Genomic DNA, 47,427 nt, shown 5'->3' on the forward strand with positions numbered 1-47,427 from the left:
CCCCGCGCCGCCCGCCGGCCACCGGAGCACCGACCGGACGGGCGCTCCCGCGCGGCCCGGCCTCGGCCGGCTCGGTCCGAACTGGTACGCGGCGGTGATGGGCACCGCGATCGTCGCCACCGGCGCGACCGCCGTCCCGGTGGGCCTGCCCGGGCGGACGGGCTTCGCGGCGGCCGTCTGGCTGGTGGCGGTGGCCGCGCTGGCGGCCGTGGCGGCGGCCCGGGCGGTGCAGCTGGTCCGGCACCCCGGCGCCGTCCGCGCGCAGCTGCTGGACGAGCCGGCCACCGCCGTCTTCCAGGGCTGCCCGCCGATGGCGCTGCTCGCCGTGGGGCACGCCACCCTGGTGGCGGGCGCCCCCGTCCTCGGCACCCGCGCCGCGGTCACCGCCGACCTGGTGCTCTGGTGCGCCGGCGCCCTGTACGCGGTCGCCGTCGCCGCGGGCGTCCCGTACCTGATGATCACCCGGCACCGGATCCCGGCCCGCGAGGCCAACCCGACCTGGCTGCTGCCCGCGGTCGCCCCGCTGGTCGCCGCCTCCGCGGGCTCGGCGCTCGTCCCGCACCTGCCGGAGCCCTGGCGGCCGGTACTGCTGTACGCCGGCTGCGGCCTGTTCGGCGCCGGCCTGTTCGGTGTGGCGCTGGTGCTGCCGGTGGTCTTCGCCGGCCTGGTGCACGGGCGGCTCGCCCCGGTGCTCACCCCGTCGCTCTTCCTGGTGCTCGGCCCGCTCGGCCAGTCGACCACCGCGGCGGGCGGGCTGGCCGACGCCGCGCGCACGGCGGCCCCGGCGCTCGCCGGGCCGGGCCGGGCCCTGTCGGTGCTGTACGGGGTGGCGGTGCTCGGCTTCGCCCTGCTGTGGCTCGTCCCGGCGGTGGCCGCGAACGTGCGGGCCCTGCGGTCCAAGATGCCCTTCGCGATGACCTGGTGGGCCTTCACCTTCCCGGTGGGCACCCTGGTGACCGGGGCGGCGGCACTGGCCCGGCACACCGGTTTCGGCGGCTTCGCCGGGCTGTCCGCGGCCCTGTACGCCCTGCTGCTCGCCGCCTGGGCGGTGGCGGCGGTGCGCACGGCGGCCGCGCTCCCGGCGACCCTCCGGGCGGGTGCGGCGCCCCGTCCGGAGGCGGCCGACGCCCCGGAGCCGGTGCGGAATCCCTGAACGCCGGACCGGTGCGGCCGGCCGCGGCGCACTTCGGCGGCGTGGCGCAGAACACACCGGGCCGCGAATTGCGGTTATCCCGCGGCGGCGTTCCGGGGCGGCCGGAGCGGACGGCGGTAATCCGCCCGGAGATGCTCGGTGCACGAATCCCGCGGCGGCCTTTCCCGGGCATTCGGACAGGCGTCCGGAAGCCGGTGGCACGCGGTGCCAGCCGGCGGCTGCCGCCCAGGTCGGAGCCGCTCCGGCAGCGCCGCGGGCCCGTTCGCGGGTACGATCCGGCGCCCGGCGGCGTGCTGCCGCACGAATTCCCCCGCAGGGGGGGATCGGCCGTGTGGAGGGCTCAGGGACGCCGAATGGACGTTTGGTGGGCACCGCACCCCGGGTGGACACCCGGATGTCGACCGGACCGGAGATTTCCGTTCCGCCGCGCGGGCCGGAGACTGCAAGTTCATGCACTTGCGGAAACCTGCAGGCGGTGGCCACTTGTGACTCGGCCGTCACGCTGTGAGGGTGGAACCACGCCAGCCGTCCGGGCAACCGCAGCCCGAGGGACGGTGACTTGCTCTTCAGTGTGGGTGGTGGTGCGTCCGCGCCGCTGCCGCGGGGGGAAGAGCGCCGGCCGGGACGCCATGTGTGGTGATGGCCCCCGGAACCGGACTCGGCGAGGCGTTGCTGCTCCGCCTCGCCGGAAGCGCCTTCGGCAACGGCGTGACATGACGGGTCCCCCGGCCCGCGCGCTCCGTGCGCGCCGGCCGGGGGACGCGTCGAAAAGGGGTACCGAATCCCTCCCGATCCGAACTTGTTGAGATCATGATCCGACACTGAGGGGAAAGTTCGGCAGGGAGACTTCCAGGTGGCTGCGGAACCGACGGACCGGGGCTCCGGACTGCCCGACGAGGCGGGACGCGGGCTCTACCTCGCCGTGCTCGCCCGTGGCGGGCGGATTCCGCTGTCCACCGTCCCCGAGCAGGACCGGGCCGTGGTCGACCAGCTCGTCCGGGTCGGCCTGCTGGTGCCCAATCCGATCGACGGCGCCTACGTGGCGGTCAGCCCGCGCGCCGTGGGCGAGCGGATCGGCTCGGAGATGCGCTCCGCCGCCGCGGACCTGCTCTGGCGGGCCGAACGCCTCCCCGCCGACCTCGACCCGCTCACCCGGGCGTACGACTCGCTCCCCCGGCAGGCGGACGACCCGCAGCGCGCCACCTACGTCCACGGCCGCGAGCGGATCCGCCACCGGATCGCCGAACTCGTCTCCGAGTGCAAGCAGGAGATGCTCACCGCCCAGCCCGGCCCCCGGCAGCCGGCCACCATCACCCTCGCCCGGCCCCAGGACCTCGCCCTGGTGCAGCGCGGCGCCCGGATGCGCACCCTCTACCAGCCGCAGGTCCTCGCCGAGCCGTGGACGCTCGGCTACGCCGCCGAACTCACCGAACAGGGCGCCGGACTGCGCGTCCTCGACGAGTCCTTCGAGCGGATGCTGATCATCGACCGCGCGGTCGCCGTCGTCCCCGCCGCCGACGACTACAGCCGCGCCGCCTTCATCTCCGACCCGGCGGCCGTCGCCTTCCTGGTCAAGACCTTCGAACGGGACTGGGCCCGGGCCGACGTCGTCCAGTGGGCCGAGGTGGACACCCCCGCCGTCGCGGCCTCCGCCGCCAACCGGGTCGGCCGGCTGCTCGCCCAGGGGCTCACCCAGCGGGCCGTCGCCACCCGGCTCGGGCTCAGCGAGCGCACCGTCGCCGGACACATCTCCCGGCTGCGCGAGAGGTACGGCGCCCAGACCCTCTTCCAGCTCGGCTGGCTGATGCGGGGGAGCCGCCGTGACTGACCGGACGCGCACGGCACCGCCGCGGATGACATGTCCTGTGACGTTTTCCGCTCGCGAGCGCTCTATCTCCATGGGACGGTCACAGCGGGGAGAGCGGCATGGCTGACGACGGCACGGGAGCGCTCCCGAACGAGGAGGAGCGGGCCCTCTACCGGGCGGTCCTGGCCCAGGGCGGCCGGGTGATGTTCCGCGACGCGCTCGCGGAGAACCCGGAGGCGGTGCTCCGGCTGGTCGAGCTGGGATTCCTGGTGCACCACGCCGAGGACGCCTCGCTCACCGCGGTGAACCCCAGGACGGTCAGCGACCGGCTCAGCGCCGGCCTGCGGTCGGCCGGCACCCGGATGCTGATCCGGGCCGAGCAGATGCCCGGAGCGCTGGAGGACCTGGCCCAGGCCTACGACGCCACCCCGCCCCGGGTCGACCGCACCGGCGAGGTCCAGCACGTCCACGGCTTCGGCCAGATCCGGCACCGCCTCCTGCAGCTGGAGGCGGACGCCCGTGAGGAGGGGCTGGCGCTCCAGCCCGGCGGTGCCCGCCCTGCCGGGCACCTGGCGGCCGGCCTGGACCGCGCCCGGGCCTTCCTGGCCCGCGGGGCCACGCTGCGCACCGTCTACCACCCGGGCGCGCGGCTGGACGAGGCGACGGCCGACTACGCGGCCGAACTGACCGAGCTCGGCGCCCGGTTCCGCATCCTCGCCGAGCCCTTCACCCGGATGCTGATCTTCGACCGCCGGATCGCGGTGCTCCCCGCCGCGGCCGACAACAGCAGCGCGGCCTTCGTCGAGGACCCGGCGGTGGTCGGCTACCTGGTCGGCGTCTTCGAGCGCGACTGGGAGCGCGCGGAGCGGGTGCAGTGGCGCACCGCCCCGCAGGACGGCAAGGGCATCCCGGTGCACGAGCAGGTCGGCCGGCTGCTGGCGCAGGGGCTGACCCAGCGGACGGTCGCGAGCCGGCTCGGGCTCGGCGAGCGCACCGTGGCCGCGCACATCGCCCGGCTGCGCGAGCTGTACGGCGCCGAGACGCTCTTCCAGCTCGGCTGGCAGATGCGCGCCGACGCGCCCGAGGAGCGGCCGGAGTGACGTCGCGTCAGCCGGTGGCGATCCCCGGGGACCAGTAGCCGAACGAGTCGCCCTTGGACTGCCGCGGCACCGGGAACTGCTCGCCGGGGGCCGTCCAGAAGCCCTCGCGCAGCGAGAGCGCCATGCCGGCCCAGTCCAGCGCCGTCTCCACGGTGTGCTGCAGGGCGTCCTGCGACCAGCCGTCGTCGAACACCAGCGGCAGCACCGGCGCGACCTGCTCGATGGTGGCGATCAGCGGGTTGTGCGTGATCGCCTCGTCCACCAGCAGCACGATCGGCTTGCGCAGCGCCGAGGCCCAGCCCAGTTCCAGGCTGACACCGGCCGACAGCGGCGCGCCGACGTACGCGAAGACCAGGTCGGCGGTCTGCAGCGCCCGGAAGTCGGAGGGCACCCGGGGCTCGGGGGCGCGGCCGGCGATCGTCCAGGCGTCGCTGTGGTGGGCGCTGTACACGGCCGCGCCGCTGCGCAGCAGGGTCGTCCGCAGGGTGGTCAGCCGGGTGCGGCTGGCCAGGGTCACCACGCTGTCGGCCGGGCCGGTGAGCCGCATCAGCGGTGCGGCCAGGAAGACCCGTGCGCGCCGGCCCTCGGAGGCCTGGGCGGTGCGATGGCGCAGGTAGGGCTCACTCATGTCGACTCCGGGGATTGGCCGCTGGCTGGTCTGGCGTCCGGCGAGCGATTGGCGTCCGGGCTCGCCCCGAGGCGAGTTCCGCTGTGGTGTGGTCGGGGCGGTGCCGTCGTGGCTGCTCGGGCGCCGCGGATGTGGTGTGACCGTGCTGATCGTCCAACGTTCGTGACCGACAAGTCCACCGGCACGTGGTGTCATATGGCTGCCTGGCAGCGAGATGACGCACCCGCGGGAATGCGCCGATCGTGACACCGAGCGTGCTCTTGCGGCATGATTTGGGCCAATGTTCGAGACTTCTCTATTCACTCGGTAGGCATTCCCAGAGGAGGGATCGGTCGCAATGTCTCGTATGCGCCGGTTTGTTCGGCTTGCCGTCGTGCCAGTTGTCATGGGTGCGGCGATATTGACGGGTAGTAATCCGGCTGCGGCCGACAGCGCCTGGACACTCCGCAGCGTGCACGCCGACCAGGCGGCCGCGGCGGAGACCGTGCAGGCCAGGACGGGCTCGCTGTTGCTGCTGGACGACTCCGCCTGGACCTGACGGGCGGCGAAGGTACTGCTCCCGGGCGGGACGGGGCGCCCGGGGTCCGACCGTCAGCCGAAGTCGGCCTGGTCGGCCGGTGACTCCTTCGCCGAGCGGGCGAGCACCCAGCCGAGCTGGAAGAGCGACTCCACCTGGTAGTCCTCGCGCATCTCCGCGATGTGGCGGGCGAGCGTGCGCTCGCTGATGCCCAGGCGCCGGGCGATGACGCGGTGATTGATTCCCTTGAGCATCAGATCGATGATCGTCTGCCGCAGCCGGGAAACCACCTGGGGCGGAACTGTCGGTGAGCCGTCAAAATCCAGGGCCCGACTCCAGTTCCGCTCGAAGACCTCCTCGATCAGGTAGCTGATGACGGCCTGATCGTGAATGAACGCGGCCAAGTTGAGATCGTCGACCACCGGGATCACCGCGGTGCGCCGATCGATCACGATCAATCTGGTGTAGGGCTCGTCCAGCGTTCGGACCCGGCCGCCGGCCGCGGTTATCGAGGCGACATAGTCGCGGGTGGGCGCGTGATACCGGGTGCTCGGGTGGTAGATCGTCCGAATGGTCGCGCCGCGGCGCAGAGTTTCCAGATCCCGGGCGATGACTCCGGCCAGCGCCTCCGGCGGGCGGGGGCCGCCCGGCTGGGCCGCCAGCATCTCCTCGGAGCACCCGCTGACGAGCTGGCCCAGCCGCTGGTTTATCAGCACTTTGCCATGGACGTATTCGATGATCCCGCCCGCCTTGCGCGGGGTGCGGAAGTCCTCGGCGAGGTCCTGGAGGTCGGCCGGCAGGGACACCGCCCGCTGCAGCAGGTCGAGCGCCTTGCGCTGCCACAGGCTGGTCAGCCGGGCCGACAACTGCTCGGGGTCGACGGCCACCAGCACCGCCGGGTCGTCGGTGTCCGGCACGAGCAGCCCGATGTCGAGCAGCTCGTCCAGGGCCTTGCTGCCCTCCGGGGCCTCCAGGTCGGGGGAGACCCGGCCGTGCGACTTCAGGACGTTGCGGTAGAGCTGGCGGGCCTCGCTCGACAGGACGCCCAGCCCGCGTGGGGTGAGGCCCGGTTCGTCGGTCTCACTCATCAGGCTCCTTGCCATCGGTCAAACCGGTGCGGCGCGGCCGGTACCGCTTCTCCGGGGATCATAGGCGCCCCGGAGCTGCGGGGAGCCCCCGCGCCGGACATTCCCGCCGCCCGTGCACGGTGGAGTACCGCACTGTCTCATCCGACAGCAGGCCGCCGGCACCCCCCGGGAGGAGGGAACCGGCGGCCTGGGAGACCCCTGGGGTCCGGTCAGCGCTTGGGACGCCAGACCACCAGCGCACTGGACTGCTGGACCTGCTGGTACGGCACCAGGTCGCGGCGGTAGGAGGCGTGCACCGCCGCCTCGCGCTGCTGGATGGCGGTGGCGGCCCCGTCGAGGGCGTCGGCGAGCTCCGCCACGCGGGCCTGGAGCGCGGCGACCTGGTTCTCCAGCTCGATGATCCGCTTGATGCCGGCCAGGTTGATGCCTTCGTCCTGGGAGAGGCGCTGGACCTCCCGCAGCTGCTGGATGTCCCGGGCCGAGTAGCGCCGGCCCCGGCCGGCCGTGCGGTCCGGGGAGACCAGGCCGAGCCGGTCGTACTGGCGCAGGGTCTGCGGGTGCAGGCCGGAGAGCTCCGCGGCCACCGAGATCACGTACACCGGGGTGTCCTCGGTCAGCACGTACTGCGGTGCCGGGGTGCCGCGGGGGCGGCGCGGCACCGAGCCGGGAAGGCCCTCGCCGAGGCCCGGGCCGATCGGACTGTCGGGGGTCGTCATCTGGTCACGCTCCCTCCGCCGCCTGGAAGAGGGCGGCACGCGGGTCGTCCGAGGCGGTGGCCTCGCGGTACTGCTCCAGTGCGTTCAGCGCGTCTCCGGTGACGTGCTTGGGGACGACGACCTCGACGGTGACCAGCAGGTCGCCGCGGGTGCCGTCCTTGCGGGTGGCGCCCTTGCCCCGGGCCCGGAGGGTGAGGCCGTTGGCGCTGCCGGCCGGCAGCTTGAGCTTCACCGCGGGCCCGTTGAGGGTCGGGACCTCGATCGTCCCGCCGAGGGCCGCTTCGGGGAAGGTGACCGGCACGGTCACCGTGAGGTTGTCGGCCTTGCGGCCGAACACCGGGTGGGCGTCCACGTGCACGCTGACGTAGAGGTCGCCCGGCTGGCCGCCGCGTTCGCCCTGGGCGCCCTTGCCCTTGAGGCGGATCCGCTGGCCGTCCTGCACCCCGGCCGGGATGCGCACCTGCATCGTCCGGGCCGAGGAGGCGCGGCCGCTGCCGTGGCACACCGTGCAGGGGTCGTCGACGATCATGCCGCGGCCCTTGCAGTCGCGGCACGGGTCGGAGAGGGCGAAGGCGCCCTGGCCGCGGCTGACGGTGCCCGCACCGACGCAGGTCGGGCAGACCCGCGGGGTGGTGCCGGTCTTCGCGCCGGTGCCGGCGCAGGCGCGGCACGGGGCCTGACTGGTCATCCGCAGCGGGACGGTCGCGCCGTCCACCGCCTCGGTGAACGAGAGCGTCACCTCGGTCTCGACGTCGGCGCCGCGCCGCGGCTGGGCCTGCCGGCCGCCGCGGTTGAACAGGCCGCCGAAGACGTCGCCGATGCCGCCGCCCCCGCCGCCTCCACCGGAGCCGGAGAACAGGTCGCCGAAGTCGAAGTTGTAGTTGCCGCCGGCGCCGCCGGGACGGAAGCCCCCGTTGCCGAACAGGCTGCGGGCCTCGTCGTACTCCTTGCGGCGCTTCTCGTCCGACAGGACGTCGTACGCCTCGGAGATGTCCTTGAACCGCTCCTCGGCCTTGGCGTCACCCTTGTTGGCGTCCGGGTGGAACTCGCGGGCCAGCTTGCGGTACGTCTTCTTGATCTCGGCTGCGGTGGCGTCCTTGGGCACGCCGAGGACCTTGTAGTAGTCCTTCTCCACGTAGTCCTTGGTGCTCATGGCTGCCGCCACCTCCCGAAACGTGTCTGAACGGCGCTGCGGAGTCGCACCCCGACGATGTCGGCGTACGACTCCGCAGCACACAGATTGTCAGCTGTCCGCCGCACCGTCACCCTTGGCGGACTCCGGCTTGTCGGCGTCCGGGGCGGACGTGGTCTGGGTGCCCGGCTGGGGCTCCGCGACCGCGACCATCGCCGGGCGGATGATCCGCTCGCCGATCCGGTAGCCGGGCTGGAGGATCTGCACGCAGGTGTCCTCGGTGACGTCCGAGGAGTAGCTGTGCATCAGCGCCTCGTGCAGCGTCGGGTCGAAGGACTCGCCCTCCTTGCCGAACTGCTGCAGGCCCAGCTTGGCGACCACGGTCTCCAGCGACTCGGCGACCGACTTGAAGCCGCCCGTCACCTCGCCGTGGTCGCGGGCCCGGCCGATGTCGTCCAGCACCGGGATCAGCGACTCCAGGATGTTGGAGACGGCGATCTCCCGGACCGTCAGCCGGTCGCGCTCGACCCGCTTGCGGTAGTTCTGGTACTCGGCCTGCAGCCGCTGCAGGTCAGCGGTGCGCTCGCCCGCCTCGCGCTTGGCCGCGGCGAGCTCGTCGGCGCCCGCCACAGCCTCCTCGGCGGCCTTGAGGACGGCCTCCTCGGCGGAGTCGTCGCCGGGCTCGCCGCCCTGCGCCTTCTCCGTCATGCGGCACCGCCCTTGGGCTTCTCGTCGTCGATGATCTCGGCGTCGACCACGTCGTCGTCCTTGGCGCCGGCGGACTCGCTGGCACCGGCCGCACCGGCGGCGTCGGCCTGCGCGTAGAGCGCGGCGCCGAGCTTCTGGGCGGTGGTGGAGACCTTCTCGGTGGCCTCGCGGATCGCCGCGATGTCCTCGCCCTTCAGCGCCTCCTTGAGCTCGCCGATGGCGGTCTCGACCTCGGTCTTGACGTCGGCGGGCAGCTTGTCGGCGTTGTCGGCGATGAACTTCTCGGTCGAGTAGACGAGCTGCTCGCCCTGGTTGCGGGTCTCCACGGCCTCGCGGCGCTTGTGGTCCTCGTCCGCGTACTGCTCGGCCTCGCGGCGCATGCGGTCGACCTCGTCCTTCGGCAGCGAGGAGCCGCCGGTGACGGTCATCTTCTGCTCCTTGCCGGTGCCGAGGTCCTTCGCGGCCACGTGCATGATGCCGTTGGCGTCGATGTCGAAGGTGACCTCGATCTGCGGCAGGCCGCGCGGCGCCGGCGGCAGGCCGGTCAGCTCGAACATGCCGAGCTTCTTGTTGTACGCCGCGATCTCGCGCTCGCCCTGGTAGACCTGGATCTGCACGGAGGGCTGGTTGTCCTCGGCCGTGGTGAAGATCTCGGAGCGCTTGGTCGGGATCGTGGTGTTGCGCTCGATCAGCTTGGTCATGATGCCGCCCTTGGTCTCGATGCCGAGGGACAGCGGGGTGACGTCGAGCAGCAGGACGTCCTTGACCTCGCCCTTGAGGACACCGGCCTGGAGGGACGCGCCGATGGCGACGACCTCGTCCGGGTTGACGCCCTTGTTGGCGTCCTTGCCGCCGGTCAGCTCGCGGACGAGCTCGGCGACGGCCGGCATGCGGGTCGAGCCGCCGACCAGGACCACGTGGTCGATCTCGGACAGCGCGATGCCGGCGTCCTTGATGACGTTGTGGAACGGGTGCTTGCAGCGCTCGAGCAGGTCCGCGGTCAGCTGCTGGAACTGGGCCCGGGTGAGCTTCTCGTCCAGGTGCAGCGGGCCCTCGGCGGAGGCCGTGATGTAGGGCAGGTTGATCGAGGTCTCGGAGGACGAGGACAGCTCGATCTTGGCCTTCTCGGCCGCCTCGCGGAGGCGCTGGACGGCCATCTTGTCCTTGGACAGGTCGACGCCGTGGCCGGCCTGGAAGGTCTTCACCAGGTGGTCGACGACGCGCTGGTCCCAGTCGTCACCACCGAGGTGGTTGTCACCGTTGGTGGCCTTCACCTCGACGACGCCGTCGCCGATCTCCAGCAGGGACACGTCGAACGTGCCACCGCCGAGGTCGAAGACCAGGATGGTCTGGTCGTCCTTGTCGAGGCCGTACGCCAGGGCGGCGGCGGTCGGCTCGTTGACGATGCGCAGGACGTTGAGGCCCGCGATCTCGCCGGCCTCCTTGGTGGCCTGGCGCTCGGAGTCGTTGAAGTACGCCGGGACGGTGATGACGGCGTCGGTGACCGTCTCGCCCAGGTACGACTCCGCGTCGCGCTTCAGCTTCTGCAGGATGAAGGCGGAGATCTGCTGGGGGTTGAAGTCCTTGCCGTCCAGGTTGATCTTCCAGTCGGTGCCCATGTGGCGCTTGACCGACCGGATCGTCCGGTCCACGTTGGTGACCGCCTGGCGCTTGGCGACCTCACCGACCAGGACCTCGCCGTTCTTGGCGAAGGCGACGACGGACGGCGTGGTCCGAGCGCCCTCGGCGTTGGTGATGACCGTGGGCTCACCGCCCTCAAGAACGCTGACGACGGAGTTCGTCGTACCGAGGTCGATGCCGACCGCGCGTGCCATCGTAAATACCTCCACGGGAGAGTTGAGCGTTACGGGCTCAAGCATGCCTGACGGTTCGGGGACCGTCAACAGCCATGAGTCAGTGTCGCTCAACTTTGCTGCGCGGGCGGCGGAAGGCGGCGGTCGGGCGCGGGCCGGGTGTCGGTCGCCGTCCGGGGCGTCCGGATGGGTGAGTATGTCCTTAGTGACTGTCGCCATACCTTGAGCGTCTTCTGAACAAGTGCTACGGAGCGGTAGGGTCCGGGCGTTGGGTCGCTAAGTTACCGACCAGTACACTGGGGCGACCCCTAGACACCAGCCGCTGGAGACGGAGAGCCGATGCAGCTAGCAGCGATCGTCATCTCGCTGGTCACCACTGTGATCGGCACTGCGCTCGCCGCCCGGGCGGCCGCGTACATCTACAAGGTCGTCCGGACCGGACAGGTCGACACCACCCGCTTCGGACAGCCCGCCAAGCGGGTGAAGACCGTCGCCACCGAGTTCATCGGCCACACCAGGATGAACCAGTGGGGCGTCGTCGGCGTCGCCCACTGGTTCGTGGCCGTCGGCTTCTTCTCCCTGGTGCTCACCCTGGTGAACGCCTTCGGCCAGCTCTTCGACGCCGAGTTCGTGCTGCCGGTCATCGGCGGCTGGCTGCCGTGGGAGATCTTCACCGAGCTGATCGGCACCCTCACCACCCTGGGCATCGCGACCCTGATCGTGATCCGGCTGCTCAGCCTGCCGTCCCGCTCCGGCCGCAAGTCCCGCTTCGCGGGCTCGATCGCCTGGCAGGCCTTCTACGTCGAGTACACGATCCTCGGCATCGGCCTGTGCATCATGATGCTGCGCGGCCTGGAGGGCGCCCTGGCCGGCGTCGAGTCCTACGACCCGGCGTACCTGATCTCGTACCCGATCGTCGCCGCCTTCGACGGCGTCGCCCACGGCACGCTGGTCAACCTGATCTACGTCTTCGCGATGCTGAAGATCTGCATCTCCTTCGCGTGGGCGATCACCATCGGCATCAACCCGTCGATGGGCGTGGCCTGGCACCGCTTCCTCGCCTTCTTCAACATCTACTTCAAGCGCGAGGAGGACGGCGGCACCGCGCTCGGCGCCCTGCGCCCGATGACCAGCGGCGGCCAGCCGATCGACTTCGAGGACCCGGCCGACGACGCCGTCTTCGGCGTCTCCCAGGTCGAGCACTTCTCCTGGAAGGGCATCCTCGACTTCTCCACCTGCACCGAGTGCGGTCGCTGCCAGTCGCAGTGCCCCGCCTGGAACACCGGCAAGCCGCTCTCGCCGAAGCTGCTCATCATGAGCCTGCGCGAGCACGCCTTCGCCAAGGCCCCCTACCTGCTCGCCGGCGGCGGCAAGTCCATGGAGGGCGACGAGAAGGCCACCGCCGAGCAGCTCGCCGGTGTGAGCGCCGAGGCCCTCGCCGAGGCCGAGCGTCCGCTGATCGGCACCGCCGAGGAGGGCGGTGTCATCGACCCGGACGTGCTGTGGTCCTGCACCACCTGCGGCGCCTGCGTCGAGCAGTGCCCCGTCGACATCGAGCACATCGACCACATCGTCGACATGCGCCGCTACCAGGTCATGATCGAGAGCTCCTTCCCGACCGAGGCCGGGACGATGCTCAAGAACCTGGAGAACAAGGGCAACCCGTGGGGCATGGCCACCAAGGCGCGCCTCGACTGGGTCAAGGAGCTCAAGAAGGAGACCGGCATCGAGGTGCCGGTGATCGGTCAGGACATCGAGCCCGCCGAGGTCGAGTACCTCTACTGGGTCGGCTGCGCCGGCGCCCTGGAGGACCGCGCCAAGAAGACCACCAAGGCCTTCGCCGAGCTGCTGCACACCGCGGGCGTGAAGTTCGCGATCCTCGGCAAGGAGGAGTCCTGCACCGGTGACTCCGCCCGCCGCCTCGGCAACGAGTTCCTCTTCCAGATGCTCGGCGCGCAGAACGTCGAGACGCTGAACGCCGCGCTGGAGGACGCCCCGGTCAAGCGGATCGTGGCCACCTGCCCGCACTGCTTCAACACCATCGCCAACGAGTACCCGCAGCTCGGCGGGCACTTCGAGGTCATCCACCACACCCAGCTGCTGCAGCACCTCATCGACGAGGGCAAGCTGATCCCGGTCAACCCCGTCGAGGGCCTGATCACCTACCACGACCCGTGCTACCTGGGCCGCCACAACAAGGTCTACAGCCCGCCGCGCGAGATCATGGACAAGGTCCCGGGCCTGCGCCAGCAGGAGATGCACCGCCACAAGGAGCGCGGCTTCTGCTGCGGCGCCGGCGGCGCGCGGATGTGGATGGAGGAGCGGATCGGCAAGCGCATCAACACCGAGCGCGTCGACGAGGCGCTGTCCCTCAACCCGGACATCGTCTCCACCGCCTGCCCGTTCTGCCTCGTCATGCTCTCCGACTCGGTCAACGGCAAGAAGAACGAGGGCGCTGCCAAGGAGCACCTGAAGGTCGTCGACGTGGCCCAGCTGCTGCTCGACTCCGTCAAGGCCCAGCCGGTCGAGCCCGAGCCGGAGACCGTCCAGGCCTGACCCGTCACGGCACCCCGTCCCGGCCCCGTACGCCCCCGCGGCGCACGGGGCCGGGACGCGTCCGCCGCCGACCGGTGGCCTAGCATGAGCGCCCATGAGCGACGGCGGGGGCACAGCGCACATCGGCGGCGGCATACCCGGGGGCGGGCCGGACGGCACCGGGCCAGCGGGGGCGGGGCCGGCGGGGGAGGGGAGGCCCGCGTACCTGCCCCCGGTGGGCATCGCGCCGCCCGGCAGCCCGACACCCGACTGGGCCGCGCTCGCCGAGTCCAACGAACGGCGGCAGCGCCGCCGCAGGCTGCTGATGACCGGTGGCGCGGTGGCCGGCGTGCTGGCCGTGGCGGGCGTGGTCGCCACCGCCCTCCTGCTGCGCCAGGACGGCCCCGACGGGCCGCGGACCGCAGAACCCACCGCCCCCGCCACCGTGGCCGTCGACGGCCCTCCCAGCGCCGTCCCGAGCGCCTCTGCGGCGTCCTCCGCCCCGCCGTCCGCCTCCGCGTCGGCCGCATCCTCCGCCTCCGCGTCGGCCGGGTCCACCGCCCCCGCGCCGGCACCCACCCGCCTCGACGACGTCCGCGGCGCCCGCCCCGCCGCCCTCGCCCCGGGCGCCGTCCTCGGCACCGCCCCCGGCCACACCGGCCCGGCGCTGCTGCTGCACGGCAGTGCCGACGGCTGGGCGCAGACCTCCGCCGTCGTCGTCGACACCTCGAAGAGCTTCACCGTCTCCGCGGTGGTGCGGAACGACGCGGCCACCGGCGCGCGCGCCGTGGTGACCCAGGGCAGCGGCAGCTACTACTCCTTCTACCTGGGCCGCGACTACTGGGGCAGCCACAACCAGTGGGTGTTCAAGGTGCAGACCGCGGCCGGCGGCGACGACGGCACCAGCCGCCAGGCGTTCTCCACCGGTCAGGCCACCACCGGCCAGTGGGTGATGCTCACCGGCGTGTACGACGCCGGCAGCAGGCAGATCCGGCTGTACGTCAACGGCGCGCCCGCGCAGACCACCTCCGTGTCGGGGATCTGGCAGGCCGGCGGTCCGCTGCAGATCGGCCGCACCCGCTGGAAGAACACCTGGACCGACCCGTGGGACGGCGCCCTCACGAACGTGCAGGTCTGGAGCCAGGCGCTGCCCGCGGAGCGCGTCACCCAGCTCTGGAGGAGCGGCGGAAGGGCTGCCGGCACCCAGTCCGCCGCCGGGTGGCTGCTGCCCTGACCCGCGCCCGATCCGGCGGGGCCCGTTTGTCGGGAAGACACAACTGCGGACCGTGCGGCAGGGGGCGCCTCGGGAGGAAATACAGTAGGCGCTGGACCCGCGGTGCGCGGGTCCGCTGGTGGAAGGCCCGAGGAGCCGTACCAGCCACGCGTCGAACCGATCGACACCGGCCAGGACAGGACCACGGCCGGGCCCGTACCGGACATAGGGGAGAAGCTCAGACCATGACCGAGGCGATCATGCTGGTCGGTGGCAAGGGCACCCGGCTGCGCCCGTTGACCACCCACACCCCCAAGCCGATGCTGCCCGTCGCGGGCGTGCCGTTCATCGCCCACCAGCTGGCGCGTGCGGCCGCGGCCGGGGTGACCCGGGTGGTGCTCGCCACCTCCTACCTCGCCGAGGTCTTCGAGGACCACTTCCAGGACGGCAGCCCGTACGGCATCGAGCTGGTCTACCTCACCGAGAAGGAGCCGCTGGGCACCGGCGGCGCCATCCGCAACGCCGCGGCAGGCCTGACCTGCGGCCCCGACGAGCCCGTCCTGGTGTTCAACGGCGACATCCTCTCCGGCCTCGACATCGCCGCGCTGCGCGACGGCCACGTGGCCGCCGGCGCCGACGTCACCCTGCACCTCACCCGGGTGGAGGACCCGCGCGCCTTCGGCCTGGTGCCCACCGACGGGAACGGCCGGGTGCTGGAGTTCCTCGAGAAGCCCGAGACCCCCGAGCAGATCGTCACCGACCAGATCAACGCGGGCTGCTACGTCTTCACCCGCTCGGTGATCGACCGCATCCCGGCGGGCCGCGAGGTCTCCGTCGAGCGCGAGACCTTCCCCGAGCTGCTGGCCACCGGCGCGCTGCTGCGCGGCGTGGTCGACACCTCGTACTGGCTGGACCTCGGCACCCCCGCCGCGTTCGTCCGCGGCTCCGCCGACCTGGTGCTCGGCAAGGTCGACTCCCCGGCGGTGCCCGGCCCGACCGGCGAGGCCCTGCTGCTGCCCGGTGCCCAGGTCGACCCGGGCGCGGTGCTCAGCAACGGCACCGTCGTCTCCGAGGGCGCCGAGATCGAGGCCGGCGCGATCGTCGAGGGCAGCGTGATCCTGCCCGGCGCGGTGATCGGCGCCGACGCCTACGTGAAGGACTCCATCGTCGGCGCGTACGCCGTCATCGGCGCCCGCACCTCGCTGGACGGCACCGTGATCGGCGACGGCGCGACCGTCGAGTCCGACAACGAGCTGCCCAGCGGGCTGCGGATCGCCTGCGGCACCCTGCTGCCGGTCGGTGCCGTCCGCACCACCGCGGGCCCCGGCGGCTGCCCGGCCGGCGAGACCGCCGCGGCCGCCGTGCACGGCCCGGCCATCGGCGCCCAGCGCTGACCCGACGGGACCCGACCTGATCCGGGCGGGGGCGGGGAGGCCGGGCGGCCTCCCCGCCCCGCTCGTCACAGGACGGCTGCAATCCGGTGCCCGGCCGTTGATCAACCGACGGCCGGTCAGCCCGAGCAGGTACCGTCGATGCGTGGCTGGCAATCGATACGACAACGGGCACGGCGCCGACCCCCGGCAGGGATGGTCCGCGCCCGCCGGCCCGGCGCCGCGGCAGCAGCCGGGCGGCGGGCCCACGGGGGAGCCCGAGTACTTCACCGCGCCCGTCCCGGGCCACCCCGGCGGTCCCGCCGAGGGCTTCGGCGACGGGTACCCCGACGACCGGCAGGGCCACACCCGGGCCTTCCCGGTCGGCCAGGACCCGTACGGCCAGGGCGGCTACGCCGCGGGCCCCTACGGGCAGGACGCGTACGGCCAGGGCGGCTACGGCCAGGACGACGGCGGCTACGGCCAGGGCGGCGAGCAGTACGGCGCCCAGGACAACGTCGCGGTCTACCGGGCCGGCGGCCAGGTGGCGCCCCGGGTCTCCGGGCCGCGTCCGACCTGGAAGGAACTGCTGGTCGGGATCTACCGAGAGCCCGCCCGCACCTTCGACCGGATGCGGGACCACCAGGCCTGGCTGCCCGCCCTCACCGTCTCGCTGGTCTACGGCGTGCTCGCCGTGCTCGGCATGGGCGCCACCCACGACGACATCGTCAACTCCACCTTCTCGGTCGCGGCCTGGGCGCTGATCGCCGCCGCGATCGGCTTCGCGGTGGCCGGCGCCATGCTCGGCGCGGTCACCTACGCGCTGGCCCGCCAGCTGGGCGGTGACGGCCCGTGGCAGTCCACCGTCGGCCTGGCCGTGCTGATCGGCTGGACGAGCGACACCCCGCGACTGCTGCTCGCCCTGTTCCTGCCCACCGACAACCTGGTCGTCCAGGTGGTCGGCTGGATCACCTGGCTGATCTGCGCCGTGCTGCTGACCACCATGGTCCGCCGGGTGCACGACCTGCCCTGGGGCAAGGCCGCCGGCGCGGCCGCCCTGCAGCTGCTCGCGCTGCTCGTCCTCATCAAGCTGCCGACGCTGAGCTGACCCGCGCTCCCGGACGGCCGGCCCCCGCACCGGGGTGCCGGCCGTCGCCGTGTCCGGTCCGCCGCCTGATGCCGCCGGCGCTTCCCGCCGCCGGACGCCCGCTGCCGGGACGGGCAGGCGCACCGGGCCGCGGCGATAGGGTGGACAGTCTGTCCGTCTGCCCCACGCAGTACCCGGAGCACCCTCATGACCCTCGCCACCACCCACGTCAGCTTCCCGTCCGGTGCGGTGACCGGCACCTCGCCGGTGCTGGCCGTGCACCCGCTGGACGGCGGCCGGTACGCCGTCGTCACCGAGGCGACGCCGTTCCACCCGCTCGACCACACCTGGCCCGACCAGCCCGCCGACCTCGGCACGCTCACCGTCGGCGGGGTGGCGCACCCGGTGGTGGACTGCCTGACCGGTGCGGTCGGCCCGGACGGCGGCGAGCTGCTGGTCGGTGCGGACATCCCCGTCCGCCGGGGCGACGAGGAGTGGTCCTGGCTGGTGCTGCACGTGGTCGAGCAGGAGCCCGCCGACGCGATCGGGGCGAGCGCCGAACTCGCCGTCGACGCCGGGCGCCGTGCGCTGCTCTCCGCCTCGCACAGCGGCTGCCACCTGCTCGCGCTCGCCCTCAACGCCGCCCTCGCGCCGCGCTGGCGCAAGGACCCGGGCCGCAGCGACGCCTTCGGCAACCCCGACTTCGACAGCCTCGCGATGGCCACCTCCGTGATGGACACCGAGGCCAGCACCGACACCTACCGGCTCGGCAAGTCGCTGCGGAAGAAGGGCTTCACCACCGAGGCCGGCGAGGACTTCCCGGCGCTCGCGGACGCGATCCCCGCCCTCACCGAGGCCGTCAACGTCCAGCTCGCCGCCTGGGTCGCCGCCGACGCCACGATCGGCATCGACGTGCCCGGGCCGGAGCTGACCGCCCGCCGGCAGTGGCACTGCGAGCTCCCGCAGGGTCCGGCCCGGATCTTCTGCGGCGGCACCCACCTGCACCACCTCGGCGAGCTCGCCGAGCTGCGCACCGAGCTGACCCTCTCCGAGGACGGCAGCGAGCTGGTCGCCGTCACCCGGCCGAAGCGCGCCTAACTCGCGACGGCCCGCGGAGGTTCCCGGCCCGGGGCGGTGCTCCGTTGCAGATCCATAACGCAGCGTGCGCCTATGCGGCAATTGTTCGAATTGTTCGGCGCGGGGCGGGGTCGCTCTCGGTAGCGTTCGCGTGCATTCAGCACCCGTCCCCAGCCGAGGAACACCATGACGACCCCGCAGCCGCCCCAGGGCCTCCCCACCGACCCGTCCGCGCAGGGCGGCTTCGGTCCCGCCCAGGGCTACGGCCAGCCCGCCCCGGGCCAGCCGGCGCCCGCCTACGGCCAGCCCGCCCCGGGCCAGGTGCCCGACGGGTACGCCCAGGCCGCCCAGGCGGCGGTGCTCGCTCCGAAGAAGAGCCCGATCAAGAAGATCCTCGTCGGTGTCGGCACCCTGGTGCTGATCGTCGCGGTCAAGCTCGGCATCAGCTTCGGCATCGGCTACGCCGCCGCCGACAAGCCCGTGCACGCCAAGGCCGGCGAGTGCGTCAAGGTCACCGGCAGCGACAACGACCCCAAGGTCGACACCGTCGACTGCGGCAGCGCCGACGCCAACTACAAGGTGATCTCGGTCGTCGACAACTCCTTCGACCCGAACGCCTGCAGCAACGTCGAGGGCTCCACCGCGGGCCTGGCCCAGCAGCTGCTCAGCGACAAGTTCGTGCTCTGCCTGGCCGAGAAGAAGTAACCGCGCCTCCCGCGGTCTCCGCGGACGCGGCAGTGGGCCGCCGATCACCGATCGGCGGCCCACTGCCGTTGCGCTCCCCGGGCCCTCCTCCGCGGCCCCGGCAGGGGCGGAGGAGGGCGGTGCCGGACCCGGGCGGGTCAGACCTCGGTGCGGTGGAAGTTCAGGTACGAGCGGGACGGCGTCGGGCCGCGCTGGCCCTGGTAGCGCGAGCCGTACCGCTCCGAGCCGTAGGGGTGCTCGGCCGGCGAGGACAGCCGGAACAGGCACAGCTGGCCGATCTTCATCCCCGGGTACAGCTTGATCGGCAGGGTGGCGACGTTCGACAGCTCCAGCGTGACGTGGCCGCTGAAACCGGGGTCGATGAAGCCGGCCGTGGAGTGCGTCAGCAGGCCGAGGCGGCCCAGGCTGGACTTGCCCTCCAGTCGCGAGGCGACGTCGTCCGGCAGCGTGATCACCTCGAACGTCGAGGCCAGCACGAACTCGCCCGGGTGCAGGATGAACGCCTCGTCGCCCTCCGGCTCGACCAGCCGGGTCAGGTCCGGCTGCTCCTCGGAGGGATCGATGTGCGGGTAGCGGTGGTTCTCGAACACCCGGAAGAAGCGGTCCAGCCGGACGTCGATGCTGGAGGGCTGGACCATCTTGGGGTCGAACGGGTCGATCACGACCCGGCCCTTGTCGATTTCGGTCCGGATGTCCTTGTCAGAGAGCAGCACGCAGTCGAGGTTAAAGGCAACGCGGGGCCACGGACGAATCAGGTACCTGTCGTCCGGGGCCCCGCGGCCGTGCCCGAACACCGTCAGGCGAGGAACTCCACGGCCTCCAGCCGCATCGCGCGTGCCAGTTGCGCCCCGGACAGCTCGCTCACGTCGGCCGGCACCGAACTCCGCAGGCGTCCGCACTGCGGACAGCGGATGAGTCTGCCCGGGCCGAGCCGGGCGGTGCCGAGATTCTGCATCGGGAACGTGGCCGTGCTGAACAGGTGCCCCTCGGCACAACGAACGACGGTGCGCTGCTCCATCGATCCCCTTCCCATACTTCCCCGTGGTCCCCGTCCGCCTCGCGCCCCCGGCGCGGCCCGCCCGGCCTGCCCGGCCCGTCCGGTCCGTGCGGCGGGCCCGGGCGAAGGACTGCGCCGCGGACGCCAGCGTCACATTAGGGGATGTTCCGGACATCACCCGGGGCGGCTCGCCGCCCCGCGCGGCCGGAACGGCCCACACAGTACGCCCCTCGGAGACCCCCTCGCACCGGGCCGGCGGCGCGTTCACGCCATGCCCCGTGCCGCTCCGCGGATGGGGTACAGTGGTGCTTGATCGGGCGACCCATGACGGGCCGTCAGATGCGGGCGTAGTTTAATGGTAGAACATGAGCTTCCCAAGCTTAGAGCGCGAGTTCGATTCTCGTCGCCCGCTCCATGAGGAAACCCCAGGTTGATGACCTGGGGTTTCTGCTTTGTCCGGGGCTCTCCGGGGGCCGTGCAACAGGTCTGAGTCCGCGCGGTACAGTCCGGCCGACGGCCACCGGGAGGGGCGGGTATGAAGGCCCGGATACGCACGTGCCGGAACGTGCTGTGGAGAGTGATCTGCCTCGCCGGCTTGAGCGCCGAGGTCTTCGCCGGTCACGCCTGGTGGCGGCCGCTGGCGGCGGTGACCCTGCTCCTCGGCGTGGCCACCACGGTCGTCGAACTGCGGGACCACGTCAACGGGCGGCGGTCCGGAGCGCGCGTCGGAACGCACCCGGCCGGCCGATGAGACTCCGTCAGAACATCGCCCGGACCGGCCGTGGGAGCTGAACGTTCTCGGGTCCGCCCCGAGGTGCAGGTCTTCACCGCGGACGGTCCGCTTCCCGACGGGAACTCCACAGCGGAGGAGATCGACAGGCGCTGCGCGCAGCTGCGAGCCGTCTCCGCGCCGGTGACGGCCGAAGAGGCGGCGGCGTTGGCGGCGTGCTTCGGCCCGGACGACTGTTACGGCGTCGCGTGGACGTTGCTGCACCTCGTCGAGACGGGCCCCGGCCCGGTGCCGGTTGTGTCGCCCCCCGGCCCGGACGCCGACGACTGGCACCACACCCTGTGGGCGCGGTGGGGCGATCCGGGTGACCAGGACACCTAGGCTCCGGCCCGCCCCGTGCAGGGCTACTGCGGCAGCAAGACCTTCCACCGCTGTTCGCGGATCCGCTGTCCGGCGCGTCGCCCGTGAGGCGTACAGTGCGGGCCCTGAGACGAGGAGGGCGCGTTGGAGAACCCGTTCAGGGACGGCGGTCCGCTGGACAAGGCCATGCCGTACTGCCAGTTGGCCCTGTCCGTGGCCCTGCTGGGCGACGGCCTGTCCCGGTGGCGCCACGGCGGCTCCGCGCTCTGGGCCCTGCTCGGGGGCCTCCTGATGGCACTCGCCTGCTACGAGATCTACAAGCAGCTGCGGTCGCGCTTCCGCCGGTAGGGCGGCGCGGGCCCGGGTGCTGAGCACCGGGGCACCGGAGTTGATCGAATGGTGCTCGCATGCGAGCGACACGGACCGTGTCGATTGTGTGACGGTGCGTGTGTTAGGTTCCGTGCGAACCGGCAGAGATGACCCCGGCGGTGCGGCAACACCCCGGGGCCCGGCACCAGGAGCGAGCACTCCCCATGCACATCCATCGTACCGAACCGGCAGTGAACTTCACGGTATTGCCGAATGTCACCCTGCAGAACCGGCGGCTGAGTTATGCCGCGCGCGGGCTGCTCAATGACCTCCTCTCGCGGAAGGACGGCTGGCGCGAGGACGGCCGGAGCATGGCCGACAGCTGCGTGGAGGGCCGGAGCGCCGTTGCCAAGGCGCTCCGCGAGCTGGTCGCGGCGGGCTACTACTGGGTCGTCAAGCACCAGGGCGCGGACGGCAGGTGGTACAGCACGGTCCACGTCTACGACATGCCGCAGCAGGTCGCACCGGCTGCCGATGTTCCGGAGTCCGGTCGGCCGGACAGCGGTGGACCTGGCACTCCTTTAAAGAACCTGGAAAAAGAACCCACCCTCCCTGTCCCGCCGTTGGAACCGGAACCGGCGGAGGAGGGGCCGGTCGAGGCCGAGCCCGCACCGGCGGAGTCCGGGCCTTCGCCGACAGAGGTCGAGCCTGTACTGGCGGAGCCCGGGCCGACGACCCGCAGGCGGGCCGTCGTGCGGTCGGACGACCGCACGGACGAGGCCGTGTCGGTGCTGTTCCGGGTGATCCGGCCGGAGCCCCGGCTCCGCCTCGGCCGGGCCGAGGCCCTACGGCTGGCGCCGCTGGTCGCCGGCTGGCTGGAACGGGGCAGCAGTCCCGCCGACCTCTCCCTGGCGCTGCTCCAGTGCCTGCCCGCCACGATCCACTCGGCGTTCGGCGTGCTGCGGCACCGCCTCACCCGCAAGATGCCCCCGGTGCCGGAGGCCCGGCCGCCCGCGGTCGCCCGGTACGCGGAGTGCGACAGGTGCCACGACCCGGTGCCGCGGCCCGGGATCTGCCGCGCCTGCGCCGGACTCGGCGCCAGACAGGTCGCGGTCGGCACCGGCGAGGCGGCCACCCGGCGGGGCGCGGCCCTGGTCCGTGCCGCCATGCGGAGCGCGAGCGGCGCGGCAGCCGCGACCGGCCAGGGCGATGCCTCGACGGTGACGGGTGCACCACCAGGTGCCCCCAGTGCCCCTGAACCGACCTCCCGAGTGGCCTCTGAAGTAACTCCTAGGCGCGGAGATGGAGTTGGACGAGGGCGTGGGTGCCTGCGGTGCGCCAGGCAGGGGCGGTGGTGTCGAGACGGGTGACGGTGGCCTGCGACAGGCCCGTCACCACGTCGGACTTGAGGGTGCGCAGGGCGGCGACGGGGGAGGGGAAGTGGCCCGCCACATCGGCGAAGGGCGTGGTCGGCGGCCAGTGGCGGTCGTCCACCAGACGGCGGTAGTTGAGGTCGCCCTTGAGGACGGTCAGGGCGGCGCCGGAGAGTTCGGCGCGCAGGTCGGCCGGCATGTCCCGGTAGGGCAGCGGCGCGCAGGAGAACGGGTGGGCCGCCACCCGCAGGGTGCCGCGCTCCACGGCCCGCCAGAGGCGCTCGCCGACCGCCCGGGCCGCGGCCCCGTCCGCCGCACGGAGGCGGCCTACCGCGGCGAGGACGTCCGCCATGGTGGCGTCGGAGACGAAGTACGGCTGCGGCTTCACGTGCAGCACGACCCGGGTGGCCGCGTCCGCGGCCAGCAGGTGGTCGATCAGGACGAGGTCGGGCAGCAGTTCCCGGGCGGCGTTGTCGGCGATCAGGCAGACCGTGCCGCCCCGGGCCCGGGCCAGTGCGGCCAGCAGCGGTTCGCTGTCGTCGGCGACCGGGTCGGGGACGGCCGCGCCCTCCGTCCCGGCGGCCATCCGGAAGCTGAGGTCGGCGCGGTTGCCCCAGAGGGCGGAGGAGAGCAGGGCCCGGGTGCGTTCCTCCTCGGGCAGGTCGGCGAGCGCGTCGAGGGCGGCGAGTTCGCCGTCCACGGCCTCGCCGGCCAGTTCGGCGTCCTTGAAGGGCGCGTAGGGGTCGATGCCGTGCCAGGGCCCGGGCCGGAAGTACCCGGTGGCGTCGAGCAGTCGCCGGTGGAACCAGCTCTCCGCCCACAGGAAGGGCGCCTCGCTCCACGGCCGGCCCCAGAGCCCCACGCCCCGGGCGAGCCACGCCTCGCGGTCGTGGAGGGCGGGGCCGGGCGGCTCCAGCAGGCCGTCGGTGCTCTCGGCGAGCAGCGCTTCGACCGCGGCCCGTTCGGCAGGCCCGTACGGCCGTGCCGCCAGCACCTGCCGGACGAGCTCGGGGTGCCGTTCGTGGAAGACGCCCCACGGGAAGGAGCCGGGGACGTCGATGCGGATCACGGGTGCGGTCGGCACGGCGGGCCTGTCTCTCGGCGGTCGGACGGCGGTCGGACGGCGGTCCTCCCCGACCCTAGGGCAGTCCCGCCCGCAGCGCCGGGACGGCGCCGTGCACCGGGTGCCCGTGCCGCGTACGGTGGCCGGAGGAGCGACCGCACCGGCATCCGCACCCCGACGGGAGCAGCCCGGGATGACTCGGCAGTTGATCACCAGCGCGCTTCCGTACATCAACGGGATCAAGCACCTGGGCAACATGGCCGGGTCGATGCTCCCGGCGGACGTCTGCGCCCGGTACCTGCGCCAGCGCGGGCACGAGGTGCTGTACATCTGCGCCACCGACGAGCACGGCACCCCGGCCGAGCTGGCGGCCCAGGAGGCGGGCCTGCCGGTCGCGGAGTTCTGCGCGCGGGCGCACCCTGCGCACCGCGATGAACGTGATCCACCTCTGCGCGGTCGTCTCCGAACCGTTCGTGCCGGCCGCCTGCCGGACGGTGCGGGACTGCTTCGCCGCGCCGGAGGGCTCCGCCGCCCGGACCCGGCGCTGGATCGGCCCCGAGGAGGCCCGCTCCCTCGACCTGCTGCCCGCGGGCACCGGCTTCACCGTCCCGCCCGTCCTCTTCGCCAAGGTCACCGACGAGCAACTGGCCGGCTGCCCGGCCCGCTTCGGCGGCGGGGCCGGCGACGGACGCCCCTGACACGGTGACAGGACCCGGCCGGACGCACGGAAGGACGGTCGCGAACGGCCCGCCTCGGGTAGGGTGGCGGCACTCCAGCAAGGGACGGATCGAGGAGGTGGGACCCATCGACGCAGGTGCAGGCTGGGTGCTCTCCTCGTACGGCCGGACGGCACGACCGCGGTAGCGGTCGCGGGAGCGCCCCTCGGCGGTTCCCGAAAGGCTCCCGTTGTCCTCTCATTCCTCCCGCAGTACCGGTTCTTCCGACCTCCTCCGCTCGCTCCCCGAATTCCCGCCCGTGGTGGTGCGGCTGCGCGCCGCCGGCTGTGTCTTCGCCGAGGACGAGGCGGAGCTGATCCTCGCCACCGCCCGCTCGGCGGCCGAACTCGACACGATGGTGGCCGCCCGGGCCGCCGGCCGGCCGCTGGAGCACGTGCTCGGCTGGGCGGAGTTCTGCGGCCTGCGGATCGCCGTCGACCCGGGGCTGTTCGTCCCGCGGCGGCGCACCGAGTTCCTCGTCCGGCAGGCGGCGCTGCTGGCCGGCCCCTCCGCGGTGGTGCTCGACCTGTGCTGCGGCGTCGGAGCCCTGGGGGTGGCGCTCGCCGCCGCCGTCGGCCCCGGGGCCGAACTGCACGCCGCGGACGTCGACCCGGCGGCCGTCCGCTGCGCCCGCCGCAACGCCGCCGCGGTCGGCGGCACCGTCCATCTCGGCGACCTCTACGAGCCGCTGCCGACCGGCCTGCTCGGCCGGGTCGACGTGCTGCTCGCCAATGCGCCGTACGTGCCGACCACGGCGATCGGGCTGCTGCCCGCGGAGGCCCGCGAGCACGAGCCGCGGGTCGCCCTGGACGGCGGCGCGGACGGCCTGGACGTGCAGCGGCGGGTGATCGCGGACGCGCCGCGATGGCTCGCGCCCGGCGGGCACCTGCTGGTGGAGACCAGCGAGCGGCAGGCCCCCACCACCCTGGCGGCCTGCACGGCGGCCGGGCTGACCGCCCGGACCGCCGTCTGCGGGGAGATGGACGCCACCGTCGTGATCGGCACGCGGTGAGCCGCCCGGCGGGGGCTCAGGAGGAGCCGGTGATCAGGCCGAGCCGGCCGTCGAACCGCCGGTAGAGCACCCGGCCGCGGCCGTCGCCGGGGTGGGCGTAGAACAGGAAGGGCAGTTCGGCGCCGGCCAGCCGCTCCGCGGCCTGCCGGTCGTCGAGCGCGGGCGCGCCGTGCGGGCTGACGGTCAGCGGTGCCGTGCAGCCGCGCGGCGGGGCGGCGGCGATCGTCCTGGCCAGCCGGTAGCCGGTCGGGCCGACCCGGTAGACGACGGCGTCGGTCTCGGTGGCCGGGTCGGTGAACAGGTGGATCCGGTAGTCCATCGCGTCCAGGGTGCGGGCCGCGGCGTCCGGCGAACACCACACCAGCGACGGCGACTTGACGCGGGCGATGACCTGCGGGCCGGCCGCGGGCGGGATCGGCGGCAGCGGCGGCCGGGACGGCTGCGGCCAGGCCCGCGGCGTCCAGGTGCCGGTGACGGCGGTGATCCGGCGGCGCAGGCCCTCGGCCAGCCGGTCCAACGCCTCGCCGAGGCCGCGCGCGGTCTCCTGCACCCGGATCCGCCGGCCGTCGACCTCGGCGTTGACCTGCGCCAGCCCGGCGGGGGTCAGCCGGACCCGCAGCGACTCGACGAGCGCGTTGGCGCAGTCCGCGGCGGCCGCGATCCGGCCGCGGGCCTCGTCGAGGACCTCGCGCGGGACGCCGTCGAAGGCCTGAACAGTGATCGCCTCGGTCATGTGGACCGCTCCTCCTGCCACTGGTGTCGGACGACTGAACGCACCCCTGTCCTTACCCAACTCCGCGCCCCTGCCCTCCGAAAGGGCCGAACGACCCGGTCACGGGCTCGTCCGGCCGATCCGGGGCCCGCCCTTCCGGGTCTGCCGGGGGACGGCCGCCGGTGCGACGGCCGCCCAGGTCCGCTCCGCCTCGCGCAGTTCGGCCTCCCGCCGGACGCACCCGGCGAACCACAGGGCGCCGCCCGCGACCGCGGCCGGAGCGAGCACGGCGAGCCCGAGCAGCCCGGGTGCCGGGGTGAGCCAGAGCACGGCGGTGAGCGCGGTGCCGAGCCACCAGGTCAGGCAGCCGAGCGCGGCCGGGCGGGCGGAGCGCGGCCGGTCGTCGCCGGCCCGCAGGTCGGCCAGGGCGGGCAGCCACCAGACGTTGCCGGCCGCCGCGAGGGCGGCCGCGCCGATGGCCGGGACGATGTGGCTCACGGCTGCTCCTTGTTCGTACGGGGACGGCGGTGGGGCCGCCCCCGCCCCGACGGGGGAGGACGGGGCGGGGACGGGGACTTCGGGTCAGTCGTCCTGGCGGTGGCGCCGGCCGACCGGTGTGTCGTACGCCGCCGGGGCGACACCGGCGAGGTGCTCGGCCGGCCTGCCGTGGTGCTCCAGGTGGTCGCGGGCGGCGATGTCGGGGTGGTGCAGGTCGAAGGCCGGGGATTCGGAGCGGATCCGGGGCAGTGCGGTGAAGTTGTGCCGCGGCGGCGGGCAGGAGGTCGTCCACTCCAGCGAGCGGCCCCAGCCCCACGGGTCGTCCTCGGTGACCTTCTCGCCGTACTTGGCGGTCTTCCAGACGTTGTAGAGGAACGGCAGGATCGACAGGCCGAGCAGGAACGAGCCCACGGTGGAGACGGTGTTCAGCGTGGTGAAGCCGTCCGAGGCCAGATAGTCGGCGTAGCGGCGGGGCATGCCCTCGGCACCCAGCCAGTGCTGGACGAGGAAGGTGCTGTGGAAGCCCACCGTCAGCGTCCAGAAGGTGATCTTCCCGAGCCGTTCGTCGAGCATCTTGCCGGTCATCTTCGGCCACCAGAAGTGGAATCCGGCGAACATCGCGTACACCACCGTGCCGAACAGCGTGTAGTGGAAGTGGGCGACGACGAAGTACGAGTCGGAGACGTGGAAGTCGATCGGCGGGGCGGCCAGCAGCACGCCGGTGAGGCCGCCGAAGAGGAAGGTGACCAGGAAGCCGGTCGTCCAGAGCATGGGGGTCTCGAAGCTGAGCGAGCCCTTCCACATGGTGCCGACCCAGTTGAAGAACTTCACACCGGTCGGCACCGCGATCAGGAAGGTCATGAAGGAGAAGAACGGCAGCAGCACCTGGCCGGTGACGTACATGTGGTGCGCCCAGACGGTGACCGACAGGCCGGCGATCGCCACGGTGGCCGCGATCAGGCCGGAGTAGCCGAACATCGGCTTGCGGCTGAAGACCGGGACGACCTCCGAGACGATGCCGAAGAACGGCAGCGCCAGGATGTAGACCTCGGGATGCCCGAAGAACCAGAACAGGTGCTGCCACAGCATGGCGCCGCCGTTGGCCGGGTCGAAGACGTGCGAGCCGAACTTGCGGTCGCACTCCAGGGCGAGCAGGGCCGCCGCGAGCACCGGGAAGACGATCAGCACCAGGACGGCGGTGAGCAGCACGTTCCAGCAGAAGATCGACATCCGGAACATCGTCATGCCGGGGGCGCGCATGCAGATGATGGTGGTGATGAAGTTGACCGCGCCGAGGATGCTGCCGAAGCCGGACAGCGTGACACCCATGATCCACATGTCGGCGCCGACGCCGGGGGAGTGCACCGCGTCGGAGAGCGGCGCGTAGAGGAACCAGCCGAAGTCGGCGGCGCCCTGCGGGGTGGCGAAACCGGCCGCGGCTATCAGCGAGCCGAACATGAACAGCCAGTACGACAGCATGTTGAGCCGGGGGAAGGCGACGTCCGGGGCGCCGATCTGCAGCGGCATGATCCAGTTGGCGAAGCCGGTGAACAGCGGCATCGCGAACAGCAGCAGCATGATCGAGCCGTGCATGGTGAACGCCTGGTTGAACTGCTCGTTGGAGAGCAACTGCGTCCCGGGCCTCGCCAGTTCGGCCCGCATGACGAGGGCGAGCACGCCGCCGACCAGGAAGAAGCCGAACGCGGACCACAGGTACAGCGTGCCGATCGCCTTGTGGTCGGTGGTCGTCAGCCACCGCACCAGCCGGGCCCCCGGGCGCTGCCGCCCGCGGGCGGGCCCGCCGGCCGTCCCCTCCGTCGCCTCGATGGCAGCCACCGGACGCTCTCCTTCGCTCGCTCGCCGAACCCTTGACCGCCGCACGGCGGTTCGGAGGTGTGGCAAGCGGGTGCAGGGGCATCCGGGTGCGCTCCGGCCGGCGGCGCTCCATGCTCCGCCGCGGCCGGTCCGGTGTCCCAGGGCCGTTGGACCCCGCGGCCCCGGGCCCACCGTCCCCGGCGCGGTGACGTTCGGCTCCGCCGTCCGACCCCATGTTGCGTATGCGAACCCATGGGGGCGGGAGCCCCGTCGGGCCCCGCGGGGGAAGGTCAGTGGCGGTCGTGCGTCCGGTCGGAGGCCACCTGGGTGGCCAGGACGGCGGCCTGCACCCGGCGTTCCACGCCCAGCTTGGCCAGCAGCCGCGAGACGTGGTTCTTGACGGTCTTCTCGGCCAGGTAGAGCCGCTCGCCGATCTGCCGGTTGGTCAGCCCCTCGCCGACCAGCTGGAGGATCTGCGTCTCGCGTTCGGTGAGCGCCGGCAGCGGGGACGGCTGCGGGGCGTCCGCCCGGCGGCGCAGCCGGGCCATCAGCCGGCCGGTCGCGCCCGGGTCGAGCAGCGACTGCCCGGCGGCCACCGTGCGCACGGCGGAGACCAGGTCGGTGCCGGAGATCTGCTTCAGCACGTACCCCGAGGCGCCGGCCATGATGGCGTCGAGCAGCGCCTCCTCGTCGTCGAAGCTGGTCAGCATCAGGCAGGCCAGCTCAGGCATCCGGGAGCGCAGCTCCCGGCAGACGGTGACGCCGTCGCCGTCCGGCAGGCGGACGTCGAGGACGGCCACGTCCGGGCGCAGCGCCGGGACGCGGGCGAGCGCCTGCTCTGCGGTGGCGGCCTCCCCCACGACGGTCAGCCCGGGGTCGGAGTCGAGGAGGTCCTGCACACCCCGGCGCACCACTTCGTGGTCGTCGAGCAGGAAGACCCGTACCGGACCCCCGGCACCCGTCCGTACCGTGCCGTCGAGCATGGCACCTCTCCTTCCCCGGCCCGTCCGCCGTGGAGGGGCCACCGCATTCTCCCCGGCCGCCCGCGGCCGCCGACAGGGCCGGACGGCCCTGCTTGCGGCACCCGCGGCCGGCCCGGGATCGGGAGGGCGCACCCTGCCGCGGCGGCCGCGGCGACGCCGGACCGAGGAGGCCGACGGTGGTTCTCGTGGAGGTCGACCTGCCCGGGGCGACCACCGGACAGTACGAGGAGTTCCACGCGCGGCCCGCCCGGGAGGACGGCATCTTCGCCGGCTGCCCGGCCCACGTCGCGGCCGTGACCGGCGACGGCGTCCGGGTCGTCGACCTGCGGGACTCCGCGGGGTCGACGAACCGTTTCGCGGAGCGGATGCGGGCCCTCGGCGTCGGAGTGCCCGGCGTGTCGTACACGGTGCACGAGGTGCACCGCCACGACCTGCCGCCGCAGGGCCGACCGGCGGCCGCCGGGCCGCGCGCCGCGGCCCGTACGGCTCCGGTCCGATCAGGCCGGGCAGGTCAGCGCCAGCCGGATCGCGTCCGCCAGCCCCTGGCGGTGGCCCTCGCGGAACTCCTTGGTGCGGGAGGCCAGCAGGGAGACCGTCCACTGCATCCGCGGCACGCCGGGGATCGGCGCCAGGCCCGCGCCGTACGGCTGGGCGGCCAGGCCGGTGGGCAGCATCGCGCAGCCGAGCCCGGCCGTCACGGTGGCGTGCACCCCGTCCATCGAGCCGAGTTCGAGGCTCTCCGGCGGCTCGCCGCCGCGCAGCCGGAGGAACTCCGGCAGCCAGCGCTGCGAGGGGCAGTCCGGGTCGGCGACCACGACCTGGTGGCAGGCGAGCGGCGGTCGCGCCCCGGCGCTGGTGCTGGGGGTGAACTCCAGGTCCTGGACGGGGATCTCGGTCGGCGCCTCGGGCCGCTCGCGGACGGCCGAGGCGCGCTCGGCGAGCACCGCGGTGCGGGCCCGGTCGGCCGCCCGGCCCGGAGCCCCGCTGAGGACCGGGACGGGCGCGGCCGGCGCCGGGCGGTGCTCGCGCCCGGTCAGCAGGATCGCGCCGTCCAGGCCGCCGGCCCGCAGGGCCGCGTGGATCTCCGCGGTGCCCATCACCCGCAGCGCGAGCTGCACGCCGGGCAGCATGCGGCGGCCGAACTGGGCGATCCTGGCGAGTTGTTCGCCGTACGCCAGGGCCGGCACCAGGCCGACCCGCAGCCGCGGTGCGGTGGCCGAGGGGCCGCGCAGGGCCTCCTCCATCTCGCCCACCAGGGTGAGCAGTTGGCCGGCGTAGCCGCGGAGGGTGGAGCCCGCGGGGGTGAGCCGCACCCCGTTGGGCAGCCGGTGGAAGACCGGAGCGCCGACCTGCCGCTCCAGGGCGCGCATCTGGGCCGTCACGCTCGACTGGGAGTAGCCCAGTCGGTGGGCGGCGCTGGTGAACGAGCCGGTTCTGATGACCTCGCAGAACGTTCTCAGGGTCTTGACGTCGATGTCCACTGCTGCTGCTCCCGCATGCCGCCCGTGTGGTGCCGGTGTGGTGGTGGAGGCGGCCGCCGGCGGGCGGCGGGGGCGCCGGAGTGCTGGCTCCGGCGCCCCGCGACCGCCGCGGCCGTCAGGCCAGGTCGTGGGCGTCGACCAGCGGGAAGTCGAGCTCCGGCTCGGCGACGTGGTTGAAGAAGTTGGACAGCACGTTCAGCGCGACGTGGCCGACGATCTCGGCGATCTCCGCGTCGGTGACGCCGGCCGCGCGGGCCTCGGCCAGCACGGTGTCGGAGACCCGGCCGCCGCTCGCCATGACCTCGCCGGTCAGCTTGAGCACCTGGTCCATGTGCGGGTCGGTGTCGGTGCCGCGGCGGGTGTCGAGCAGCTGCTCCTGGCTCAGGCCGACCTTGCCGCCGCGCATGGTGTGCGCGGAGACGCAGTAGGTGCAGCTGTTGCGCTGGGCGATGAACAGGGCGAGCTGCTCGCGCTGCTTGGTGCTGAAGGTGCCGCCGACCAGGGCCTCGCGCATCGCCAGGTAGCCGCGCAGGGCGGCCGGGCCGTTGGCGAGCGCCGCGTACAGGTTCGGGACCTTGCCGAGCTGCTTGAGCGTGCTCTCCAGCAGCTCGCGCTGCTCCTCGTTGGCGGTCTCGGTGGTGAGCAGGGGCAGACGGGACATGGCGTCTCCTCGGTTGCGGCGGAGATGGAACCGATCGGTACCAAACAGCTAGGACGGTACCGATCGGTACCGACTTTCGTCAACGCCCATCGAAAAATCAGAACCGAGTGGTACCGTTTGCGGATGCCGAGCAATGCGAGAGAACGACTCCTCACCGCCGCTGAGCGGCTGTTCTACGAGGAGGGCATCCGCGCGGTCGGGGTCGAACGGATCCTGAGCGAGTCCGGCGTCGGCCGCGCGTCCTTCTACCGGCACTTCCCGAGCAAGGACGACCTGGTCGTCGAGGTGCTCCGGCGCCGCGACGCCGCCTGGCGGAGCTGGCTGACCGACACCGTCGAAGCCAGCCCGCGCGGCACCGACGACCTCGCGCTCGCACTCTTCGACGGACTCGCCGAGCGCTTCGCCGCGGCCGACTTCCGCGGCTGCGCGTTCATCAACACCATGGTCGAGGAGGCCGACCCGGCCAGCCCCGCGCACCGGGTCGCCGCCGAGCACAAGGAGAAGGTCATCGAGTACCTCGACGGCCTGCTCGCCGCCGCCGGGTACCGCGGCCACCGCACCCTGGCCGGACAGCTCGCCCTGCTGGGCGACGGCGCGATCGTCGCCGCGCTCCGCGAACGCACCACCGACGCCGCACCCCGCGCCCGGGCCGTCGCCGAGGCGCTGCTCGCCACCGCCGAACGCGAGGAGCACCTGCCGCTGCCCGACTGCTGAACCGGGCCGGCCGCCGGGCGCACCGCGCACCGGCGGCCGGAAGCCGCGGACGGCCGACCGGGGCATCCCGGTCAGCCGTCCGCGAACCGCGCGGCCAGCTCCGCGCGGCGCACCTTGCCCGACCGGGTCCGCGGCAGCTCGGCCGCGAACTCCAGCCCGCGCGGCACGAACACGGGCGCCAGTCGCTCCGCCGCCCGCGCCAGCAGCTCGCCGCGCAGCCGGGCGGCCCCGGCCCCGTGCGGCGGCTCGTGACGGGTCGTCACCACCGCGTACGGCACCAGCCCGCCGGCCGGATCGGGACGCGGCACCACGGCCGCGTCCGCGACCTCCGGGTGCCCGCGGAGCACCGCCTCGATCTCCACCGGCGACACCCGGTGCCCGAACGACTTGAACACCTCGTCCAGCCGGCCGAGCAGCCGGATCGAGCCGTCCGCGCAGCGCTCGCCGACGTCGCCCGTCCGGTACAGGCCGTCGGCCAGCGCGGCGGCGGTGCGCTCCGGGTCGTCCGCGTAGCCGGCCATCAGACCGGCCGGGCGCTCGGCGAGGTCGAGGCAGACCTCGCCCGCCTCGCCCCGGGCACCGGTCGCCGGGTCGCGCAGCACCACCGTCCAGCCGGGCAGCGGGTGCCCCAGCGGCGAGATCGGCGCCGGGTCGTCCGGGGTGCGGCCGATCAGCGCGGTGGCCTCGGTCTGCCCGTAGCCGTCCCGCACCTGCACCTGCCAGGCCGCGGCCACCGCCGCCGACACCTCCGCGGTCAGCTGCTCGCCCGCCGCGGTGGCCTCGCGCAGCCGCACGGCCGAGCGGGTGCGGTGCAGGTGCGGCAGCATCGCCCGCCAGGCGCTCGGCGGGGCGCAGAAGCTGTCCGCGCCGTGGTCGGCCAGCACCCCGGGCAGCACCTCGGGCGGCAGGCCGCCGTCCGGCGGCGCCAGCACCACGGCCTCGGCCGTCCACGGGACGAAGAAGCTGCTCCAGGAGTGCTTCGCCCAGCCCGGGGCGGACAGGTTGAGGTGCCGGTCGCCCGGCCGCAGCCCGTTCCAGTACAGGCTCGACAGGTGCCCGACCGGATAGCTGGCGTGGGTGTGCTCGACCAGCTTCGGCAGCGAGGTGGTGCCCGAGGTGAAGTAGCAGAACGCCGGATCGGCGGAGCGCGTCGGCCCGTCCGGCAGGAACGGCACCGGTGCGGAGCGGGTGTCCGGGTAGCGCGTCCAGCCGTCCGCCGGGCGGTCGGTGAGCGCGATCCGCAGCCCCGGCACCGGCAGGCCGTCCAGCAGCGCGGCCGCCTCCGCGGAGCAGAGCACGTGCCGGATCCGGCCGCGCCCGATCCGGTCCGCTGCCTCCTCCCGGGTCACGTCCTGGTACGAGGGCACCACCACCGCGCCCAGCTTCAGACAGCCGAGCAGGCTCTCCCACAGCTCGGCGCGGGTGCCGAGCAGCAGCAGGACGCGGTCGCCCCGGCGCACCCCGAGGCCGGCCAGCGCCGCCGCCAGGGTGTCCGAGCGGGCCGACAGCTCGGCGAAGGACAGCTCCTCGGCCACGGACGTGCGGCCCTCGGCGTCCGGCGGGGAGAGCAGCCGCAGCGCCGGCCGCGGATTGTCCGCGGCCACCACGTCGAACCACTCCAGCGCCCAGTTGAACTCCGCCGCGCGCGGCGGCCGGAAGGCGGCGCAGGCCGCCGCCCGGTCACCGCGCAGCGCCAGCAGCAGGTCGCGGGCGGCCCGGTACTCCTCGTGCGCGGCCGTCCGGCGGTGCGTCCACCACGCCGCGGGGCGCCCGCTCACCGGGCGGCCCGCCCGGCCAGCGTCCCGGCGGGCTCGGCGGCGGTCTGCCGGGCCTGCGGCGCCGCCTCCGCCAGCAGGGCCTCGGCGATCGCGTCGGCGTCCCGGGTGAAGGCGCCCCACGGGCCCGGCCGGCCGCTGCCGACCTGGGTGAACCAGCGGGTGTGCTCGCTCGGGATGCCGAGGACGAACATCGTCCGCTCGATCCCGCCGTCCGCCCGCACCGGGTGGAAGGGGCTGTCGGTGGTGGCCAGGCCTCCGGTGTCGAACGCGCCGCCCGCCCAGGAGTTGACGAAGGTGCGGATCACCCCGTCGGCGAGCAGGCCGCGGATCAACGGGTCGCGGTCCGAGCGCAGGTCGGTGCTCGGCACCCGGGCGTCGACCAGCGCGTCCAGCCGCACCCGGGAGTCCTCCACCTGGCCGGACTCGACGGTGAAGCAGCCCAGGTCGCGGTCGGCCCGGAAGCGGGCCGCCGGACCGACCGGCTCCAGCACCCCCGCCGCCAGCAGCGCCAGGAACTGCTCCGAGCGCTGCGCCGGCGGGCCGGTGGAGATCACCGCCGCGACCGGGTTGAAGTCCGCCAGGAAGCGGCGGTGCGAGTCCGGGGTCAGCCCGCCGAAGTCCACCACCGAGCGGATGGTCGCCCGGACGTCGCGCAGCACGTCGCTCGCGGCCTTCACCGGGCCCTCGTAGTTGCCCAGGACGGCGTCCGCGAGGTCCTCGCGCAGCCAGTCGGCCAGCTCCTGCCGGTACTCCGCGGGGGAGGCGAACCGGCGTCCGGCGAACGGCCGGGCCAGGCGCCACAGCGCGTCCAGCGGCTCGCCGGCCGGCCCGAAGCCCTCCGCCAGCACGGCCAGCGCGGCCGGGCTCGGCGGCTCCTCCCGGTGGACGGCCGCCGCCGCCTCGCCGAACTCCCGCTCGGCATCCGGCCCGACGGCGTGCCGCAGCCGGGTGCCGAGCAGCACGATGTTCATCTCCGCGAGCAGCCACGGCAGCACCTGGGACTGGAAGTCCAGCGGCCCGGCGGCCCGCAGCGCGGCCATCCGCTCCGGGGTGAACAGCCGTGCCCGGTACCGGAACTCGGCGGTCTTCTGGTTCCGGCCGCGGGTCAGCAGCGGAATGCCGCTGCGGGAGGCCGGCACGATCCTCGGCTCCCGCCCGCTCGGCAGGTAGCGCAGGCCGCCGCCCTCCGCGGGCAGGAACCGGCCGCCGCGGCCCAGCGTCAGCGCCGAGACCACGTCGTAGAAGGTCAGCCCCATGCCCAGGACACCGACGGTGGCGCCCGGCGGTACGGCGTCCAGCGGCATCTCGGCGGCCGAGTCGCCGACCACGTACCGCAGCGGCGGGTGCTCCTCGGCGAAGTTCAGCCACTCGCGCTGCTGCTCGTCCAGCTCGTTGGTGGGGTGGCCGGAGGCCAGCACCAGCCGGTCCACGGTGATCACGTCCCCGCGGTCCAGCCGGACCCGGTGCACCGGCTCGCCCGTGCCGCCCCCGGCCGGGCCGCGGTCGGTGGTCAGCGCCCTGGCCTTCACCGGACGGATCGTCAGCCCCGGCACCCGGGCGTCCAGCACCAGGCCCAGCACGAAGCGCAGGTACCGGCCGTAGACGACGCGCGGCGCGTAGCCCTCCGGGTCGGCGTTCTCCGGATCGGCGACGGCCCACCACTCGGCGAGCGTCGGGCCGGCGCCCGGTCTCGCCGGGCCGCCGTCGGACGGCCCCGAGAACATCGTGACCTCGCGCGCCGGGGTGTTCATCAGGAACCACGGCGACTGCTCCGGCCGCCAGATCCGCCCGGCCCCGATGCAGTACGGGTCCACCGCGGTGACCTCCACCGGCCGGGCCGGAGGCCGCTCGGCGCACCGGGCGACCAGCCGCTCCAGGATCGACAGGCCGCGCGGCCCGCCGCCGATCAGCCCGATCCGCAGCGGCTCGGGCGCGGCCGGCGCGGCCACCGGCTCCGGCGCCTCGCGGGCGGCCTCCCGGTCGTGCTGCTCGGCGACCCGGCGCAGCATCAGCGACAGCCGGTTCGAGGTCATCGCACCGGACCGGCCGACGGTGGCCAGCAGCGGCATCGCGCCGACCTCCGACCAGCGCAGCCGCCCGTCGTCGCCGATCGTGCCGCGGGCCGCACCCCGGTTGTCCGGGTGCAGGCAGTACGGGATGTCCAGGACACCGCGGTGGAAGGCCCGCAGCAGCGCGGTGCCGACGTCGTCGGAGAGCGACAGCACCGCGGTGATCAGCGCCCGCGCCTCCAGCAGCACCTCGCCGGCCTCGCCGGAGCCCTCGCGCGGGGCGTCGGCCAGCTCACGGCGGGTGCGCCGGGCCTGCGCGGCGGCGGCCCGCAGCGCGGTCAGGTTCTCGGCCACCGTCGGGATCCGGTGCGCCTCGGTCTCGGTCTTGACGATGAGGCGCTCCGCACCGCCGCGGACGGCGAGGTCGGCGCTGCGCTTGAGCAGCAGGCCCGCCCCGGCCACGCTCCGCGGGAAGACGCCCATGTACGTGTAGAGGACGACGTGCCGGTCGACGGTCGGCGGCAGCAGCTCCTCGGCGAGCAGGCGGAGGGCGGCGAGCGCCTCGACGTCCTGCTGCGGGCTGGTCTGCTGCGCGTAGCTGAGCGAGACGCTGGTCATGCCGTTCTGGGCGAAGAACAGGCACTCCAGCACCGACATCGCGACCAGCAGCGACGGCGGGCAGAGCTGCCCGAGCAGACAGCCGCCGAAGGACTCCAGGTGCGCGCGGATCCCGTTGGCGCGGCTCTCCTCGGCGAGGAAGCGGGTGGCTTCCCGCCAGGCGGCGACCGACTCGGCGAGTGGCGTGCGCCCGTACGGCAGGCAGTACGAGACCGGGCCGCCCTCACTGGTGCCCAGGCCCGCGGCGGCCATCGTGCGGAAGATCGCCCGCGGGTCGGCGGAGCCGTGCCGCACCTGCACCGGCGTGTGCCGGCCGGCCGCGGCGGCGACCTTGGCGGTGATCCGGGGGCCGTGCCCGACCAGCGGGAAGCCGTTCAGCGGCTTGCCGGCCCGCACGGCCGCGACGGCGGCGCTGTGGTCGCCGACCCGGGTGTAGCTGTCGAGGGTGATGGTGCCGACGGTGCGCTCCGAGAGCCCGGCCACCGCGGTCAGGCCGGCCGCCATCTCGCTGGGGACGGCCATGCCCATGCGGGGCTGGACGACGAGCTCGCCGGCGCCGGCGGCGGCGCGGACGTAGGCGCCGAGGTCCGGTGGGGAGGCGGGTGAGCGGGTCACGCGGCGGCCCGCTCGGTACAGGTGGCGGGCAGCTGGGCCAGGTACGACAGCAGCACGTCGGGCTTGGTGCCGTCGCTGTGCACCTGGTCGAAACCGGCCGCCAGCAGCTCGGCGGTGCGCTGCTCGGCGCCCTCCGGCGAGATGCCCAGCAGACCGCCGATCACCAGCGGGATGTCGCCGGTGCTGCGCTCGGCGCGCAGCGCCCGGGCTGCCCGCAGGCCGTCCAGGTGGCCGTGGCCGTTGACGGAGCTGAACACCACCAGGTCGGGGCGGGTCAGCTGCGCGGTGTCGACGAGCAGCTGCTCCGGCACGCACGGACCCAGGTTGAGCACCGAGTGGCCGTTCTCCTCCAGCAGCAGCTGCAGGTACACGAGGTTCCAGGTGTGCGCGTCGGAGGACCCGGTGGTGAGCAGCACGCGGCGGCTCTCGGCGGGCTCCGGCGCGGCAGCGGCGGGGCGCAGCGGGTACGGCGTCAGGGTTCGGGTGGGCGACATGGCTACTCCTCGGGTGGCGACGGGGCTGTGCCGGGCGGGTACGGGCGCGGCCGCGGGTGGCGGGCGCCCGTCGTGCGGCGGCCGGGTACCGGGGCGCCGTGGTGGGCGCGGCTCCGGTACCCGGCAGCGGTGCGGACGACGGGTCAGGCGCCGGCGCCGACCCCGGTGGTGATCTCGTCCGCCTCGGGTGTGCGGGCCGAGGCCGGGCGGGCCCGGACGGCGAGCACCGTGCAGCCCTCGGCGCTGGACATCTGGTGCCGGGTGCCGGGCTCCTCCACGACGAGGTCGCCGCGGACGAAGCGGCGGCCGTCGCTGTGGTCGAGGACCCCGTCGAGGACGAGCATCAGCTCGTGGCCGAGGTGCTCGTGGAAGTCGCCGTGCGCGCCGGGCGGGAAGCGCAGCAGCAGGGCCGCGGAGTCCTCGCCCCGCTCCGCGTCCGGGCCCCACAGGACGACGAACTCGACGCCCACGCGGCCGGGTTCGGTCCACGGGACCCAGGGCAGGTCGGTCTGGTCGAAGCCGTTGCGCAGTACGTCGCGCATCACCGTCACGTCAGGCACGGGCCACCTCCGAGGTGCGGACGACGCCCCAGGGCAGCGGCCCGGAGACGATCGGGGCACCCATCAGGGAGCCGAACTCCCGCCAGGCGCCGTCGTAGTTGGCGACGCCGGGGCGTCCGAGCAGCTCGCTCAGCACGAACCAGCTGTGCGCGGACCGCCAGCCGATCCGGCAGTAGACGACGGTCGGCGCGTCCTTGTCGAGCTGGCTGTAGAGCGCCTCCAGCTCCTCCGCGTCGCGGAAGGTGCCGTCCGGGCGGACGGTCGCGCTCCACGGGATGTGCTGCGCGGACTCGGCGTGGCCGGGTCGCACGCCCTGGTCGTCCGGGACGCCGGGCGGGGCGGTGCGCTGGCCGAGGTACTCCTCCAGCGAGCGGCAGTCCACCAGGTTGATCGCGCCGATGCCGCCGAGGACGGTGTCCCGGTGGGCGCGCAGCGACGCGTCGAGCGTCCGGACGGGGTACTCCACCGGCGTCCGGACGGGGGCCTCGACGGTCAGGTCGCCGCCGAGCGCCTCCCAGCGGGCGCGGCCGCCGTCCAGCAGCCGCAGTTCGCGGTGGCCGTGCAGCCGGAACTGCCAGTAGCCGGCCGCGGCCCACCAGTTGCTGTTGCCGCTGTAGAACACGACGGTGTCGTCCGGGCCGATGCCGTGCCGGCCGAGGAGGGCGGCGAACGCCTCCGGGCCGATCAGGTCGCGGCGGACGCGGTCCTGCAGGTCGGTCGTCCAGTCGAGGCTGACCGCCCCGGGTATCCGGCCGCCCGGGTTCGGGCCGCCGTCGGTGATCTCGACGAGGACGACGCCCCCGTCGGAGCCGTGGGTCCGGACCCAGTCGCAGTCGACCAGGACGCTCTCGCGGTCCATCGTTACTCCCTTCGGATCGCTGGGCCGGCCGGACCGGCGGCCGAGGGCCGCCGGTCCGCCGGGTGCGGTCACCACCAGTAGGTGGGGTACTTGCCGATCGCGCCGATCCGGGAGGCCAGCAGGCCGACGAGGATCAGCAGGACGCTGCCCGCTGCGAGCAGCAGCAGGAACCGTGCGGGGGCCGGGTGCTGGACGACCACCAGCACCGCGGTGGCGGCGGCCGGGGCGTGGACGGCCCGCAGCACGCCCATCAGGGCGACCGACAGGCCGGCCGCGACCGAGGCCGTCCACAGCGAGTGGCCGGCGACCGCGGCGGCCGCGTAGCCGATCACCGCGGAGCCCATCTGGCCGAGCAGCACGTTGCGCGGCTGGGCCGGCGGCAGGGCCGGGCTGGCGCAGATGATCATCGCGGTCGCGGCGAGCGGCGCGATCAGCAGCAGCGAGTCGGTCGCCTTGCCGATCACGGCCAGCACCAGCAGCGACACGATGGTGGCGAGCGTGCCGGCCACGGTGGCCCGGGTGCCGGCGAAGGCCGGGGCGCGGCCGCCGAGGCCCCCGCCCGACCCGGCGGCCGAGGCGGGTGCGGAGGCCGGCCGGTTGGCGGTCTGGTTCGTCATGGTGTGTCAGCTCCCGTGGTGACGGCGTCAGTTGTGCGAGCCGTGGAGGAGGTCCATGGCCTTGCGGTGCACAACGCCGCCGATCTTGTGGCCCATCTCCAGGCCGGGACCGTTGTCGAAGCTCCAGTGCATGCCGCCGTAGATCCGGGAGATGCCGGCCTGCTCGGCGGCGGCGGTGAAGGTGGGCCACTGCAGCGTCACGTCCACGGCCGGGGTCAGTCCGGGCTCGACGGTCGAGGTGCCGGCCTTGAACAGGTAGGAGTCGCCGAACGAGTCGGTGCCGGTGAAGCGGCGGAGGAACTCGGCCGCGGCGCCGGAGAAGGTCGAGTGGCCGGAGACGGTGGCGGGGAAGCCCGGCACCGCCACGTACGCCCGCCAGTGCACGCCGTCCATGGTGACGGTGCCCTGGCCGGGGCCGCCCCAGGCGCGGATCTGCTGACCGCGGCGGTCGTAGGGGACCAGCGTGGAGGGGCGGGCGAAGTCGTACTGCCGCTTGACCGCCCAGGAGCCGATCGCGGCGTCGCACTCGGCCATGTTGAGGCCGAAGAACAGCGGTGCGTCCTCGTCGATGCCGTAGCCGTCGCGGGCCGACACGAACCGGGCCCAGGACTGCTGCGCGCCGGGCGGGGTGACGTCGTTGTCCAGCCAGAACTCGGCGATCGCCTTGTGCTCGTCGGTGAGACCGGCGCTGATGTCCACCAGCTCCTCGATCGCGTCCGACATCCGGGTGGACGGGTAGGCCGGCGGGGCCGCCACGGTGAACTGGTCCGGCCGGGTCAGCGCGAACGGCGTCATCACCGAGAACTGCGGGGTGAGGAACTTCTGCGCCTTGCCGCCGACGATCAGCGGGGTCCAGTGCTCGGGCGCGGTGACCAGGGCGGGGTCGAAGGCGGCGATCGACTGCGGCTGGTTCACCGCGGTGTAGCCGGTGGTGTCGACGTAGCCGCCGCCCTGGTTGGCGCCGTCCTGGTGGCGGAAGTCCAGCACCGCCTGGGCGGTGCGGCGGCCGATGCCGGCCGGGGTGTTCGGGCCGGCCTGGGCGTTGGGGTCGTAGCCGAGGCTGCGCATGAAGGAGTCGGCGGCGGCCGCCTGGTTCGGGAAGAGGTCGCGCATCGCGAGGTGCGCCGCGTAGCTGACCGCCTCGCTCTTGTTGGCGAGGGTGCGCTCGCGGCGCGGGCGGCGCAGCGAGCCGCCGAACCGGGTGCCGACCGCGCAGGAGTCGTAGCAGGCCCAGGCGTCGTATATCGCGTTGTGGATGACGGCCAGCGCCCGCGCGTTGATGGTCGCCGGGCCGAACACCGTGCCGGCGAGCTTGTACTCGGCGAGGATGGCGTCCATCACGGCCTGGTTCCAGCGCACGATGACGCTGACCTGGTGCGCGCCCGCCGCGCGGCGGCCCGTCCGGGTCTCGGAGGCCCACGCGGTGGCGGGCAGGGCCAGCGCGCCGGCCACGCCGAGTCCGGCGGCGATGACCCGGCGGCGGGTGGTGTTTCGGGTGGGGAGGGGAAGGGTCATCGGTGTCGTTCCTTCTCGCGTTCGGGCCGACGGCCGGGGAAGCGGCTTTGTGCGGAAGGTATGTGACGGTTCGTGGCATGAACGTTGCAGCCGCATTGCACCGTGTTGCACTGGAGCTGACGGTGTCTCGTCAAACATTTGTACGGGCCGGAATCGCCGCTGCTCAGACGAGCGGTGCCCGTCCGGAGGTCGATCGGCTTCTTCTATGGCTCCCATGCAATGCGGCGATGGCGCTCGCTGCCGCCGACCCGCGGTGGTTAGCGTGGAAATGAGGCCGCCCGACACCAGGGAGCGGGACCGACGAGCGGCACCGGGCACGGCACCGCAGCGCGGACGACACCGCGGCGAGGTGCCCGCCCCCGGCACCGCGACGCCACGGACCGCCCCGGGCGGACCACGGTGCGAACACGGGGGCAAGCCATGATCCAAGCACTTCCGGGCGGCGCCGGCATCCGCAGCGTCGCCACCGCCAGGGGCGGCCAGGCGCGTCGGAGCGTCCCGGCCGATCCCGCTCCACCACCACCGCGCCCGCGGGCCCTGCGGGCCGCCGACGGCCCGGACGGCCACCGCCCGTGCCCGGTCACGGGCGTGCGGATCGACCTGCTGGGCGGCTTCGCCCTGCACCTCGACGGCGAGGAGGTCCAGCCGGGCATCGGCGCCCGCCGCCTGCTCGCCCTGCTCGCCGTCGAACCCGGCGGCCTCACCCGCGCCAGGGCCGCCGCCGTCCTCTGGCCGGGCCTCGAACCCGCCCGCGCCGGAGCGGCACTGCGCACCGCGCTGCACCGGCTCCCCGGCTGCCGCGCCGACCTGCTGCACGAAGGCCGGGAACGGCTCCGGCTCGCCCCGGACGTCGCCACCGACCTGGGCGAACTGCGCACCACCGCCACCCGGGTGCTCAACCTCGCGCTCCCCCTGGACGCCGAGGAACTCGGCCGGGCCGCCACCTGCGACTTCGGCCACGACCTGCTGCCGGACTGGGAGGAGGACTGGCTCGACCACCACCGGATGCGCTGGCGCGAACAGCGCCTGCACACCCTGGAGGCACTCTCCTTCCGGCTCGTCCAGGCCGGCTGGGTGGGCGCGGCGGTCGACGCCGCACTGATCGCCATCCACGCCGACAACCTGCGCGAGAGCGCACACGAGACGCTGGTCGCCGCCTACCTGGCGGCCGGCAACCGGATCGCCGCCAACGCCTACCGGGCCACCTACCGGGAACAGCTCCGGCGGGAGCTCGGCGGCCGCGAGCCGGCAGCCCGCGACACGGGCGGCCGGCCCGGCGGGCCGCACGGCGGCGGCGAGCAGGGCATCCGCAGCCTGCACCGCCCCGCCACGGGCCGCCAGGACGCCCCCTAGGACGTGTCTTCAAGGCGTACGGATGCCACGCAGGGCGCGCCGGGATGTGCCCCACGCGTCCCTGGACCGACCACCCGGGCGCCCTTCGGAGACGGTTCCCAGGACCTGTCTCCAGGGGCGTCAGGGTGCCCCTGAACGACCGTCCGCGCGGCCACCCCGCGCCGCTGCGCCCTGCCCGCGCGGACCCGTCCCGACCCGTCATCCGCCGTGTTCTGGAGGCAATCCGTCGTGACCATGACCCCCGAGCTCAAGCCGCCCGGCCCGCTGCTGCCGGCCGCGCCCGCGCCGCAGACCCTGACCACCCGGCTGCGCCCCGGCCTGCACCGCTGGGGCGTGACCCTGCTGCGGGCCGGACTCGGCGTGCTGTACGTGTGGTTCGGCATCCTGAAGATCATCGAGCGCAGCCCGGCCGGCGTCCTGGTGACCGGGACCATACCCGGCCACCCCGGCGGCTGGGTCGTCCCCGCCCTCGGCTGGGTCGAGGTGCTGCTCGGCCTCTGGCTGCTCTCCGGCCGCGGCCTGCTGCTCGCCCTGCCGGTGCTCGGCGCCCACCTCTGCGGCACCTTCGGCGTCCTGCTGTTCATGCCCGGCACGGCCTTCGACGACGGCAACCCGCTGCTGCTCACCCTGGTCGGCGAGTTCGTGGTGAAGAACCTGGTGCTGCTCACCGCCGTCCTGGTGGTCACCACCGACTCCCGCCGGCGCCCGGACGGCGTCTAGCGCGGAGACGGCCCGACCGGTGGCGTTGCCGTAAATGCTTTGCGGCGCGGGGTCGGTGCTGCCTACGGTCGCCGGGCCGCCGTCCGCCCGCAGCGCCTGGAGCCGCCGTGCCGATCCGCCTCACCGCCCTCGCCGATCCCTCTGCCGGCCCGCACCGGCGCCGGACCGCCTGGCTCGCCGCCGACGACGACGGCGTGCCGGTGGGATCGGCCTTCCTGCGGCTGTCCGACCGGGAGGAGCAGCGCCGGCTGGCCGAGGTGGAGATCACCGTGCACCCGGCCGAGCGCCGGCGCGGCACCGGCACCCTGCTGCTGGAGGCCGCCGCCGACGCGGCCCGGACGGACGGCCGGGAGGTCCTGCTCGCCGTCGCCGAGGAGGGCGGGCCCGGTGAGGACTTCCTCGCCGCCCGCGGGCTGCGCCGGGTGCTCGTTTTGATCGAGGCCCGGCTGCCGCTGGCCGACACGGACGAGGGGGCGCTCGCCGCCCGCGCCGAACGCCCGCACCCCGGCTACCGGTTGGTGGACTGGGACGGTGCCGTCCCGGACGACCTGCTGGAGCGCTACCTCGCCGCCCGCCCGGCGATGGACGACATGCCGCTCGGCGGCACGGGCCACGGCCCGGTCCGCTGGACGGCGGAGCGGCTGCGTGCCGCGGCCGACCAGGTCGCGGCACACGGCGACCTCCTGCACACCGTCGCCGTGCTGTCCGAGGACGACGGCGCGATGGTGGCCTTCACCGAACTGGTGGTGCCGGGCGACGGCACCGGCGACGGCCAGCACTACGGCACGGGCGTGCTGCCCGGCCACCGCGGCCGCGGTCTGACCGGCTGGATGAAGGCGGCCTCGATCGGCACCGCCCGCCGCCGCCACCCGGCGCTGGAGGGGCTGATGACCGACACGGCGGAGGAGAACACGCCGATGCGGCGCGCCAACGAAGCCCTCGGCTACCGTCCGACGCGCCGCCTCTGCCACTACCGGCTGGACCTGTAGGCCGGATCCGCCCGGCCCGACGGGTCAGACGTTGACGCCGTAGTCCAGCGCGATGCCGCGCAGGCCCGAGGCGTAGCCCTGGCCGATCGCGCGGAACTTCCAGTCCGTGCCGTGCCGGTAGAGCTCGCCGAAGACCATCGCGGTCTCGCTGGACGCGTCCTCGGAGAGGTCGTAGCGGGCGACCTCGCGGCCGGTGGCCTGGTCGACCACGCGGATGAAGGCGTTGCGGACCTGGCCGAAGTTCTGCAGCCGGCTCTCGGCGTCGTAGATCGACACCGGGAAGACGATCTTCGAGACGGCGAGCGGCACGCCGACCAGGTCGACCTTGATCTGCTCGTCGTCGCCGTCGCCGCCACCGGTCAGGTTGTCGCCGCTGTGCTCGACCGAACCGTCCGGGCTGGCCAGGTTGTTGTAGAAGACGAAGTGCTGGTCGGTCATCACCCGGCCGTTCTCGCCGCACAGCAGGGCGCTGGCGTCGAGGTCGAAGTCGGCGCCCGTGGTCGACCGGACGTCCCAGCCGAGTCCGACGATGACCGACGTCAGGCCCGGGGCCTCCTTGCTCAGCGAGACGTTGCCGCCCTTGGCCAGCGAGACTCCCATGGCTTCCCCTCCCGGAGTGCCGCACCGGGCCCGTCCGCCCGGCCGATCCGATCACTGTGAGCCATGAATCTACAGCACTGTAGAGGCCGGACGGGCCCTTCCCCGCGCCCTGACGCGGTCTCACCGGACGGCCCGGACCGAACCGCTCAGTAGGATGGCGGCGCCGTCGCACCCGCGGCGCGCAGCAGCGGGCGGGCGCAGGCCCTGCCGGGGACGCACGGGAGGCGCCGCCATGGTCCAGGAGCGCGAGCCCGACGCCGGCGGCTTCCGGGCCCGCCGCCGCGGCCAGGGCGAGCTGGAGGCCCAGGTGCTGGAGCTGCTGCGGGAGGCGCCGGGGCCGGCCACCGCGGGCTGGGTCCAGGAGCGGCTGGACGGCGGACTCGCCTACACCACGGTCGTCACCATCCTCTCCCGGCTGCACGCCAAGAAGGCCGTCTCGCGCACCCGTTCCGGCCGCTCCTACCACTGGCAGGCCGCCGACGCGGCCGGGCTGGCCGCCCTGAAGATGCGCCGGGTGCTCGACAGCGAGGCCGACCGCGACGCGGTGCTCGCCAGCTTCGTCTCCGCGCTGCTGCCGCACGACGAGGTGCTGCTGCGGGCCCTGCTGGACAGCGCCTCGGACGGTGCGGCACAGTCCGCGGGCACCGGGCGGGAGCACGACGGGCCGGCCCGCCGCGAGGGCTGAGCCGTGGCCGTCCTCGTCTTCCTCTTCCTGCCGCTCGTCCTGCCGCTGACCGCCCTGCCGATCTCCCGGCTGGCCGAACAGCACCTGCATCCGCGGGCGGCGACCCGGCTGCTCACCGGGTTCGGCCTGGCGATGGCCGGCTGCAGCGCGCTCTGCCTCGGCCTGCTCGGGGTGCTGGGGACGGCGCAGATCCCCGGCAACCCGCTGCCGGACAGCTGGTCCGACCCCGAGGTCCGCGACATGGTGCCGTTCCACGTCGAGGTGGGCGCGGCCTCGATCGCGATGCTCGCGGTGGTGCTCGGCGCGGTCGCCCGCACGCTCGCAGGCCGGTTGCGGGTCGCCGCCCGGGCGCGCCGCGCGGTCGCCGACCTCCCGGCGGAGGACGGGCCCGCGGTACTGCCCGACGACCGCCCGTACGCCTACGCGCTGCCCGGCGGGTCCGGCCGGATCGTGGTCTCCACCGGCATGCTGGCGCACCTGGCCGAGGACGAGCGGGCGGCCCTGCTCGCCCACGAGCAGGCCCACCTGACGCACCGGCACCACCGCTACCTGCTGGCGACCCGGCTGGCCGCCTGCGTGAACCCCTTCCTGCGGCCGCTGCACCGGGCGGTGGCGTACTCCACCGAGCGGTGGGCCGACGAGGAGGCCGCCGGCGCCGTCGGCGACCGCCGGACGACGGCCCGTGCGGTCGCCCGGGCGGCCCTGGTCGCCCACCAGGGGGTGCTGCCGGGGGTCGCGGCCTTCGCCGATCCGGCGCCCGGTCCGGTGCCGCGCCGGGTGGCGGCGCTGCTCGGCCCCGTCCCGTCCGGCCGCGCCTGGCCGCCCGCGCACAGCCCGGCCGGTCCGGCCGCGATGCTGGCCGCCGCGGGCACCGCAGCCTCGGCGCTCTCCGCCCTGAACGCGGCCACCGCGCTGCTGCTGGTGCTGAAGGCCGCCACGCCGCTGTGACGGCCTGCTGCGACGGTGTGCCGGGTCGGGGCCGTCCGGGTCAAGCGCGGGCAAAGTACGATCGGCCCCCTCACCACCCGAACCGGTAAGGAGAGCACCGATGGTGTTCAAGCGGCTTCTCGGCGCGCTGGGCGTCGGCGGACCCACCGTGGACACGGTCCTGTCCACGCCGACCGTGCACCCCGGCGGCACCGTCCACGGCCAGGTCAACCTGGTCGGCGGCGAGCGGGACGCGGAGATCAACGGCATCACCCTCGCGCTGGTCGCCCGGGTCGAGGTCGAGTACGAGGACCACGAGGGGCACACCAACAAGACCTTCGCCTCCGCGATGGTCAGCGGCCCGCTGCGGCTGGCGGCGGGCGAGCGCCGCGCGGTGCCGTTCGCCCTCCCGGTGCCGTTCGAGACCCCGGCGACCACCATCGCCGGCCAGCACCTGTCGGGCATGGCGCTCGGCGTGCGCACCGAGGTGGACATCGCGGGCCAGCTGGACAAGGGCGACGCCGACCCGCTGGCGGTCGAGGCCCTGCCGGTGCAGCAGCGGGTGCTGGACGCCCTGCTCGCGCTGGGCTTCCGCTTCACCCGGGCCGACCTGGAGGCCGGCCACATCCGCGGTACCCGGCAGACGCTGCCCTTCTACCAGGAGATCGAGTTCCGGGCGGCGCCGCAGTACGCGCACCGCTGCAACGAGATCGAGGTGACCTTCATCGCCGACGCGTACGGCGTCGAGGTCGTCCTGGAGTTCGACAAGCGCGGCTTCCTGCACGGCGGCGACTCGGTGCGCACCTACCACCTCGACCACGCGGCGGCCCAGCAGGACCTGGCCCCCGTGGTGGACGGCTGGATCCGCGCCGCGCTGTAGCGGCACCCGCAACGGGAACGGCGGACCGCCGGGGCACTCTCCCTGCCCCGGCGGGCCGCCCGGGGCCGGGCCCCCCCCCCCCCCCGTGGCCCGGTTTTATTTGGTCTTAACACCTGAAAAAAAAACTAAACACA

General features: G+C 73.9%; 46 protein-coding genes, 1 tRNA gene and 1 pseudogene. 25 read left to right on the forward strand and 23 right to left on the reverse strand.

All coding sequences use genetic code 11. The features are described 5' to 3' along the window. The 3 genes from ABZ641_RS01655 to ABZ641_RS01665 all read left to right on the forward strand — a co-directional run. Positions 1–1,153 (forward strand): C4-dicarboxylate ABC transporter (locus ABZ641_RS01655; RefSeq protein ID WP_359978363.1); only part of this gene is annotated, 1,153 nt, incomplete at its 5' end. Positions 1,154–2,006: 853 nt separating this feature from the next. Beyond that, on the forward strand, positions 2,007–2,981 hold the full coding sequence (locus ABZ641_RS01660) for a helix-turn-helix domain-containing protein (RefSeq protein ID WP_344624600.1): 975 nt from the start codon (positions 2,007–2,009) through the stop codon (positions 2,979–2,981). Positions 2,982–3,079: 98 nt separating this feature from the next. Continuing rightward, complete coding sequence (locus ABZ641_RS01665) at positions 3,080–4,060, forward strand: LuxR family transcriptional regulator (RefSeq protein ID WP_344624599.1); 981 nt, start codon at positions 3,080–3,082, stop codon at positions 4,058–4,060. A 7-nt stretch (positions 4,061–4,067) separates the two neighbouring features. Here ABZ641_RS01665 and ABZ641_RS01670 read toward each other — a convergent pair whose 3' ends face one another. After that, positions 4,068–4,688: a hypothetical protein gene (locus ABZ641_RS01670; protein WP_344624598.1), complete on the reverse strand. Its 621-nt coding sequence runs from the start codon at positions 4,686–4,688 to the stop codon at positions 4,068–4,070. A 400-nt stretch (positions 4,689–5,088) separates the two neighbouring features. Between ABZ641_RS01670 and ABZ641_RS01675 the strand changes: the two genes are divergently transcribed. Beyond that, positions 5,089–5,226, forward strand: coding sequence for a hypothetical protein (locus tag ABZ641_RS01675; RefSeq protein ID WP_344624597.1), 138 nt, complete (start codon positions 5,089–5,091; stop codon positions 5,224–5,226). Between the two features lie 53 nt (positions 5,227–5,279). Here ABZ641_RS01675 and ABZ641_RS01680 read toward each other — a convergent pair whose 3' ends face one another. From ABZ641_RS01680 to dnaK, 5 genes are all read right to left on the reverse strand, one after another. Beyond that, positions 5,280–6,293, reverse strand: coding sequence for a helix-turn-helix domain-containing protein (locus tag ABZ641_RS01680; RefSeq protein ID WP_344624596.1), 1,014 nt, complete (start codon positions 6,291–6,293; stop codon positions 5,280–5,282). A 209-nt stretch (positions 6,294–6,502) separates the two neighbouring features. Next, on the reverse strand, positions 6,503–7,009 hold the full coding sequence (locus tag ABZ641_RS01685; protein ID WP_344624595.1) for a helix-turn-helix domain-containing protein: 507 nt from the start codon (positions 7,007–7,009) through the stop codon (positions 6,503–6,505). 4 nt (positions 7,010–7,013) lie between these two features. After that, entirely contained in the window at positions 7,014–8,162 is a 1,149-nt protein-coding gene (dnaJ, locus tag ABZ641_RS01690) for a molecular chaperone DnaJ (RefSeq protein ID WP_344624594.1), read from the reverse strand. Between the two features lie 90 nt (positions 8,163–8,252). After that, positions 8,253–8,849 (reverse strand): nucleotide exchange factor GrpE, encoded by a 597-nt coding sequence (grpE, locus tag ABZ641_RS01695; protein ID WP_344624593.1) that lies wholly within the window; start codon positions 8,847–8,849, stop codon positions 8,253–8,255. Then, positions 8,846–10,684, reverse strand: a complete 1,839-nt coding sequence (gene dnaK / locus ABZ641_RS01700; RefSeq protein ID WP_359978370.1) for a molecular chaperone DnaK — start codon at positions 10,682–10,684, stop codon at positions 8,846–8,848. Before dnaK ends, grpE begins: the two co-directional genes overlap by 4 nt. A gap of 318 nt (positions 10,685–11,002) precedes the next feature. Here dnaK and ABZ641_RS01705 point away from each other — a divergent pair, with 318 nt between their 5' ends. The 6 genes from ABZ641_RS01705 (at position 11,003) to ABZ641_RS01730 (ending at position 18,650) form a co-directional block, all read left to right on the forward strand. Continuing rightward, positions 11,003–13,219: a 4Fe-4S dicluster domain-containing protein gene (locus tag ABZ641_RS01705; protein WP_344624591.1), complete on the forward strand. Its 2,217-nt coding sequence runs from the start codon at positions 11,003–11,005 to the stop codon at positions 13,217–13,219. A gap of 214 nt (positions 13,220–13,433) precedes the next feature. Continuing rightward, positions 13,434–14,432: a LamG domain-containing protein gene (locus tag ABZ641_RS01710; protein WP_359978373.1), complete on the forward strand. Its 999-nt coding sequence runs from the start codon at positions 13,434–13,436 to the stop codon at positions 14,430–14,432. A gap of 224 nt (positions 14,433–14,656) precedes the next feature. Further along, positions 14,657–15,805: an NDP-sugar synthase gene (locus ABZ641_RS01715; protein ID WP_359978375.1), complete on the forward strand. Its 1,149-nt coding sequence runs from the start codon at positions 14,657–14,659 to the stop codon at positions 15,803–15,805. Positions 15,806–15,947: 142 nt separating this feature from the next. Beyond that, on the forward strand, positions 15,948–16,889 hold the full coding sequence (locus ABZ641_RS01720) for a Yip1 family protein (protein ID WP_344624589.1): 942 nt from the start codon (positions 15,948–15,950) through the stop codon (positions 16,887–16,889). Positions 16,890–17,075: 186 nt separating this feature from the next. Next, positions 17,076–17,966 (forward strand): metal-dependent hydrolase, encoded by an 891-nt coding sequence (locus ABZ641_RS01725; protein WP_359978378.1) that lies wholly within the window; start codon positions 17,076–17,078, stop codon positions 17,964–17,966. A 165-nt stretch (positions 17,967–18,131) separates the two neighbouring features. After that, positions 18,132–18,650, forward strand: coding sequence for a hypothetical protein (locus ABZ641_RS01730; protein WP_344624587.1), 519 nt, complete (start codon positions 18,132–18,134; stop codon positions 18,648–18,650). 137 nt (positions 18,651–18,787) lie between these two features. On the opposite strand, the gene dcd is transcribed toward ABZ641_RS01730, so the two are convergent. After that, positions 18,788–19,363 (reverse strand): dCTP deaminase, encoded by a 576-nt coding sequence (gene dcd / locus ABZ641_RS01735; RefSeq protein WP_344624586.1) that lies wholly within the window; start codon positions 19,361–19,363, stop codon positions 18,788–18,790. Between the two features lie 83 nt (positions 19,364–19,446). Next, positions 19,447–19,668, reverse strand: coding sequence for a hypothetical protein (locus ABZ641_RS01740; RefSeq protein ID WP_344624585.1), 222 nt, complete (start codon positions 19,666–19,668; stop codon positions 19,447–19,449). 320 nt (positions 19,669–19,988) lie between these two features. On the opposite strand from ABZ641_RS01740, the gene ABZ641_RS01745 reads away from it, so the two are divergent. From ABZ641_RS01745 to ABZ641_RS01765, 5 genes are all read left to right on the forward strand, one after another. Next, positions 19,989–20,062 (forward strand) — tRNA-Gly (locus ABZ641_RS01745). Positions 20,063–20,242: 180 nt separating this feature from the next. After that, positions 20,243–20,398: a hypothetical protein gene (locus tag ABZ641_RS01750; RefSeq protein ID WP_344624578.1), complete on the forward strand. Its 156-nt coding sequence runs from the start codon at positions 20,243–20,245 to the stop codon at positions 20,396–20,398. 30 nt (positions 20,399–20,428) lie between these two features. Then, positions 20,429–20,758, forward strand: a complete 330-nt coding sequence (locus tag ABZ641_RS01755) for a hypothetical protein (RefSeq protein ID WP_359978382.1) — start codon at positions 20,429–20,431, stop codon at positions 20,756–20,758. A 123-nt stretch (positions 20,759–20,881) separates the two neighbouring features. Further along, positions 20,882–21,085 carry a hypothetical protein gene (locus ABZ641_RS01760; protein WP_359978385.1) on the forward strand — a complete coding sequence of 68 codons (204 nt, stop codon included), beginning with the start codon at positions 20,882–20,884 and terminating at the stop codon, positions 21,083–21,085. 332 nt (positions 21,086–21,417) lie between these two features. Next, positions 21,418–22,416 carry a hypothetical protein gene (locus tag ABZ641_RS01765; RefSeq protein ID WP_359978388.1) on the forward strand — a complete coding sequence of 333 codons (999 nt, stop codon included), beginning with the start codon at positions 21,418–21,420 and terminating at the stop codon, positions 22,414–22,416. On the opposite strand, the gene ABZ641_RS01770 is transcribed toward ABZ641_RS01765, so the two are convergent. Next, a complete protein-coding gene (locus ABZ641_RS01770) occupies positions 22,337–23,503 on the reverse strand; it encodes a damage-control phosphatase ARMT1 family protein (RefSeq protein WP_359978391.1) in 1,167 nt (388 codons plus the stop codon). The two genes, ABZ641_RS01765 and ABZ641_RS01770, sit on opposite strands and share 80 nt — an antisense overlap. A 172-nt stretch (positions 23,504–23,675) precedes the next feature. Between ABZ641_RS01770 and ABZ641_RS01775 the strand changes: the two are divergent. From ABZ641_RS01775 to ABZ641_RS01785, 3 genes and pseudogenes are all read left to right on the forward strand, one after another. Then, a pseudogene (locus ABZ641_RS01775) lies at positions 23,676–23,900 on the forward strand (class I tRNA ligase family protein); the annotation flags it as partial. Positions 23,901–23,913: 13 nt separating this feature from the next. After that, positions 23,914–24,180 (forward strand): hypothetical protein, encoded by a 267-nt coding sequence (locus ABZ641_RS01780; protein WP_359978394.1) that lies wholly within the window; start codon positions 23,914–23,916, stop codon positions 24,178–24,180. Positions 24,181–24,457: 277 nt separating this feature from the next. Continuing rightward, entirely contained in the window at positions 24,458–25,210 is a 753-nt protein-coding gene (locus tag ABZ641_RS01785; RefSeq protein ID WP_359978396.1) for a putative protein N(5)-glutamine methyltransferase, read from the forward strand. Between the two features lie 16 nt (positions 25,211–25,226). Here ABZ641_RS01785 and ABZ641_RS01790 read toward each other — a convergent pair whose 3' ends face one another. From ABZ641_RS01790 to ABZ641_RS01815, 6 genes are all read right to left on the reverse strand, one after another. After that, positions 25,227–25,943 (reverse strand): sigma 54 modulation/S30EA ribosomal C-terminal domain-containing protein, encoded by a 717-nt coding sequence (locus ABZ641_RS01790; RefSeq protein ID WP_344624572.1) that lies wholly within the window; start codon positions 25,941–25,943, stop codon positions 25,227–25,229. Positions 25,944–26,042: 99 nt separating this feature from the next. After that, positions 26,043–26,420, reverse strand: a complete 378-nt coding sequence (locus ABZ641_RS01795; protein ID WP_359978399.1) for a hypothetical protein — start codon at positions 26,418–26,420, stop codon at positions 26,043–26,045. A gap of 84 nt (positions 26,421–26,504) precedes the next feature. Further along, positions 26,505–28,181 carry a cytochrome c oxidase subunit I gene (gene ctaD / locus ABZ641_RS01800; protein ID WP_344624606.1) on the reverse strand — a complete coding sequence of 559 codons (1,677 nt, stop codon included), beginning with the start codon at positions 28,179–28,181 and terminating at the stop codon, positions 26,505–26,507. Between the two features lie 344 nt (positions 28,182–28,525). Then, on the reverse strand, positions 28,526–29,218 hold the full coding sequence (locus ABZ641_RS01805) for a response regulator transcription factor (RefSeq protein WP_344624570.1): 693 nt from the start codon (positions 29,216–29,218) through the stop codon (positions 28,526–28,528). Between the two features lie 497 nt (positions 29,219–29,715). Beyond that, positions 29,716–30,699 carry a LysR family transcriptional regulator gene (locus ABZ641_RS01810; RefSeq protein ID WP_359978402.1) on the reverse strand — a complete coding sequence of 328 codons (984 nt, stop codon included), beginning with the start codon at positions 30,697–30,699 and terminating at the stop codon, positions 29,716–29,718. A 115-nt stretch (positions 30,700–30,814) separates the two neighbouring features. Next, positions 30,815–31,360 carry a carboxymuconolactone decarboxylase family protein gene (locus ABZ641_RS01815; RefSeq protein WP_030273068.1) on the reverse strand — a complete coding sequence of 182 codons (546 nt, stop codon included), beginning with the start codon at positions 31,358–31,360 and terminating at the stop codon, positions 30,815–30,817. Between the two features lie 123 nt (positions 31,361–31,483). On the opposite strand from ABZ641_RS01815, the gene ABZ641_RS01820 reads away from it, so the two are divergent. After that, positions 31,484–32,074 (forward strand): helix-turn-helix domain-containing protein, encoded by a 591-nt coding sequence (locus ABZ641_RS01820; RefSeq protein WP_344624568.1) that lies wholly within the window; start codon positions 31,484–31,486, stop codon positions 32,072–32,074. 71 nt (positions 32,075–32,145) lie between these two features. On the opposite strand, the gene ABZ641_RS01825 is transcribed toward ABZ641_RS01820, so the two are convergent. The 7 genes from ABZ641_RS01825 to ABZ641_RS01855 form a co-directional block, all read right to left on the reverse strand. Beyond that, a complete protein-coding gene (locus ABZ641_RS01825) occupies positions 32,146–33,852 on the reverse strand; it encodes an AMP-binding protein (RefSeq protein ID WP_359978406.1) in 1,707 nt (568 codons plus the stop codon). Further along, positions 33,849–37,094 (reverse strand): FAD/NAD(P)-binding protein, encoded by a 3,246-nt coding sequence (locus ABZ641_RS01830; protein WP_359978409.1) that lies wholly within the window; start codon positions 37,092–37,094, stop codon positions 33,849–33,851. The genes ABZ641_RS01825 and ABZ641_RS01830 overlap by 4 nt, the downstream gene beginning before the upstream one ends. Next, positions 37,091–37,588 carry a cobalamin-dependent protein gene (locus ABZ641_RS01835; protein WP_344624565.1) on the reverse strand — a complete coding sequence of 166 codons (498 nt, stop codon included), beginning with the start codon at positions 37,586–37,588 and terminating at the stop codon, positions 37,091–37,093. The genes ABZ641_RS01830 and ABZ641_RS01835 overlap by 4 nt, the downstream gene beginning before the upstream one ends. A gap of 143 nt (positions 37,589–37,731) precedes the next feature. Then, positions 37,732–38,148: a cupin domain-containing protein gene (locus ABZ641_RS01840; protein WP_344624564.1), complete on the reverse strand. Its 417-nt coding sequence runs from the start codon at positions 38,146–38,148 to the stop codon at positions 37,732–37,734. Continuing rightward, positions 38,141–39,007 (reverse strand): sulfurtransferase, encoded by an 867-nt coding sequence (locus tag ABZ641_RS01845; RefSeq protein WP_344624563.1) that lies wholly within the window; start codon positions 39,005–39,007, stop codon positions 38,141–38,143. Before ABZ641_RS01845 ends, ABZ641_RS01840 begins: the two co-directional genes overlap by 8 nt. 68 nt (positions 39,008–39,075) lie before the next feature. Beyond that, positions 39,076–39,624, reverse strand: coding sequence for an HPP family protein (locus ABZ641_RS01850; RefSeq protein ID WP_344624562.1), 549 nt, complete (start codon positions 39,622–39,624; stop codon positions 39,076–39,078). Positions 39,625–39,651: 27 nt separating this feature from the next. Further along, a complete protein-coding gene (locus ABZ641_RS01855; RefSeq protein ID WP_344624561.1) occupies positions 39,652–41,139 on the reverse strand; it encodes a vanadium-dependent haloperoxidase in 1,488 nt (495 codons plus the stop codon). 420 nt (positions 41,140–41,559) lie between these two features. On the opposite strand from ABZ641_RS01855, the gene ABZ641_RS01860 reads away from it, so the two are divergent. From ABZ641_RS01860 to ABZ641_RS01870, 3 genes are all read left to right on the forward strand, one after another. Then, positions 41,560–42,492 (forward strand): BTAD domain-containing putative transcriptional regulator, encoded by a 933-nt coding sequence (locus ABZ641_RS01860; protein ID WP_359978414.1) that lies wholly within the window; start codon positions 41,560–41,562, stop codon positions 42,490–42,492. A 228-nt stretch (positions 42,493–42,720) separates the two neighbouring features. Beyond that, positions 42,721–43,212, forward strand: a complete 492-nt coding sequence (locus ABZ641_RS01865; RefSeq protein ID WP_344624559.1) for a hypothetical protein — start codon at positions 42,721–42,723, stop codon at positions 43,210–43,212. Between the two features lie 107 nt (positions 43,213–43,319). Beyond that, the gene (locus ABZ641_RS01870) at positions 43,320–44,201 is read left to right on the forward strand and encodes a GNAT family N-acetyltransferase (RefSeq protein ID WP_359978417.1); all 882 of its coding nucleotides are present in this window, start codon (positions 43,320–43,322) and stop codon (positions 44,199–44,201) included. A 24-nt stretch (positions 44,202–44,225) separates the two neighbouring features. Here ABZ641_RS01870 and ABZ641_RS01875 read toward each other — a convergent pair whose 3' ends face one another. Continuing rightward, positions 44,226–44,801: a TerD family protein gene (locus ABZ641_RS01875; RefSeq protein WP_344624557.1), complete on the reverse strand. Its 576-nt coding sequence runs from the start codon at positions 44,799–44,801 to the stop codon at positions 44,226–44,228. 232 nt (positions 44,802–45,033) lie between these two features. On the opposite strand from ABZ641_RS01875, the gene ABZ641_RS01880 reads away from it, so the two are divergent. The 3 genes from ABZ641_RS01880 to ABZ641_RS01890 all read left to right on the forward strand — a co-directional run bounded on the left by ABZ641_RS01880 (position 45,034) and on the right by ABZ641_RS01890 (position 47,293). Continuing rightward, complete coding sequence (locus ABZ641_RS01880; protein WP_344624556.1) at positions 45,034–45,486, forward strand: BlaI/MecI/CopY family transcriptional regulator; 453 nt, start codon at positions 45,034–45,036, stop codon at positions 45,484–45,486. A gap of 3 nt (positions 45,487–45,489) precedes the next feature. Continuing rightward, on the forward strand, positions 45,490–46,434 hold the full coding sequence (locus ABZ641_RS01885; RefSeq protein ID WP_344624555.1) for a M56 family metallopeptidase: 945 nt from the start codon (positions 45,490–45,492) through the stop codon (positions 46,432–46,434). 100 nt (positions 46,435–46,534) lie between these two features. After that, positions 46,535–47,293 (forward strand): sporulation protein, encoded by a 759-nt coding sequence (locus tag ABZ641_RS01890; RefSeq protein ID WP_359978422.1) that lies wholly within the window; start codon positions 46,535–46,537, stop codon positions 47,291–47,293. The last annotated feature ends 134 nt before the right edge of the window (positions 47,294–47,427 follow it).

It is taken from the genome of Kitasatospora sp. NPDC007106 (assembly GCF_040634455.1).
GTDB classification, from domain to species: domain Bacteria; phylum Actinomycetota; class Actinomycetes; order Streptomycetales; family Streptomycetaceae; genus Kitasatospora; species Kitasatospora arboriphila.

What these genes read in the sequence shown, in the direction of transcription:
- ABZ641_RS01665 (WP_344624599.1), top strand. Translation starts at nt 3,080, where the DNA reads ATGGCTGACGACGGCACGGGAGCGCTCCCGAACGAGGAGGAGCGGGCC.
- ABZ641_RS01670 (WP_344624598.1), bottom strand. Translation starts at nt 4,688, where the DNA reads ATGAGTGAGCCCTACCTGCGCCATCGCACCGCCCAGGCCTCCGAGGGC.
- ABZ641_RS01680 (WP_344624596.1), bottom strand. Translation starts at nt 6,293, where the DNA reads ATGAGTGAGACCGACGAACCGGGCCTCACCCCACGCGGGCTGGGCGTC.
- ABZ641_RS01685 (WP_344624595.1), bottom strand. Translation starts at nt 7,009, where the DNA reads ATGACGACCCCCGACAGTCCGATCGGCCCGGGCCTCGGCGAGGGCCTT.
- dnaJ (WP_344624594.1), bottom strand. Translation starts at nt 8,162, where the DNA reads ATGAGCACCAAGGACTACGTGGAGAAGGACTACTACAAGGTCCTCGGC.
- grpE (WP_344624593.1), bottom strand. Translation starts at nt 8,849, where the DNA reads ATGACGGAGAAGGCGCAGGGCGGCGAGCCCGGCGACGACTCCGCCGAG.
- dnaK (WP_359978370.1), bottom strand. Translation starts at nt 10,684, where the DNA reads ATGGCACGCGCGGTCGGCATCGACCTCGGTACGACGAACTCCGTCGTC.
- ABZ641_RS01705 (WP_344624591.1), top strand. Translation starts at nt 11,003, where the DNA reads ATGCAGCTAGCAGCGATCGTCATCTCGCTGGTCACCACTGTGATCGGC.
- ABZ641_RS01715 (WP_359978375.1), top strand. Translation starts at nt 14,657, where the DNA reads ATGACCGAGGCGATCATGCTGGTCGGTGGCAAGGGCACCCGGCTGCGC.
- ABZ641_RS01725 (WP_359978378.1), top strand. Translation starts at nt 17,076, where the DNA reads ATGACCCTCGCCACCACCCACGTCAGCTTCCCGTCCGGTGCGGTGACC.
- ABZ641_RS01730 (WP_344624587.1), top strand. Translation starts at nt 18,132, where the DNA reads ATGACGACCCCGCAGCCGCCCCAGGGCCTCCCCACCGACCCGTCCGCG.
- ABZ641_RS01740 (WP_344624585.1), bottom strand. Translation starts at nt 19,668, where the DNA reads ATGGAGCAGCGCACCGTCGTTCGTTGTGCCGAGGGGCACCTGTTCAGC.
- ABZ641_RS01765 (WP_359978388.1), top strand. Translation starts at nt 21,418, where the DNA reads ATGGCCGACAGCTGCGTGGAGGGCCGGAGCGCCGTTGCCAAGGCGCTC.
- ABZ641_RS01780 (WP_359978394.1), top strand. Translation starts at nt 23,914, where the DNA reads ATGAACGTGATCCACCTCTGCGCGGTCGTCTCCGAACCGTTCGTGCCG.
- ABZ641_RS01790 (WP_344624572.1), bottom strand. Translation starts at nt 25,943, where the DNA reads ATGACCGAGGCGATCACTGTTCAGGCCTTCGACGGCGTCCCGCGCGAG.
- ABZ641_RS01805 (WP_344624570.1), bottom strand. Translation starts at nt 29,218, where the DNA reads ATGCTCGACGGCACGGTACGGACGGGTGCCGGGGGTCCGGTACGGGTC.
- ABZ641_RS01815 (WP_030273068.1), bottom strand. Translation starts at nt 31,360, where the DNA reads ATGTCCCGTCTGCCCCTGCTCACCACCGAGACCGCCAACGAGGAGCAG.
- ABZ641_RS01820 (WP_344624568.1), top strand. Translation starts at nt 31,484, where the DNA reads ATGCCGAGCAATGCGAGAGAACGACTCCTCACCGCCGCTGAGCGGCTG.
- ABZ641_RS01835 (WP_344624565.1), bottom strand. Translation starts at nt 37,588, where the DNA reads ATGTCGCCCACCCGAACCCTGACGCCGTACCCGCTGCGCCCCGCCGCT.
- ABZ641_RS01845 (WP_344624563.1), bottom strand. Translation starts at nt 39,007, where the DNA reads ATGGACCGCGAGAGCGTCCTGGTCGACTGCGACTGGGTCCGGACCCAC.
- ABZ641_RS01850 (WP_344624562.1), bottom strand. Translation starts at nt 39,624, where the DNA reads ATGACGAACCAGACCGCCAACCGGCCGGCCTCCGCACCCGCCTCGGCC.
- ABZ641_RS01855 (WP_344624561.1), bottom strand. Translation starts at nt 41,139, where the DNA reads ATGACCCTTCCCCTCCCCACCCGAAACACCACCCGCCGCCGGGTCATC.
- ABZ641_RS01860 (WP_359978414.1), top strand. Translation starts at nt 41,560, where the DNA reads ATGATCCAAGCACTTCCGGGCGGCGCCGGCATCCGCAGCGTCGCCACC.
- ABZ641_RS01875 (WP_344624557.1), bottom strand. Translation starts at nt 44,801, where the DNA reads ATGGGAGTCTCGCTGGCCAAGGGCGGCAACGTCTCGCTGAGCAAGGAG.
- ABZ641_RS01880 (WP_344624556.1), top strand. Translation starts at nt 45,034, where the DNA reads ATGGTCCAGGAGCGCGAGCCCGACGCCGGCGGCTTCCGGGCCCGCCGC.
- ABZ641_RS01890 (WP_359978422.1), top strand. Translation starts at nt 46,535, where the DNA reads ATGGTGTTCAAGCGGCTTCTCGGCGCGCTGGGCGTCGGCGGACCCACC.